The following is a 51,668-nucleotide window of genomic DNA, read 5'->3' on the forward strand; positions in this document are numbered from 1 at the left end:
GAAGACACGAGCGTGGGACTCCTTCGTACGAACTTTGGACGGTTCAGTACGAAACCTACGCTCGTCGTCTTTTACACCGCGGATCGGACGCCACCCTCCAGAGGCTCCAGCGCCCGCTCCAGGGCGGCCTCGCTGAACGACACCTTCGACAGCGCAACATCCCGCAGGAACGCGTCATCGCTGGCGGGCAGCAGGTGCAGGCGCTCACCGAAGCGTTCCTGGTCCATGGCGACCAAGAGGTCGCGGATATCGCCCTTAGCGGTCCCGTCCATGTGCATCAGCAGTGTCTCGACGTCGTCCTCGTACATGAGGTCCTCGAAGCCGAGCTCCGCCGTAAGGTGGCCCTGCGGGTCATAGTCGATGATGAGAACCCGATGGCCGGCCTCCGCGAGCGCCTGGGCGACCCCGCTGGAGATGAACGTCTTGCCCACTCCACCCTTCTGATTGGCCACTATGACGCGGATGACCGGCTGTTCCGTGAGCGGGGACGTGGGGGAAGGGTGGGCCTCCAACCAGAGCGTCAATGCCTGGGCCAAGCCCTGGACGTAGGTCACGCCCCGCTCATTGCACGCGGACTTGAACGCGTCCGGCTCGCCGACCGGGAGGAAGGTCCCCCACGTCTTGGCGCCGGCGGTGTCTACGTCAGGAAACTCATCCGCTGTGTACCAGGTTTTGATGGCATGTTCAGCCGCGTCCTGGATGTCCATTCCGTGCTCAAAGGCACGGATCTTCAAGTGTCTGCGCAGCTGAGGAGTGAGAGCTGTAATTAGCTTCTCTCGCTCCCCGCGGGGGCTAGGGATGCTCATGGTGCCGAACATTACTAGGTCAGCGCCGCCATGGGAGGAACCCACGCAGAGGACGGCGTGTGACAGATGGTCAACCTCGGCCAACCGCGGCACTGAATGCTCACGACACACGCCCCGTTGCGCAGTGCGCACAAACCGAGCCACCTTCGAGCGAACGCTCTCCAACAGGCCGGTCTGGGAGTTAGCATCCGCAGATTCTGCACTCAGGGGGAGGCCGGCGGATGCGGCGATTACAGGCCTGGCTGGAGCTCTGGTGGGCGAGGGGAGAAGACTTCCTGAGCGGGGGCGACAAGACCGAGATCTACCTCCGATGCGTGCGGGCCGCGCTGGCTGATCCGGAGACCGGGGAGGCTTTGGAGACATGGGCGCATCGAGGCGACCGCCTGGGCGGTGCTCACCTGGAGCCGGCAGGCCCATCGTTCAGAGAATAGGTGTATCGGTGTGGCGCTACTGACGGTGCCGGGGCGCCTGCCTCGGCGGCAGCGTCAGTGTGACTTGTCTGACCAGTTGCTGAAAGCATGCCAGGGACGCGATGGCCGGTAGCGCTGCCCCGGCCACGCCGGTCAAGGTCCGATCGGCCTGCGCTACGCACAGCACGATGGCAACGATGGAGAACAGCAGAACAATGAACCACGAGTGCAACGCTCGGCGCCGATGCAAAGCAGTCCGCAGGATGGAAAGCGACGCCACCATCCACGGTCCATACACGAGCAATGGCCACTGAGGAATCATGCCGCTCTTCGAACCAGCTGAGATCTTCTGCAGAGGCTCATAGGCCACCATGCCGCCGAATACGCTGACCATCGCCACGATGACGGCCACGACGGCGACGATCACGAAGCTGCCGGTCTGCAGCCATGCGCGTCGGAGTTTCCGGGCTCGCATCTTCCGGTGCCCAGCCGAAGATCGCCGGATCGGAGGAAGCTGAGCGGTCACCTGGGCCAGGTTGTCCACTGGTTCCGTGAAGCCGACGTTGGAGGCCGGCTCGCTGCGTGGCGGCGGCACCACGGCCACCTGCTCCGCCGGAACCGCCTCCTGCAAGTAATAGGCAAGTTCCTCGACCGGGTCCCAGCCCGATTCGGGGGGCGCCAATGGTACCCCTGAGTGAACGGAATGGACAGGTTCGCCCCGCCAGTCAGCACCCGTCTCGTACATGTGTGGCTCGGACTGCCATTCACGGCGCGAAAAGGAGAGATCCGCGTAGTCGCGATTCATGGAAAACCGCCCCCGTCACGCATGGTCCGCGTGACGTCTCGGACTTTCTTGAGCGTTCCACCGCTGATTGAGCTCTTCTTGAGCCGTCTCCAGCAGAGCGAGGAACTCCCGGAGCAAGGGCTGGACACCTGGGAGTTCAACCAGAGAGCCTCCTCCGCAGGAGGGATCCATCGACTCGAGAGCGGAGTGCCCCAGCCCAGGCATGTAAGTGTATTTCCTCACCTTCGCATCATGGACCGCAGGCATTTTTCCGCTGCCCGTGCTGCGGTGAGGCAAGCCATGGGACCTTGCATTCTTCATATCCCGCTAACGCCTCTCCACCTCCCCCCGATGCGCGGCAAATGAGTGACGTTCACCGGTAGGGGTCGTTAGGGACAGCATTTCTTAATTTAGGTCGACCGTGCATCCACCTGTTATGAGTCGAGCTGTTTGTCTTCCCAGATCCCATTGAACAGAAAATAGGATTCGCCGATAGAGACCTTCAACAGCTGCGATGGACAACCTGGCGGCGCACCGCCGAGATCAGCCCGCCCGGCCCCTCGTCCCGCTGCGGCGGGGTGGTGAACGGGCGGCCGTAGGCGGCGGCGCGGTCACGCAGGGTGAAGGCTTCCGCGTCCCAGCCGAGGCCGGAGAGCCAGCCCACCGGGTCCTCGGGCATCTCCGAGACCCACATGGAAGCCACCGATCCCGGTGCGGCGTCATCGGCGAAGCGTGCGAGCACACCGCGCGAACCCAGGGTCAGGCCCATCCTGCTGCCTGTCGCGGACAGCCCGCCGACCCGGTCGAGGAGCAGTTCCACCGCGTCCTCGGGCAAATAGATCAGCAGTCCCTCGGCGATCCACACGGTCGGCAACGCCGGGTCGTGCCCGGCGGCGGTCAGCGCGCCCGGCCAGTCCTCGCGGAGGTCCACCGCTACGGTGGTCCGCTCACAGCCGGGTACAGCGCCCTCCTGGCGCAGCACCGCGGCCTTGAAGCCCAGCGGCTCGGCGGTGTCGACCTCGAACAGCCTGGTGCCCGCGGGCCAGCCCATCCGGAAGGCCCTGCTGTCCATTCCGGCGCCGAGCAGAACGACCTGCCGTATACCGGCCTCGGTGGCCCGGTCCAGCAGGTCGTCCAGGAACTTCGTCCTGATGATGATCGAGGAGGCCACCCCGAGCCAGCGCCGCCGATCGGCCTCAGTGCTGCGCTCGGGCGGCGGCGAACCCGGGCCGACTCCACCGGCGTTGGCGAACGCGAGCGCCAGCGGATCACGGAACAGTGGCTCCTCCCGCGCCGTCTCCAGGGCTCTCACCCGCGCCACGCGCACAGCCGTCGCCCACACACCGGACGGCTTCACCGGGTCCCGTGCCTCAGTCATACAGGCAGCCTAACCCGCACGGTGCAGCCGACCTCGCCTGGCGGCAACTGCGGTCTGTGGCGCCCGAGATGACGCGACGGCTGCTCTACCGGCACCCGTCGCCAGGCCACGCGGGACGCGATGCAGCGTTTCGCCGACAGCGGTAGCCGGAAACTCGTGGTTCCCTCGGCCTGCTCGGACTGCACATAGCGATGGGCAAGGAGAGACCTCTCCTTGCCCTTTTCAACTTATAGCGCGCCGGGGGGCTTGCCGCAAGACCGGGGTGACAGCGCAGAATCGTCCGCCGATGCCACAACCTGCGGAAATGAGGGCACGACGTGCGTGTGTTGTTGTCGACGTACCAGGGACGCGGTGACGTCGAACCAATGGAGGGACCGGTCGTGCGGTTGTCCGTGCTCGGGAGGGACGCGGGAGGGTGCGCGTCGCCCGACCGGGCGGTGGGCCCGGCCGGCTCGCCGATGGGTGGGCAACCGACTGTGAGGATGTGCTCCACACGGGGTTTGACGGTGTGGAAGGTGTCGGTGATCCGATCGGCCGGTGCAGTGCGGGTGAGCGCGGCCGCCTCGGAGGTGTCGCGATGAACGAGCCGTATGTGCGGGGTCTTCAGGATGTCGACGAGAAGCAGATCGCGGTCGTCGGCGGCAAGGGCGCGCACCTGGGCCGGCTGTCGCGGATCGACGGCATCGTGGTGCCGGCCGGTTTCTGCGTGACCACGGACGCCTACCGACAAGTCGTGGCGCAGGCACCATCGATCGAGGATGGGCTCGATCAGCTGTCCCGTGTGAACCCGGACGACCGGGAAGCCGTCCGCACGCTCAGTGCACAGATCCGCCGGACCGTCGAAGAGATCGCCATCCCGGACGATCTCGCGGGGGCGATCACCCGCGCACTCGCCCGGTTCGGCGAGCAGGCCGCCTACGCCGTCCGGTCCAGCGCGACGGCAGAGGACCTGCCGACGGCTTCGTTCGCCGGCCAGCAGGACACGTACCTGAACGTCATGGGGCCGACGGCGATCCTTGAGCACGTCAGCCGGTGCTGGGCCTCGCTGTTCACCGAGCGGGCGGTGACCTACCGCCAACGCAACGGCATCGACCACCGCACGGTCCACATGGCCGTGGTCGTGCAGCGGATGGTCTTCCCGGATGCGGCCGGCATCCTGTTCACCGCCGACCCCGTCACGGGCAACCGGAAGGTCGCCACCGTGGACGCCGGCTTCGGTCTCGGCGAGGCACTGGTCTCCGGCCTGGTGAACCCGGACGTCTTCAAGGTGCGGGACGGCGAGATCGTCGCGAAGGCGATCGCCGCCAAACAGCGTGCCGTTCACGCCCTGCCGGCCGGCGGTACTCAGGAAGTGGCGATCGACCTTCAGCGGCAGGAGCAACCGGCGCTGACGGATGCGCAGGTCGTGCGGCTCGTCGACATCGGGCGGCGGATCGAAGCGCACTTCGGCTCCCCGCAGGACATCGAATGGTGCCTGGTCGACGACGCCTTCCAGATCGTCCAGAGCCGGCCGATCACGACGCTGTTCCCCATCCCCCAGGCCGGCGACCAGGAGAATCACGTCTACGTCTCCGTCGGCCATCAGCAGATGATGACCGACCCCATGAGGCCCCTCGGGCTTTCGATGTGGAAGCTGACAGCCATGGTGGCGATGCACGAGGCAGGCGGGAGACTCTTCGTCGACGTCACCCCGCGCCTGGCCTCGTCCGCGAGTCGCGCCGGTCTCCTGGACCTCATGGGGAAAGGCGACCCGCTGGTCAGGGACGCCCTGGAGACGGTCCTCGACAACGAGGATTTCGTGCCGTCACCTCCGGACACGAGCCCCGGCGGGCCGTCGGCCCGCGCTGCGTCCGACCCGATCGCGACCGATCCGGCGACCGTCACGGAACTGATCGAGCGAAGCCAGGCGTCCCTCGCCGCCCTGGAGCGCGACATCCGGACGAAGAGCGGCCCGGCGCTGTTCGACTTCCTGCTGGAGGCCTTCGAGGAGCACAAGAGGGTCCTCAGTGACCCGCTGAGCATTCAGGTGATCATGGCGGGGATGGAGGCCACGTGGTGGCTCAACGACAAGCTGCAGGAGTGGCTGGGCGAGAAGAACGCGGCTGACACCCTCACACTGTCCGCCCCCGACAACGTCACCTCCGAGATGGGACTGGCGCTCCTCGACGTCGCGGACGTCATCCGCCCCCATCCGGAAGTGGTGTCGTTCCTCCAGGGCGTCGAGGACGAGGGCTTCCTGGACGAGCTGACGAAGCTCGCGGGCGGGAGCGAGGCGCGCGAGGCCATCGAGGCCTACCTCGACCAGTACGGCATGCGCTGCGTCGGCGAGATCGACATCACGAGGCCGCGTTGGCGCGAGCGCCCCACCACGCTCGTGCCCGTGATCCTCGACAACGTCAGGAACTTCGAGCCGGGCGCCGCCGAGCGACGCTTCGAGCAGGGACGACTGAAGGCGCGGGAGAAGGAACAGGACGTCCTGTCACGCTTGCGGGCCCTGCCGGACGGGGACCGGAAAGCCGACGAGACCCAGCGGATGATCGACCGGGTCCGAACCTTCATCGGGTACCGGGAGTACCCGAAGTACAACATCATCAGTCGCTACTTCGTCTACAAGCAGGCCCTGCTGACGGAGGCCGAGCGCCTCGTGCAGGCGAGCGTGCTCTCTGAGAGGGAGGACATCTTCTACCTCACGTTCCAGGAACTCCACGACGTCGTGCGCACGCATCAGGTGGATGGCCGGCTCGTCCAGCAGCGCGAGGACGCGTATCGGTCGTACCGTGCGCTCACACCGCCCCGGGTGCTCACCTCGGACGGCGAAGCGCTCACCGGGGCCTACCGGCGCGACGACGTGCCGGCCGACGCCCTGGTCGGCCTGCCGGTTTCCGCCGGGACCGTCGAGGGACGGGCCCGCGTCATCCTCGACATGGCGGACGCCGACCTCGAAGCCGGCGACATCCTGGTCACGACCTTCACCGACCCCAGCTGGTCGCCGCTGTTCGTCGCGGTCGCGGGCCTGGTGACGGAGGTGGGCGGCCTGATGACCCATGGCGCGGTGATCGCTCGGGAATACGGCTTGCCGGCCGTCGTGGGCGTGGAGCAGGCCACCCGGCGGATCCGGGACGGGCAGCGGATCCGCGTACACGGAACCGACGGGTACGTCGAGATCCTTCCTTGACGGACGACACCGAGAAGCCCTGTTTCTGGCTCCCGACCGACCAGCATCCGGCGGTTGACACGCTGACGATCATCGCCACAGAGCGGATACACGGACGTGACCCGTAAGTTGGGGCTCGTCTGTCGCACGAGGTGCCAAGGGCGCGGGAGTTGACGGTCCGGACGCCGTCTTCGGACGACGGCACTCCGGCCCGGCGACCGACACCCGGCACCCAGCACCCAGCACCCAGCACCCAGCACCCAGCGAGCATGGCCAGGCCCTGACCGGAGTCCGCCCGGTCAGGGCCTGGCCGTTCGCCTCAGGCGGCTCGACGTGTCCTGACGCCGCCCACCTCGAAGTCGTAGACGTTCTCATTGATGCGGAGGCCGTCGACGGCACCGATCCACATGTGGTCGCGGCCTTTGCCCACCGCGGCCGTGTAGATGGTCGCTTCCGCGCCGCCGTCGTCGAGTGAGGTCTTCAACTGCTCGAAGGTGCACCTGGCGGCCTGGGTGCAGGCGGTCTCGTTGCCCGTGAGATACCAGTAGCCCGTCGAGGTCGCATCGAGGAACGGGCTCCAGCGGTCCGTCACCGGGGAGGCGGCCGGCACCCACACCATCGTCGAGTAGTTGTCGATGGGAGCCGAGTTCAGGTTCGGATCGATCTCGAACCTGATGTTCGGCATGTTCTCGGTGCCTCCGTAGGTGACGTTCTCCCCGGTCTGGAAGACATGGAAGCCGACCTGTCGCAGCCCCTGCACCGGACGGCCGAAGAAGTCGACCTCGTTGCCGAAGTCGACCTTCTCGCTGGAGGGGCTGAGCGAGGTGGACGCGTCCGCCACCTCGATGCCGAGGCTTCCTCGTCCGTAGGGCGGTCTGGCGGAGGAGTCCGTCACGCCGAACGAGCCGAACGGGCCGTTCCTCAGGTCGGCGACGGGAGAGCCGATCGTGCTGCGGGTGATCACGCCCCAGTGATCTGCCCGGATGTGGTGTCCCTCGTTTCCGTCTGCGACAGCGGACACCGATCCCACGAGTGTCGAGGCGACCATCGCGGCCAGTGCTGTGACCGCGGAGAGCAACGGGTGGCCCGGGTCGATCCCGACACTCCGTACCGGATATCGGGATTCGTCGCCGACCAGCCATCAGGCGCACCCGCAGGCCGCGGAATCGGTGAGCCCGCGCGCCTCCCCGCAGGACGGGCCGGCCGCGCCGGCCCGGCTCGGCCGTCCGCTACCGGCCTTCGGGGGAACTTCGGGCCAACGCCGCGGTCCGACGGCCGGAGAGTGGTACGGGCATGAGATGTCCACACCCCCCGATCAGCCCGCCCGGCCGCTCGGACACCCACATGGCGAGGAGCCGCGCGTGCCTCGCTCGCTGCGGACCGCGGCCGCGTACTCCTGGAGGATCATTGCCGTCGGCGTCGTGGTCCGCGTCGCCTTCTCCGTACTCGGGCAGTTCCACCGAATCGCCGTCCCCGTCTTCCTGGGTCTCGTCTTCACCGCGGTGCTCCGCCCCGTGGCCGGCCTTCTCGCCCGACGCATGCCCCGATCGCTGGCGGTCGCCGTCGCGCTCATCGGCGGCATGATCCTCGTCCTCGGCGCACTGACCCTGGTGGGCAAAGCCGCGGCAGGTCAGCGAAGTGGGCTGGAGAAGGAGTTCGTGGCGGGCATCGACCGGATCGAGAGGCAGCTGGAGGGACCCCCCTTCCGGCTTCCTCCGTCCGCGTTCAACGATCTCCAGTCCCGGCTCGGCGACCTTCTGTCGAGCCATCGCTCCACCCTCATCAGTACGGCACTCAGTGGCGCGAGCCGGCTCCTGGAGGTGCTGACGGTGCTCGCCCTCGCCCTGTTCTGCACCGTCTTCTTCACCTACTCCGGCGACCGGCAGTGGCAGTGGCTGTGCGACCAGCTCCCGGGTGAGGCACGGGGGCGTGTCACGATCGCGGGGCGGGCCGCGTGGCGGACCTTCACCGGTTACACCTACGGCATCCTGCTCGTGGCGGCGACCAACGCGATCCTCGTGGGCGGCGCCCTCTTCGCCCTCGGGGTGCCGCTCGCCGTGCCGTTGGCGCTGCTGGAGTTCCTGGCCGCCTTCGTCCCTCTGATCGGCTCGCCGATCGCCCTGGCGATCGCGGCCGTCATCGCACTGGCCTCGAAGGGGCCGTTCATCGCCCTGCTGGTCGTGGCTCTGGTCGTGGTCATCGGACAGATCGAGGGCCACCTCCTGCACCCGCTGGTGATGAGCTGGGCCGTCCGGTTGCACCCGGTGGTGGTCGCGCTGGCGGTCGTCGGCGGAGCGGTCGCGGCCGGAGTCATCGGCGCCGTGGTCGCCGTCCCGCTGGTAGCCGTGGTGTGGTCCGTGTACCAGGCGCTGCGAGGTGGCACCGGCCGCGCGGAATGAGCAAGCGGGCCGACGAGGCAGCCCGGACCAGCCAGGAACCGGCACCACCAAAAGTGCAGCTTTCGGGGCGAATGTCCTTGATGTTGCGATCCGCACCCTTTAGCGTCCCCGGGACAGAGCACCGCTGCGGTGTGAGTGCCGTGACGGTCGGCCCGGAAACGAGGTGTGGAGCGAGTGCACGCGAAGTCCGGCTTCCGGATGGCTCCCGGGTCCCGGTCGGCAGCGGGGAGAACGGGGCTCGGCAGACCGCGAGGGTTGCGGATGCTCGCCGTGCTACCGCTGCTCGCGTCGGTCCTCGCCGGCTGCGGCGGAGGCGGCAACGAGAGCAACGGCCGGATCACCCTGAACTGGTACAACTTCCCCGACGACTCCGGCGCGCTGCAGAAGGCCGCCGACACGTGCAGTCGGGCGTCCGGCGGCAGGTACAGGGTCGCCTACAACCGGCTTCCCCGCGCCGCCGACGGCCAGCGAGAGCAACTGGTGCGCAGGCTCGCGGCCAAGGACACCTCGGTCGACATCATGGGTCTCGACGTCACGTGGGCAGCGGAGTTCGCGGAGGCACGCTGGATCCGCGAGTGGACGGGGCGGGCCAAGCAGCAAGCGACGCAAGGCACCCTGCGTGTACCGCTGGAGACGGCCACCTGGAAGAACAAGCTGTACGCCGTCCCGTACAACACCAACACGCAACTCCTGTGGTACCGCGACGACCTGGTGCCCACCCCGCCCAAGACCTGGGCCGAGATGCAGCACATGGCCGTCGACCTCGCTCGGCAGGGCAAACCGCACTTCGTCGAGATCCAGGGCGCCCAGTACGAGGGCCTCACCGTCTGGTTCAACAGCCTGATCAACAGCGCGGGCGGCTCCATCCTCAACAAGACCGCCACCAAACCCTCCCTCGGTCCACCCGGTGTGCGAGCCGCCCAGATCATGCGCTCCCTGGCGCGTTCCGCCGCTGCGGACCCCTCTCTGGCGAACCAGATGGAGGACCAGAACCGTCTCGCCATGGAGTCCGGGACGGCGGCGTTCGAGATCAACTACCCGTTCGTCTATCCCTCGATGAAGGCGAACAACCCGAAGCTGTTCAAGCACTTCCGCTGGGCGCCCTACCCGAGGGCCGACGCCGGCCGGCCGTCGCGGCCCACCATCGGCGGCATCGACCTGGCCGTGAGCGCGTACGCGCGTCACCCCGGGCCGGCCTTCGAAGCGGCTCTGTGCCTGCGCAACCGGGAGAACCAGCTCACGGCCGCACTCGTGGGCGGCCTGCCCCCCACCCTGCGCGGCCTGTACGACGAGCCCTCATTCGTCAAGAACTACCCGTTCGCCAAAGAGGTACTGGCGGCTTTGGAGTCGGCGAGCGTGCGGCCCATCACCCCGGCTTACCAGAACGTGTCGATCGCGGTTTCCCACACACTGTCTCCCCCGGCCTCGATCAACCCGGTGAGCTCGGTCAACACCATCAGAGACCAGATCGACCAGGCTCTTCAGTCCAAGGGCGTGATCCCGTGACCCACCCCCCGCAATGTCCTGGGCGCCGGCGCTCGAAGGCGCGGGTCTCCTCCCCAGGCGGCCCGGCATGAGCATGCAGGCGGAACCGGCCGGGGCCCCGCCGCCCCCCGAGGCAGAGCTGCCGCGGAAGGACCAGGCGGCCCTGTCAGAAGGCGCACGGCAGGAGCGTCGGCTCGGCTGGCTGCTGTGCGCGCCGGCCGTCATCGTCATGGTGGCCGTCACCGCGTACCCCATCGGGTACGCCGTCTACCTGTCTCTCCAGCGCTACGACCTGCGCTTCCCCTCGCAGGCGAAGTTCGTGGGCTTCAGCAACTACGCGGCGGTGCTGTCCTCCCCGTTCTGGTGGGACGCCTTCTGGGTGACCCTCTTCATCACCACGGTGTCCGTGGCCATCGAACTGGTCCTCGGCATGGGGCTCGCGCTCGTGATGCATCGCACGATCTTCGGCCGCGGCACCGTCCGCACGTCCGTCCTCATCCCCTACGGCATCGTCACGGTCGTCGCCGCGTTCTCCTGGCAGTACGCCTGGACGCCGGATCTCGGATACCTCGCCGGCCTGCTGCCCAACGGCGAGGCGCCACTCACGGAGCAGTGGCCGGCGCTGTGGCTGATCATCCTCGCCGAGGTGTGGAAGACCACGCCGTTCATGGCCCTGCTGCTGCTCGCGGGTCTCGCGCTGGTCCCCGAGGAGACCCTGAAGGCGTCCATGGTGGACGGGGCGAATGCCTGGCAGCGCTTCACCAGGATCGTACTGCCCCTGATGAAGCCGGCGATCCTGGTGGCGCTGCTGTTCCGCACCCTCGACGCTTTCCGCATCTTCGACAACATCTACATCATGACCTCGGGAGCCCAGGGAACCGGCTCCCTGTCGATCCTGGGCTACCACAACCTGTTCACCGCGCTGAACCTGGGCGTCGGGTCGGCCATCTCCGTGCTCATCTTCCTCTGCGTCGGGATCATCGCCTTCGCCTTCATCAAACTGTTCGGCGCCGCGGCGCCCGGCGCGGAGGTGAAGCGCTGATGGCAGCCGTCGGCAAGGCACACGCCTCCCGCTGGGCAGTCCTGAACGTGGTGGTGGTGCTGTACGCACTGTTCCCGGTGGGGTGGATCGCCTCGCTGTCGTTCAAGGACCCGAGCACCCTGACGGACGGCAACTACATCCCGTCGAAGTGGACCTGGCAGAACTACTCGGGCATCTTCGACACCTCCGAGTTCACCCGTGCCCTCATCAACTCCATCGGCATCGCGCTGATCGCGACGGCGATCGCGGTGGTACTGGGCACCATGGCCGCCTACGCGGTGGCCCGACTGCGTTTCCCCGGCAAGCAGGTACTCATCGGCATGTCGCTGCTGATCGCCATGTTCCCGCCGATCTCGCTGGTGTCACCGCTGTTCAACATCGAGCGGATCCTCGGCATCTTCGACACCTGGCTCGGACTGATCATCCCGTACATGACGTTCTCCCTGCCGCTGGCGATCTACACCCTGTCGGCCTTCTTCCGGGAGATTCCCTGGGATCTCGAAAAGGCGGCCAAGATGGACGGCGCCTCGCCCGCGCAGGCCTTCCGGCTGGTCATCGTGCCGCTGGCGGCGCCGGGCGTGTTCACCACGGCGATCCTCGTCTTCATCTTCTGCTGGAACGACTTCCTGTTCGCGATCTCGCTGACCTCCACGCAGAGGGCACGCACCGTGCCGGCCGCGATCGCCTTCTTCACCGGTAGCTCGCAGTTCCAGCAGCCGACCGGATCGATCGCCGCGGCAGCCGTGGTGATCACCGTTCCGATCGTCATCTTCGTCCTGCTCTTCCAACGGCGCATCGTCGCCGGTCTCACATCCGGAGCGGTCAAGGGCTGAACAGGCCACCGCCGGCCCGGCCGACCGCCGGCGCCCAGCCCACCGAACCGCTCACCCCGCGCCTGGAAGGCAAGGAGGCACCACCCATGGCCGAGATCGTCCTCGAGGGAGTCACCAAGCGTTTTCCCGACGGAGCCCTCGCGGTGAAGGACGTCAACCTCCGCATCGCCGACGGCGAGTTCGTGATCCTCGTCGGACCGTCCGGATGCGGCAAGTCCACCACCCTGAACATGATCGCCGGACTGGAGGACATCACCGAGGGCACCTTGCTCATCGGCGACAAGGTCGTCAACGACCTCACTCCCAAGGAACGCGACATCGCCATGGTGTTCCAGAGCTACGCCCTGTACCCGCACATGAGCGTCCGGGAGAACATGGGCTTCCCCCTGCGCCTGGCCAAGGTCGACAAGGCCGTCATCGACAGCAAGGTCGAGGAGGCGGCGCGGGTGCTCGACCTGACCGAACACCTGGACCGGAAGCCGGCCAACCTCTCGGGCGGCCAGCGCCAGCGGGTGGCCATGGGGCGGGCCATCGTCCGCGATCCCAAGGCGTTCTTGATGGACGAGCCGCTGTCCAACCTGGACGCCAAACTGCGGGTGCAGATGCGCACCCAGATCTCCCGGCTGCAACGGCGGCTGGGCACGACGACCGTGTACGTCACGCACGACCAGACGGAGGCCATGACGCTCGGCGACCGGGTCGTAGTGATGCGACAGGGCCTGGTCCAGCAGATCGGCACGCCCGCTCAGCTCTACGACCACCCGCGCAACCTCTTCGTCGCGGGCTTCATCGGCTCCCCCGCGATGAACTTCCTGACGGCCGCACTCGAGGGCGACACCCTGCGCTCGCCCTTGGGCGCTCTGCCCCTCGACGACCGTACGCGCCAGGCGCTGCAACGGCAGAACGCGCCCCGCGACGTCATCGTCGGTCTCCGGCCGGAGGCCTTCGAGGACGCGGCACTGGCACACGAACGAGGACGCCCCCGGTTCACGGCCGCCGTCGAGGTCCTCGAGTCGCTGGGCTCCGACGTCTTCGTCTACTTCACCGCGGAGGGCGCTGCCGCGACGACGTCCGAACTCGAGGAACTCGCCGCGGACGCCGGCCTGCGTGACACCGGCGCGGAGACCACCCCTCAGATCGTGGCCCGCCTCGACGCCGCAACCCGGGCCCGCGAAGGCCAACCCGTGGAGCTGCAGGTCGACATGAGCAAGGCCCACGTGTTCCACCCGGGCACGGGGACGAACCTCACGCACCCGGACAGTACCGCTTGAGTTCCGCGACCTGTGTCCCGTCACCGGACGGGAGCCACACACCGCTTGCGGAACCTACCCGCCCACCGCAGGGGAAGATGGGGACGAATTGACGGAACGCAAGGTCAGGAGCTTCCATGGCAAGGCGTGTACACCAACCCCGTGAAGACGCGGAGTTCGACTTCATCCTCAAGATGAGCGAAGTCCCCGTCCTGGCGTACTTCACCGGAACATGGCCCAAGGCGGTCGAACCCTGCCGGGCGATGGACCTCGTCGTGGGTGGCATCGCCGACGAGTACACCGGCCGTCTGACCGCGGTCCGCACCGACATGACGCGCTGCCCGGCCACAACCGAGCGCTACGGAGTCTCCGGAGCCCCCTCCTACGTCCTGCTGAAAGACGGAGAGGTGGTGGCGCACGGCGCCGGGCCCATGACCATCGCCGACGTACGGGAGTTCCTGGACGGCCACCTCTGAACGGCCACCCACAGTGCGGCCGGCCCCTCGACCCCCTCCCCCAGGTCGAAGAGGATGGGGGCTACGGCCTCAGCACGATGCGGCCGAAGACCTCGCCCGCGTCCATCTTCCGGTGTGCCAGTACGGCTTGGTCCAGCGGCAGCAGTTCGTGCACCACCGCCTCGATCTCGCCGCGGCCTGCTGCGGCGAAGTGCTCGGCGCGCGCGGTGTCCCGGTCGGCTGCGGTGACGGTGGCCGCGCTGAAGGTGGCGAAGGACAGCGACCTCTGGAACATCGCCATCATGTTCGTCCCGAAGTCCGCCGGCGGCTGGCCCGCGACGGCGCCCACCACGACCATGCGGCCGTTCGGGTTGAGTCGGCCGAAGAACGAGGGCAGGTGCTCGCCGGCCACCACGTCGATGATGACGTCGTAGCCGACAGGGGCGTCGTCCCCTCCGTCGCCGGAGCGGTCAAGTACGTGGGTGGCGCCGAGCTTGCGCAGCCGCCGGCCGCGATCGGCCGATGAGGTGGTGACTGCCACCGCGGCGGCACCGCCACGGGCCGCGAGCTGTACCGCCATGATGCCGATGCTGCCGGCCGCGCCGCGTATCAGGACCGTTTCCCCGGGTGCGAAACGGGCGTGACCGAGTCCGAAGTGGGCCACCACACCGGCACTGCCGAGCGTCACCGCGTCGGTGGCGGAGAGGTTCCCGGGCAGAGGGAGGATCTCCGTGACCGGCACGGCGGCTTGTTCGACGTAGCCTCCGCCGGTGCCGGTGAATCCCCACACCCGCCGTCCCTTCCACGACGCGTCGACACCGTCACCGACCGCACTGACGGTGCCTGCCACCTCACCGCCGGGGATGTGGCCCTCCTTGAAGCCGTAGGCTGCCAGGACCCCGCTTCGGATCGCGGTGTCGACACCGCCGACGCCTATCGCCTCGATGGCGACAAGCACCTCTCCGGCGGCGGGAACGGGGGCAGGGAGGTCGATGACCGCCAGGCCTTCGGGACGCCCGAACTCTCGGATCGAAACTGCCTTCAACGTGGTCTCCAAGTTCTCGGTCAGCAGGCGGCCATGCGCCGCCAGGCGGTCTCACCACCCGGGCGAGGGGCTTCACGCCGTACGGCCGGGCTCGGTCCCGGCGCCGCCCCCGGCGTGGAGCCTCCCGTTCCGCGACGTTAACGGGCGCCCCCGTCCGCTTGCATAAAGTGAGAGTCGTGACGACTCGATTGCCTCACGCCCTGCGCTCCGACGCGACGGACAACCGCGCGCGCATCCTCGACGCGGCCCGCGCGCTGTTCTCCGCGAAGGGACTCAACGTGTCGATACGAGAGATCGCGCGGCGAGCGGGGGTGGGGCCTGCCACCTTGTACCGCCGCTTCCCGACCAAGCAGGCGCTGGTCACCGAAGCCTTCGCAGACCAGATGCGCGCATGCCGCGCCATCGTCGACCAAGGGAGTGCCGACCCCGATCCCTGGCACGGACTCTGTCTGGTCGTCGAGAAGATCTGCGAACTCCACGCACGGGACCGGGGCTTCACCGAAGCCTTCATGTCGACCTTCCCGAGAGCGACGGAGGTCACCGCGGGGCGTGAATACACGGTGAAGGCGGTCACCGAACTGGCTCAGCGCGCCAAGGAAGTCGGTCGGCTGCGCGCTGACTTCCTGGTCCCGGACGATCTGATTCTCATGCTCATGGCGAATCAGGGGATTCGCACCGCCACGGCCGCCGGTCAGGTAGCGGCTTCCAGGCGTTTCGCGGGCTTCGTGATCCAGGTGATGCAAGCCTCCCCCGAGCACTCTCCGCTGCCACCTGCGATGTGACCGGCATCCGATGCCGGCAGGCACCATGCGAATGGTGGGCAGAACGGCGGGGAGGATCCGCTCAGTCCTGTCGTAGATGCCGTGGTCCTGTGCGGTGAACGCCTCGGTGAGGTCCTTGACCGTCTGGTTGCAGGTTGGCCAGTACGGGCGCAGTCCTCCGGTATGTGGTCGATGTCGCCGAGGAAGGGCAGGACGCCAGGCCCATCCACTTGGCGGTTGTCAGTCAGCGGCACGGCTTCGCCGGCGGCGCGAACCCGCCGCATCCCAGCGCCTGTTGACAGCCGGCGCCCGTCCGGGCCAGAGTCCCCGCTGATGGAGATCAATGATCTGACACCGGCCGAGGAGCGAGTGTGGCGGGCGTTCGCGACCGGCGCCGACGTCGACTTCCGCGAGGACACCGACGAGGAGGCGGAGGACGGCGGCGGGTGGGGGCCCGAACGGACCGTGCGTGCAGCCGTGTTGCGGAGTCTGCTTCTCAACGGGCCGCAGGAGAACGGCGAGATAGCGTCGCTGCGCGTGGCGGGCGCCCGCGTCACCGGCATGCTCGACCTGCAGTACGCGACGATCGACCACCCCGTCCGCCTCCGGCACAGCTACTTCGAGGAAGCCCCTCGCTTCCACGCCTGCCGGCTGCGCGATCTGAACCTGAGCGAGTCCGCGCTGCCCGGGCTGACCGCGCAGGCCATGCGGGTGGACGGCGTCCTGCGCATGACGCGCTCCCGGTTCCGGGGGCCCGTGCGGCTCGGCGGCACCCATATCACCGGCAGCCTGTACATGGAGAGCGCCCACGTCTGCACGCCGGACGACGCCACGGAGCCGGCTCTCCAGCTCAACCAGGTGTCGATCGGCGCCGACCTGTGGGCACCCGGGCTGCGGACCCGGGGGCAGACGCGGCTCAACGGCGCCACCGTCACCGGGTCGGTGAACCTCAACGAGGCACGGCTCGACAACCCCGGGGCCGCCGCCGTCGACGCGGAGACGCTCGGCGTGGAAGGCGACCTGCTGATCCGGCACGCGGAGGTGCGCGGCTGGATCGGCCTGCGGGGCGCACGGGTCGCCGGCCGCCTGGACCTGTCGTACTCACACCTCTCCCACCCCGGCGGCTCGGCGCTGCATGCGAGCAGCGCCACGATCGGGGAGCTCTGGCTGCGGCGCGGCGGTCCCCCGGAGGGCGGTCTGAACCTGCGCCGCGCCCAGCTGGACGTCCTGTTTCTGGAACCGGAGACGCTGCCGGACCAGGTGCAGCTGGCCGGTCTCACCTACACCTCGCTGGCCGTGCACGAACCCGTCCACCGTCGCCTGCCGATGCTGGAACGCGACAGGGACGGCTATGTGCCGCAGACCTACGAGCAGCTGACCGCCGCCTACCGCCGCATCGGCGACGACCGTGCCGCCCGTCTCGTGCAGCTCGCCAAGCAGCGGCGGCAGCGCACCACGCTTCCCTGGTTCGGCCGGGCGTGGGGCCACCTCCAGGACGCCACCGTCGGCTACGGCTTCCGCCCGCTGCGCGCCGCCGGCTGGCTGCTGTCGCTGCTCGCGGTCGGCTCGGTCGCCTACTCCCTGCACCACCCGCGCCCGCTCAACGCGTCCGAGGCCCCGCACTTCAACCCGGTGTTCTTCACGCTCGACCTGCTGCTGCCGGTGATCTCCTTCGGGCAGGAAGGCGCCTACGCGCCGGACGGCTGGTACCAGACGCTGTCCTACGCCCTGGTCGTCGCCGGCTGGATCCTGGCCACGACCGTCTTCGCCGGTGTGACTCGGACCGTCAACCGCCAGTGAGTTCCCGCCCGGCGTGCCGGGCCGCCAGTCACACCGGCGCGGTCGCAGCGCCGTAGCCGCCGTCACGTCCCGTCAGAAGTGCTCGAAGAACTCAAGGAAGACTCGGCCGCCGGTGCGGGTGTACGGGACGCCGGTGCACACCGCCCTCGCGCTGTCGAGTCGCCCCCGGGGCAGCCTGCGGTGACGATGAGAGGACGGGGGCCTGGCGATTCCACGGTCGGCCGGCCGGAAGGAGAGCCGGATGACCCTTTCTTCTGAGTTGCGCGCTCTCCTGCCGCTGCGCCCCGTCAACCTGCTGACCCGCCCGGCCGACGTCCTGGCCGCCCGTCGGCTGACGGCGTCCCTCCGTGTCGACGGCGTCGCCTACGGCAATCCGGCGGGTGCGCGACGGACGTTCTCCGACCTGCTGGTGTTCCGCCTGGACGGTGACGCCGTACCGCCCGTCATGGTCAAGCACCCGCGCAGCTCCCGCGCCGTCACGTCGCTGACGCGGGAATGTGACGCGGTGCGGATCTTGGCGGGGGACGAGCGTATTGGTGCTTGGCGGCGGCTGCTGCCCGTGGTGGAGCAGTGCCGACTGGAAGGTCCGCTGCCCTTCGTGGTGGAGCGCGCTCTGCCCGGCGTCGAGGGCGACACCCTGCTTCGGCACTGCCCGTCCCTGGCCCGCCGAGTCGCGGTATCGGCCCTCGCCACCATCGGTGAGCTGCACCGGGCGACCGGACGGACGGAGGATGTGACTGCGCGAATGCGTGACTGGGTCGACCCCCGGTTGGCCGCCCTGGCCGCGGAAGTGGACTGGTGTCGCCGGGGCAGAGGCGCGGACGCCATGACGGTGCTGCGCCACCGCCTGGTGCGCGCGCTGGAGGGCCGCAGGCTGCTGGTGGCGTGGACGCACGGCGACTATCACCCCGGCAACGTGCTGTTGACGGGGTCGCAGGGGACGCTGTGCGGGGTGATCGACTGGGCCGGTGCCCTGCCCGACGGCCCGGCCGCGCTCGACTGCCACACCTTCGTCCTGACCCAGCGGCATCAGCGCGGCGGGCGGCAGTTCGGGCGGATCGTCGCCGACACGGTACGGCGCGGCTCCCTGCCGCCGGCCGACCAGCGTCTCCTCACCGAGGCGGGCGCGCTGGTCTCGGACGCCGAGGGCGAGATGGCGATGACGCTGCTGACCTGGCTGTGGCACGTCGCGGGCAACGTGACGAAGTCGGCCCGCTACGGGCGCAGCCGCCGTTGGATCGGCGAGAACGTCCTGCCCGTGCTGGCCGAGGTGGCCGCGGACGAGACGTCGGCGCGAGGACTCCGTGGCCGGGCGGTGGGAACGTGGGGGCGGTGAACACGGCGGGCCACCGTTCCATAGCGTCCGGGTGCCGCAGGTGTCCGGGGTTCGCGCCGGTGGTTCCGGGCACTTGGGATGCCCACCCGATTTACCACACTTAGTATCTGAACGTGAAGGTCTGTGCGTCTTCGCTCCGTGAGCATCCTTCTTGCGGGAGCACACCTTCAGCAGGAGAAGGTCGTGAACGCACCCGCTGAACTCCTGATCGACACCGCCGCCGGCAGCGCGCACGTGCTGACCCCGGCACCGCGGGAGACCTGGTGGGAGCTGGCCGCGCAGGACGCCGACACGCACGCCACCCAGACACCGGCCTGGCTCGACTGCCTCCGCGTCACGGGCCGGTACCGGGATGCCAGCCGGCTCTACACGTTCGAGGACGGCAGCCGTGTCGTGCTTCCACTCGTGAGCAGGGCGAGTCGTCCCCAGCGGCTGGACGCGGTGGAGTCCTGGCCGGTCGGCTGGGGAATCGGCGGGCCGGTGGCCCCGGGCGGTGTAGGTGTGCGGAAGGCCCGGGTGCTCTTCGACGACCTGGCGCACCGGCCCGCCCTCCGGGTCGGCGTCCGCGTCCGGCCGGGCGGTGGGGAGGCGTGGGAGAGGGCCGTCCCGGCGGACTTCCGGCTGGAGCCGCACATGACACAGGTGCTGAGCCTCGACGGCGGCTTCGGCACCGTATGGGAGGAACGCTTCCGCACCCGCGCGCGGCGTGACGTGCGCCGGGCCGAACGAGCGCACCTGAGCGTGCAGGTGGACCGCACCGGTCGGCTCGTCCCCGTGTTCCTCCAGCTGTACGAGCAGTCGATCGAGCGCTGGGCCGGGCAGCAGCACGAGCCGCTGCTACTGGCCCGCTGGCGTAGGAGAAGGGAGTTTCCCGGCCGGCGGCTCGCGGCGGTGGCCGCGAGGTTCGGCGAGGCGTGCGCGATCTGGGTGGCCTGGCACGCCGGTGAACCCGTCGCGGCGATCGCCGTCCTGCGGCAGGGCGGTCAGGCCAAGTACTGGCGCGGGGCCATGAACCGGGAGCTGGCCCATCCGGTCCGGGCCAACTTCCTGCTGCACCAGCTGGCGATCGAAGAGGCTTGCGAGGCAGGCTGTCAGCGCTACGACATGGGGGAATCCACCCCGGAGTCCTCCCTGGCGCACTTCAAGTCGGGATTCGGGGCTGTCGCCTGCTCGTCCCCCCGCTACTTCCGTGAACGCATCCCCGTGTCCAGGTTCGAGCACGGGCTGCGGACAGCAGTCAAACGCGTGATCCGATTCCAGGACGTCTGACGTTCCCCGCCCACCGGGCGGGGCCGGAACGCGCGAGGGCCGTTCGCGTCGGGCCCGTCCCGTGGCGATGGGAGGAGCGAACGGCAAGGAGAGGAGTGGAGTGGTCCTCATTCCGGGCAGCAGTCCCCTTGATGCCCTTCACCGGCCGGTGGTGCGCGACCTCCACGCCGACGTGCCGGAACTGCACCGCGGGCTGCTCGATGCCGCCGGCCGCGGCGACCCGCTGGACGCGTTCCTCTACGCGGCGGGCATCGTGCAGGTCGGCGAGGACTGCCTGACCGGCACGTCCTGGCTGCTCAGCCGGGCCGTGGCGCATCTCGACGGCACGGGTGCGGGCGCTGTGCTGAGGCACGCGTTGAACGGCACCGTGACCGCGTCCGGGCTGACGTCCGCCACCCGCAGCCTGAGGGCCTGGCTGTCGCCGGTGCGGCAGCTCACGGACGCCCTGGCGGACGAGGTCACGGCACGACTCCCCGGCGGTGACACCGATCGGGGCGGGTACGGCGCACGGGCAGCCACACTGCTGGAGCGGCTGGGTGCCGAGGTTCCCAGGCCCCTCATGGTCCTGCTCGACGGCTGTGTCCTGCGGGCACCGTCCTGCTTCCGCAGCTTCGACCAGCACCCCCGGGACGTCGCCGAGCTCGTCACCCGCTTCACCCGCCGCTACCCCGACCGCGACCGCGCCCTTATGGTGATCGGAGTGCGTACGTCGGGCGCCTACCTGGCCCCGTTGGCCGGAGCCGCCCTGCGCGCCGAGGGATACGTCCGTGTCCAGGTCCGTACGACGCGGCCCGCGGGCCCCGCCTTCCGCGCGGACACAGTCGAGCTGCGCTCCGCCGCGCGGGAGAACGCGCTGGCGCTGCTGATCGACGATCCCCCGATCACCGGCGGCAGCCTGGTCGGAGTGGCTCGGGGGCTGGTGCGGGCCGGTTTCCCCACCGAACGGGTGGTCCTGCTCACCGCCGCCTTCGGTGACCGGCCCCTTCCCCCGCTCAAGCCCGGCTTTCCCCTGGTCGTACTGCCGCCGCAGGACTGGCACATCCGTGAGCGCCTGCGGGCCGGGGAGCTGCGCCGCACGCTGGCGGCACTGCTGCCGGACCAGGTGGTGCTCACCGTGTCGGCGGACGAGCCGGGCCTGCCGTCTCGCTGGTCGCGCCTCGAGGTGCCCCTGACGGCCCGGGTGCGCTCCGGCGCCGGCGACAGGGACGTGCGGCTGGTCGCGCAGGGCGCGGGGACCGGCTACTTCGGACGCCATGCCCTGGCCGTGGCCGACGTACTCGACGGTCTTGTGCCTCCCCTCCAGGGATTCCACGACGGAGTGCTCCTGAGGGAGCGCCGCCCCGGGGAACCGGATCTGCTGCCGGACCTCGCGCCCACCCGACAGATCCCCGTCGACGACGTCGTCCGCTACGTCGTGCAGCGCCGCTCACGGACGCCGCTGCCGGCCGATCGCGGACCGCTGCTGACGGGACGTCAGCCCATCTGGGAGATCGCGGCGCGGCTGTTCGCCGGCCGGTGCGGCCGGCTGGCGACCCCACTGCGGGCGCTGCTGATCGATCCGCTGCTCCGCGACCTGCTGCACACCCCGTCCGCATCGCTGGTGGACGGGGAGATGACGCGCGGCCGCTGGTGGCCCGGCCCGGACGGCTGGACCAAGGCCGACTTCGACGAAGGGCACTTCAGCCACCTGGACCTGGCCGCGTACGACGCGGCCTTCGACCTCGCGGGCGCCGCTCAGAGTCAGCCGGAGCACACGGACCGTCTGCTGGCCGACTACGAGCGCCTCACCGGCATCCGGGTGTCCGCCGCACGGTGGTGTGTGTACCGGGCGGCCCACGGGTGGAACGCCGAGCGTCTCGCCCACTCGGGGGCGTCCGCCGAACCGGGGGAGGCCGAGGCCGGACGGGCTCGTTCGCGGGCCTTCCAGGAGTACCTCGCCGGGCTCTACCTGGACGGCCTCGGAGCCACCGGGGACACGGACCCGGCCGCACAGTCACCGGGGCGATGGTGTGCGCTGGACGTGGACGGCGTCCTGGAATCGGACCTGGCCGGCTCCCCCGCCTCCTCTCCGGCCGGGATGCTGGCCCTGCGCGGGCTGCGCGCGCACGGTTACCAGGTGCTGCCGGCCACCGGGCGTTCCGTACCGGAGGTGCGCGACCGCTGCCGGGCGTACGGGCTGCGCGGCGGGGTCGCCGAGTACGGCGCTGTGGTGTACGACGCCGATCGCGACCGGTGCGTCCCGCTCGTGACCGGCCCCGTTCGCCCGGCGCTGGTGCGGGTGCTGTCCGGGGTGCCGTCCGTGTGCGTCGACCCCCAGTTCCGCTACTGCGTGCGAGCGTCCAGGGGATGGGGCGCGGACCGTGCGGCACTCGACTCCCGGACCGTGCGGGAGCTGGCGGGCAGTCCGCAGGCCGCCGGGTTCGTCGTGGTGCAGGGCGAGACGCAGACCGACTTCGTTCCGGTCGGTGTCGACAAGGCGACCGGCTTCGCGGCACTGCTCGGCCTGCTGGGCGCCCCGGCGGGAGCCCGCCCCGTGCTGGCCGTCGGTGACAGCGCCCCCGACATCCCGCTGCTGCGGTGGGCCCGCACCGGCTTCGCCCCGGGCAACGCCGCCCCCGAGGTGCGGGCGGCGGCGGGAGTCACGGTGCTGCGGCGGCCCTACCAGGCCGGGCTGGCCGACGCGGTGGCGCGGCTGCTCGGACACGCGCCGGGCCACTGCCCGCTGTGCCGCGCGCCGACGCTGTCACCCGCCGACGCGGCCCTGACGGCCCTGCTGGCCGTGCCCGAGGCCGGCCGTGCCGGAATGCCCGTCCGGCTGGCCCGCCTCGCGAGAGCCCGTACGGCTGTGACCCGACCCGGCTCCGCGCCGGCGGCCGGGTGGCCGGCCGCCGCACCCGGACGTCAGGCGGGGCGGCTCCGTGCGAGGCGGTCACCGTGATGTCCGCGCTCGTCTCCCGCCTGCTGAAGCGGGGCACGGGCACCGCGCCCGCCCGGGTGCGGTCCGTGGAGCTGTGGTCGCTGGAGACGGTGCTGCGCAACGGCCACGTGCTGACGTTCAGCTCGATGCTCACCTCCGCCCTCGGCGCCCTGTACTGGGCACTGGCCGCCCACGCCTACAGTGACGACACCGTCGGCCGGAACTACTCGGCGGTCGCGGCGATGATGCTGCTCGCCGGAGCGGGGCAGCTCAACATGACCAACATGTTGATCCGGTTCACTCCGGGCGCCGGGCACAGGAGCCGCCGGCTGGTCGCCACGGCCTACCTGACCGCGTGCGTGACGACCGCCGTCCTCGCCGGAGGCTTCGTGCTCCTGATCCCGGCCCTGTCGCCGGGCCTGCTGTTCCTTCGCCATCCGGTGGTCGCCTGCGGGTTCGTCGTGGCGACCGCCGGCTATGCGGTCTTCGTGCTGCAGGACGGCGTGCTGACGGGTTTGCGCAGGCCGGGCTGGGTGGTGCTGGAGAACGTCGTTTTCGCGCTGGTGAAGATCGGGCTCGTGGTGGCACTCGCCTTCCTCACCGCCACCGGCATCCTGTGGTCCTGGGCCCTCGCGGTCGTCGTCGCCATCGCGCTGGCCAACTTCCTGCTGTTCGCCCGGTTCCTGCCCCGGCGCGGGGAACCCGTGCGCGACGACCGCGCGGACAGCAGCGGGCCCACCGGGCGCTACCTCGTCGCCGACTGGACGGCGGCGCTGTTCTGGCTGGCCGCCACCGCGTCCCTGCCGATCATCGTCCTCAACCGTCTCGGACCTGATCAGGCCGCCTACTTCTCGCTCGCCTGGCTGGTCGCCTTCTCGCTCTACCAGCTGAACACCAACATGGGCGCCTCCCTCATCGTCGAGGCGGCCCACGACCCCTCCCAGTTGGCCGCCCACTGCAGGCTGGTGCTCAGACACACCGGTGTGCTGCTGGTCTGCGGTGTGGCCGCACTGTGCGCAGCGGCGCCGCTGATCCTGCGGCTCTTCGGTCCCCAATACGCCGAGCACGGCGCCGATCTGCTGCGGCTCACCGCGCTGTCCGCCCTGCCGAATCTGGTGGTGGTCGCCGCCGTCAGCATCTGCCGGGCCCAGCGCCGGCTGCGTCTGCTGGTGGGCATCCTGGCCGCGGTGTGCACGCTGGCCACCGTTTTGTCGTACGTCCTGCTGGGCGTCATGGGTATCGCCGGAGTGGGCGCCGCGTGGCTCGTCGCGCAGACCGCCGTCGCGGGCGCGCTGTGGTGGCGCAGGGAGAGCTGGCTGCCCGGGCCGCGGAGCCGGGTTGATGTGCGGGGATGAGCTGTCGCGCGGCTCACACGTCGGTCTTGTCCGCGGCGCCCCGACTCGCCCCGGCAACCGCACACCCCTGGTTCCGCGCGGAGCCCGACGAGTGGAGAACATCCCAGATCGCCTAATGTTGAACAAACCGGATATCACATGCCTTTGCTGGAGTTGGATCGCTGACTGGTGCCGAAGAGGGGTGCGGCGGTCTCCACCCGGGCCCGCGTCGGTACGTGAGGAGGCAGCCCGATGGGCGATCGCGTGACGGTGACAGGGGATCCTGCGCGCTCCAGGGCCATGGCCTCCCTGCTGCCCAGAACGGCCACGTCGCGCAGGGGCGTCGCGGGCGGGCTGCTTCCCGGCGGGCGGGCGATCCACCTGATACTGCCGGCGGCGATCGCCCTGTGGCTGCTGGCGTTGCGCCAGGTGAATCTCCGCGGCATGGGCGACCTGGGGCTGTTGCAGGTGCTTCCCGTGCTGTTCTGGGTCGCCCTGGGGCTGCTCACCCTCGGCTTCCGTCTGTCACTCGGCGACAGTCGGACCGGCAACGGCTGGCCGGCGGCCCACGTGCTGGCACTGATCGGCATGATCCACGCCACCCCCTCGCTGCTGTATCCGGAGCTGCGCTATTCCTGGGCCTGGAAGCACGTGGCGGTCGTGGACGCGATGCTGCGGCACAACGGCGACGTCCCGAACCCGACCGGGTTCGACATCTACAACCAGTGGCCGGGCTTCTTCCAGCTCAACGTCCTGTTCCTGCGTGCCACCGGTCTCCACTCCAGCCTCGGCTACGCGCAGTGGGCGCAGCCCTTCTTCAACGTGGCGCTGCTCGGTCCGCTGCTTCTGCTCTACCGAAGTGTCACCCGCGATCGCCGGCTGATCTGGGGAGGCGTGTGGATCTACTACACGTGTTCCTGGGTGGGACAGGACTACTTCGCCCCCCAGGCCTTCGCCTTCCTGCTGTGCGTGACCGTGATCGCCCTGGTTCTGCGGCAGTTGCCCACGTCCGCGCTGCCACATCCGAAGCCGGACGAACGAGGCTGGCCGCGGGGGCGGCTGATCGCCGTACTCCTGATCGTTGCCGTGGTCGCCTCGTCGCACCAGCTCACGCCGGTCATGCTGATCACCGCGCTGGCGGCCCTGTCCATCCCGCGCCGCAACCGGAAGGTGACGGTGCCGGTCCTGGCGGGAGCGGTCGCGATCACGGCCGTATGGGACTCCACCGTGGCCAGGCCCTACATGTCGAAGAACATCGACGCCATGCTGAGGGCGCTGGTGACACCGGACGCCAATGTCACCTCGGGGCTCCACCGGCTCGGTACGTCCCCACCGGCGCAGGTCTTCGTGGCCTGGGTCGACCGGTCCCTGACCGCAGCCGTCCTCCTGCTGGCCGTGATCGCGCTCCTGCGCGTTCCGTGGACCCGCAGGACCGGGCTGCCCCTGCTCGCGTTCTCACCGTTCCTGCTCCTCGCCGCGAACGCCTACGGCGGTGAAATGATCTTCCGGGCCTATCTGTTCGCCCTGCCTGCCGCCGCCTTCCTGGTCGCCACCCTGCTGTTCGGACAAACCGGTCGACTACGCCTGCGCACCCTCGCGGTGTATCCCGTGCTGCTGGCGATGGTCGGGGGCCTGGTCTTCGCCTACTACGGCAAGGAGGCGATCTACTCCTTCACTCCGCAGGAGCTGGCCGCGGCCAGGTACGCGGTCGCCACCGCACCGTCAGGGTCGCAGTTCGTGTCGCTCGGCGGATCGAGTCCGGGTATCGACATGCGCTACGACGAGCACCTCGGCACCCAGATCGACCTGCAGAAATTCATCACGGACCGGCAGCAGCCCGGGGACCTGCGATCCGCTCTACTGAAGATCACCGGAAACAGCACGATCAGGCCGACCTTCGTCATCCTCAATCGGGCGGCGCTCGCCGACAACCGTCTCAACGGACTGCTCCCCACCCGGACCATCGGCAGGCTTCAGGCGGTGCTTGCCACGACACCGGGCTTCACCGTCGCCTACCGCGACCGTGACGCGGTGGTCTACCGCTACGACCCTCAGGTGAGGAGGCAGCTGTCATGAACGTCCGCCGAGTGGGGCTCACCCTGTCCGGCTGGATGGCCGGGGTGAGCATGCGGCGAAGGGGCCTCGCCCTGTCGGGCTGGGTCGCCGCGGCGTTCACCGCGCTGCCGCCGGCCATGTTCCCGCGCGTGGTCGTGGTCACCGTCTTCCTGGTCGCCTGCCCCGGGCTGGCGGCCCTGCGATGGGTCCGGCCGCCCGGAGCGGTGCGCGACCCGGACCGGGTCGCCGTACTGGAGTCCTGCGTGCTGACCCTGGTGCTCAGCCTGACCCTGGCGGTCCTCGTGACAGAGGTCCTGTTCCTGGCCGGAGCCTTCACCTTCGTCGGTGCCGTGCTGATCCTCGCAGCCGCGACCTCCGTGCTGGCGCTCGCGCCGAGGCCCGACGGAGAGCGCCCGAACGCTGGGCGGCAGCCGCAGGGGCCGGCAGATACGGCCGGGTCGCCGCGATGATCCTGACGCGGGTTCCGATCGGCGCCGAAGGAACTTCGGCCCTGCGTCAGCCGGCGCGAACGACGGCCGGGGACCGGTGGTAGCGGTGCTTGCCAGGCGTGCGGGGCGGGTGCTGGCCGCCATCGCGCTGGTGCTGACGGCGTCCTGCGTCCGCAGCGGCACGCAGGAGCCCGGACCGCCCGCACCGGGCGACTGGCGCCTGGTCTTCCACGACGACTTCCGCGGTTCGCGTCTGGACGCCGGACGCTGGACCACCTGCTACGACTGGAACGAGGGAGGATGCACCAACAGCGGCAACAACGAGCAGCAGTGGTACCTCCCCGGCCAGGTCTCGGTACGGGACGGCGATGTGACACTCAACGCCGAGCGGCGGCCCGCGCGGGGCAGCGACGGCAAGACCTACCCCTGGGTCTCCGGCATGATCTCCACCGGCAGGGATCACTGGGACGCCCACCCCCGGCGCACCTTCACCTACGGCTACTTCGAGGCGTCCGTCCGCGTCCCCCCGCAGGCGGGCATGTTCACGGACTTCTGGCTGATGCCCGCCTCCCGGTACACGCCCCCCGAAGTGGACATCATGGAGTTCCGGGGCACCACGCAACGCGTCAGGATGTACGCGCACTGGCGTGACCGCGCCGGCTCCGACCAGCTGGAGGCGGGCGGCTTCGGTCCGCTCGACTTCCCCGCCGGACACCATGTGTTCGGCCTCCTCTGGAAGCCGGACGCGCTGACCTGGTACGTGGACGGCGTCAAGCGGTTCCGGGTGACCGGGGCGCAGCGCGTTCCGCAGGTCCCCATGGAACTTCTGCTCACCCTCGCCGTCGGGGTCCCGCGGTCTCCGCCGCGTTCGGTGGATTCGGCGCGGATGGCCGTGGACTGGGTGCGGGTATGGCAGACGCGACCTCCGCACTGAGCGACGAGCCGGCCACGTCTCCCTCAGGAAAGTACCTCCCCGCGCCTTGACCCCGTGCACAAAACGGTTGAATCTGTATGTATATGCCGTAAACATATGCCGTTACAGAGGCTGTGCCCATGAACAGGGACCCACTGACCCCCCACGAGATCGACACCGACCGGCGAAACGGGACACGACACGACACCGGCGCTCCCCCCACCACCGTGAGCCTGATCGTGCCGGCCCGCAACGAAGCACGGAACATCCCCTGGGTCTTCGAGCAGATCCCCGACTGCGTGGACGAGGTGATCCTCGTCGACGGTGACTCCCGTGACGCGACCGTGTCCATGGCCGTGCTCTGCCTGCCGAGCGTGCGCAACGTCCGGCAGAGCGGTCCCGGCAAGGGCAACGCCCTGCGCACCGGCTTCCTCGCCGCGACCGGGGACTACATCGTCATGATGGACGCCGACGGCAGCATGTCACCGGCCGAGATCCCGCACTACCTGCACTTCCTGGACCACGGCTACGACTTCGTCAAAGGCTCGAGGTTCGTACAGGGCGGCGGCTCCCTGGACATCACCCGCTTCCGGCGGATGGGAAACCGCCTGCTGGTGGCCACCGCCAACCGGCTCTACCACGCGTCCCTGACCGATCTCTGCTACGGCTTCTGCGCCTTCCGGCGAAGCTTCCTCGACCAACTGGACCTGCACGCCTCCGGCTTCGAGATCGAGACCGAGATGGTCGTGCACGCCCTGCGCTGCGGACTGCGCATCGCCGAGGTCCCCAGCCTCGAACTGCCCCGCCGCAGCGGCCGCTCCAACCTCCACGCCATCTCCGACGGACGCCGGGTCCTGCGCACCCTGCTCTCGGAACGGACCGGCCCGCACTTCTCCCCCGGCCCGGAGCCGGGTGCCCGATGAGCTCGGCGACCCTCAGCCCCGCACTCTCCTGGACCCCGGTCCAGGTCCTCGACGTGGACCTGGCCCGTCCAGGAGACTTCCGGGCCCCGGCCGCCGCGGAACCGGTCCCGCCGGAGGGACGGGTGCGAGTCCTGGTACGTCTGCACGGTGTGCCGCTGGGCATGGTCAGCGCCACGGCGGCCTCCGGCCCCGAAGATCTGTGGCGAGCCGTGGAACTCGCCGCCCGCCGGTCCCTGGCCGGCACCATCGCCCGGCACCTCGCGACCGACGAGGCCGCCGCACAGGACGGCGACCGCGACGAGTGGCCCTGCCAGGCCCGCCGCCGGCGCACCCTGCGCCAGGCCCCCGCCATCAGCGTGATCGTGGCAACCCACGACCGTCCGGAACTGCTGCGCCGCTGCCTGTCCTCGCTCCTACGGTCGCCGTACCCCGCGTTCGAGGTCATCGTCGTCGACAACGCACCGGCCGACGACGCGGCCCGATTCCTGGTGCGCGAGACGTTCCGGCAGCGGGTGCGGTACGTACGCGAACCCGTCGCCGGGCTGGCCCGGGCCCACAACCGGGGACTGGCCCAGGCCCGCGGAGCCGTCGTCGCGTTCACCGACGACGACACCCTCGTAGACCCGCAGTGGCTGTCCGTGCTGGCCGAGACGTTCGCGCAGAGCGCGAGCATCGGCTGCGTCACCGGACTCATCGTGCCCGCGGAGCTGGAGACACCGGCCCAGACGGCGCTCGCTCGCCAGGGGGGCTTCGGCAAGGGATACACGTCGTGTGCCTGGTCGCTGTCCGACCCGCCGCCGGACCCGTTGTTCCCCTTCACCGCCGGGCGCTTCGGTTCCGGCGCCAACATGGCCTTCCGCACCGCCGTACTGCGCTCACTCGGCGGCTTCGACACCGCGACCGGCGCCGGCACCCCGGCTCGGGGCGGCGACGACCTCCTCGCCTTCTTCGAGGTCCTCGCCACCGGTCACACCCTCGCCTACCAACCGAGCGCCCTCGTCTGGCACCGTCACCGCCGGACGCCGGACGCGGTGGCCGCGCAGGCGTTCGGCTACGGCGCAGGGCTCGGCGCCTATCTCACCGCGGCCGTGGTGACCCACCCCCGCATGCTCCCCGCCCTGCTGCGCCGCCTCCCGGGCGGCATCCGCCACATGGCGGCCCGCTCCCGCGACAGAAGCGCCGACCCCGAGGCCGGGTGGTCGGCGCGCCTGGCCCTCGTGGAAGCGCGCGGGACCGCCTACGGACCCTACGGCTATCTCCGCGGACGTCTGACCCACGACCGCGCACGCCGATGACCGGGCCCGGCGGGGTCAGCCGGGCACGTGGGACGGGGCCCGCCCAGCCGTTCCCCCGCCTCGCCGGCTCGTTCCGGTACTCGAGAGGCCACCATGAACTACGCAGCGCCCACTCCCACCCTGTCGGTCGTCATCTGCGCCTACACCCTCGACCGATGGGAGGACCTGCGGGCCGCGATCAGGTCGGTGCTGGACCAGGACCCGCCCGCGGACGAGATCGTCCTGGTCATCGACCACAACCAGGCACTCCAGGCGCGGGCCGAGCAGGACCTGACCGGCGTCCGGGTGGTGCCCAACCAGGAGCGGCGCGGACTGTCCGGGGGGCGTAACACCGGGGTGGCGGTCTCACACGGCGAAGTGGTGGCCTTCCTCGACGACGACGCGACCGCGCGACCGGGTTGGACCGGCCGTCTGCTCGCGCCCTACGCCGACCCCCGGGTCATGGGCGTCGGAGGGCTCGTCCGGCCGTGGTGGACGACCGGGCGGCCGGTGTGGTTCCCGCCGGAGTTCGACTGGGTGGTGGGCTGCTCCTACCGGGGGCAGCCCGAACAAGCCGCCCCCGTGCGCAACTTCATCGGTGCCAACATGTCCTTCCGCAGAACGCGGTTGCTCGCCGTCGGCGGGTTCCTCGACGCCCTGGGACGCGTCGGCACCCGCCCCGTGGCCAGCTGCGACGAGACAGACCTGTGTCTGCGCATCGCAGCCCGCGACCCACAGGCCGTGCTGCTGTACGAACCCGCCGCCGAGATACACCACCGCGTCCCCGAGTCCCGTACCCGCTGGGCGTACTTCCGTTACCGCTGCTACGTGGAGGGGCTGTCGAAGGCGCTCGTGGCGCGACGCTGCGGCAGCGGACCGGCGCTGGCCAGCGAGCGCGCGTACCTGCGGTCGACCGTCCCCCGGGCCCTCGCCCGAACCCTGGGCCGCATCGGCAGTCCCGGCGCACTGCGCACGGCCGGGGCGCTGTCCGCGGGCGTGTGCGCCACCGCCACCGGCTACCTCGTCGGATGGATACGGCCGCTGGATTCCCCGCGCCTCGTCCGGCAGCCGCGGACGCCGGCACACCCTTGGGTGGGGTCCGACTCATGACGGCCGTACCCGTCTTCCTCTACCACTCCGTGTCGAACGACCCGCCACGATGGCTCGCCCCGTACACGGTGAGCCCCCGCACGTTCGTGCGGCACCTCAACATGATCGCCGACAGTGGCCTGAGCGTCGTCCCACTGCGCGAGCTGGTCACGACCCTGCTCGGCGGCCCCCCGCTGCCGCCCCGGTCCGCGGTGCTGACCTTCGACGACGGATACGCGGACTTCGCATCCACGGTGGCCCCGCTGCTCGCCGGGCGGGGACTCCCGGCCACCCTGTACGTCACCACCGGGGGTATGCGCACCTCGACCTCGCTCTCCGGCTGCGGCCTGTTCCCGTCCGCCACCATGCTGAGCTGGGCCCAGCTCAGGGAACTGGACACGGCCGGGTTCGAGATCGGCGGACACAGCAGGACCCACCCTCAGCTGGACACGCTGCCCCGGAGCTCGGTGCGGGAGGAGGTCGGCGGCTGCAAGCGGGAGATCGAGGACGCCTTGGGTCATCCCGTCGAGCCGTTCGCCTACCCGCACGGCTACTCCAGCCGCGCCGTCCGCACGCTGGTGTGGGAGGCCGGCTGGACCTCGGCCGCCGCCATCCGCTCGGCGTCGGCGCTGAGTTCGAACCGCGACGACCCGCTGAGGTTCGCCCGCCTCATGGTGCGGGCCGACACCAGCCGCGAACGCTTCGAACTCTGGGCCCGGGGTGAGGGCGCCCCCGTGGCCCCGTTCCCCGAGGGGCTCAGGACCAGGGGTTGGCGGGCGTACCGCAGGGCCAGGGCGCTGACAGGGCACCCGTACCGCGCCCTGCCGACCGAGGAGGGGTGACACGACACGGGGCCGTTGCTGTGACCCTGACGGTTCGCCGGCTCGCTGGTCGTGGCGGGCGGTCGAGCCGGCCTGTCCGGCGGCCCCGGAGCGCGCGAGAGGCGCGCGGCCGAGGCCACCGTCACCTTTCGCCACCGGTCACAGTGCCGTGCAGGTCCACAGCAGGTTGGTACTGCTGTCGTAGGTCCACTGCTTGGTGACGGAGCCCGAGGCGACGTTGCCGCCGCCGTCGAGGACGAGGCCGGTGGTGCGGTTGGCTATCGAGTGGCGGCCGGCGCCCCGGTGGGTGATCGTCCATTGCTGGTTGTTGCCGCCGTTCCAGGCGGCCTGCCGGGCCGTGGAGCCGTCGGTCGTGGCGCCCCAGCCGTCGGCGACCATGCCGTTGGTGCGGTTGACCAGCTTGTAGTAGCCGCCTCCGACCTCCACCGCCTGCCACTGCAGGTTGGAACTGCCGTCCCAGGTCCACTGCTTGAGGTCGGAGCCCGAGGCGACGTTGCCGCCACCGTCCAGGGCCAGGCCGTCGGTGACGTTGGTGAGGCGGAAGTACTTCGACGGGTTGAACTGGACCTTCAGCGACGTGATCGCGTCGTTGTCGCCGGTGACCCGCAGGTCGGGGTTGTCGGCGGTGAGGGTCCAGGAGGTGCCGGAGAAGTCGTCGCCGGAGTAGCCGATCACCTGGAAGCCCGGGGCCAGCCGGAGGGAGGAGAGGGTACGGGGGCCCAGTCCGGCCGACCTCAGCGCGCTCGCGGTGTGGTCGCCGAGGGCGAGCACGGCACCGGTGCCGGAGTAGTTGACGTCCGGGAAGCCCACGGCACCGGACAGCGGCCGCTGGGCCGGTATCTGTCCGGAGAAGGCGAGCTTCAGGACGTACGCGTTGGCGCTGAACGGCGCCGAGGACGGCAGGGTCACCGTCAGACCGGAGGAGCTCTGCGTCGGCGTCGCCAGGTTGATGTAGCTGCCGGCGGTCGAGTCGAGCAGCTTCACCGAGGTCAGCGACGAGAGGTCGATCCCGTCCGAGCCGAGGGTCTTGATCGTCACCGAACCGCCGGGCCAGCCGAGGACGGTGGCGTACAGGACGTTGTTCTCCTTGTTGCGGGTGAAGCGGATGTCCTGCGCGGTGCCGGCCGTCGGGCTGGTGAAGGAGCCGCCGCCCATCTTGGTCGGTCCCTCGCCGTAGGTGGTCCAGGCACGGGTTGCGTACACCGACTCACCGAAGCGCTTCAGGTAGTCCCCGATGCCGAGCAGGATGTCCTTCTGCGCCTGCGGGATCGTGCCGTCGGCCATCGGCGCGATGTTCAGCAGCATGTTGCCGTTCTTGCTGATCCGGTCGAGGAACGAATGCAGCATCTGCCGGATGTCGTAGTAGCCGATGCCCTGGGTGTAGCACCAGCTGCTGCTGGAGATGCTGTCGTCGGTGAGCCAGTACGGGGAGGTGAGGTCGGCCGGGCCGCCGCGCTCGTAGTCGAACATCTCTCCCTTGCCGTTGAAGCCGTCCTTGTAGGTGGCGACGACCTCCCGGCCCCAGCTGTTGGCCTGGTTGAAGTAGTACGCCAGGAAGTTCAGCCGCTGGGTCTCGTCGACGGCGTCCAGCTTGAAGTCCTGCCAGAGGATGTCGGGTTGGGCCCGGTCGATGACCTCCTTGAGCTTGTCGTACCAGAGCTGGTTCTCCGCCGCCGAGCCCAGCTGCCCGTAGAGCTTCTTGAGGCTGCTGTCCGTCTGCGCCGGGGCGTACTCGTAGTAGCCGTTGTAGTGGAACGCGTGGTGCATGGCCACCAGGAGCTTGAGGTTCCTGGCGCGGATCGCCGTGGTGAAGAGCCGCAGCAGGTTGAGCCCCGGGCCCTTGTCCACCGAGTTCCACTCGTTGACCTGGCTGTCCCACATGGAGAAGCCGTCGTGGTGTTCGGCGACCGGGCCGGCGAACTTCGCACCGGCGTCGACGAACAGCTGCGCCCACTCGTCGGGGTCGAATTTCCCACCCGCCGACTTCAGTTTCGGCGCGAACTTGACCGTGTTGCCCGCCAGGTCCTTCGCACCGTTGACGAAATTGTGGAACGGCCACGCCGAGGGCTGCCCGTAGGTCGCGATGTGGTGCTTGTTGGCGTTACTTCCGCTTTGGTACAGGTTGCGCGGGTACCACTCGCTGTCGTAGGCGGGAACACTGAAGGCGCCCCAGTGGAAGTAGATGCCGAACTTGGCGTCCTGGAACCACTCCGGGGCCGGCGGATGCTGGTCCACCGACGCCCAGTCGGGCGTGTAGGTGCTCGGTGCCGCCTGCGCGGCGCCTGCGCCGAACACGCCGCCGGAGACGGCCCCGGCGGCCACGAAGGTTGCTCCGGCCAGGAAGTGACGCCTGTTGATCGAACTCGACATGAGACATCCCTGATGCGGAAGGGGCAGGGGAAGACGGGCGGCGCGACTCTCCGTGTCTGGGGCGCCGGTTGTTACGCATGAAGGTCGACCATGCGTCACCCGAATGTCAACGGGCGTGCAGGGATGAAAGCTGGGCATAGCTCAGCGGTATGTCACTTTTTTTGGCTTTTACAGTAGATCGCATCCTCCTAGACATGGCATGTCTGCTGGCCATCACCGGCTCATTCACCTCACAGAGCGAGCACGATTGATGGGATGGATTCGATCTACGGTCCACTTCCATCGACCCACGGAAGAGTCCTGAACTGCTAATTCCTTGGTGAGTTGACCCAGGGGCTAGACAACCCCCTGAGGGCCCGCCTATACATACATCCCATCTCTCCGATGCGGCGACGCACAGATGTCGCTCTGACGAAACATCTCCCGCTACGGGACCAGCGCGAGGACGTACCGATGAGACTCAGAACCGCCCTCTGCTCCACCGCCTCCGCCCTGTCCGCACTGGCGCTGCTCAGCGCGTGCGGCGGCGGCAACTCCGCGGCGTCGTCGAGCGATTCGCCGCTGGTCGGCGTCGACTACCCGCGCTCGGACACCGACTTCTGGAACTCGTACATCAAGTACACGCCGCGGTACGCCGGGAAGCTCGGGCTCTCGCTCAAGACCACCAACTCGCAGAACGACGTCGCCAAGCTCACCGCCAACGCGCAGACGTTCATCAGTCAGGGCGTCAAGGGCCTCGCGATGGCCCCGCAGGACACCGCCGCCATCGCACCCACGCTGGCGCAGCTGGAGGCCAAGAAGATCCCCGTCGTCACCGTGGACACCCGCCCCGACAGCGGCAGGGTCTTCATGGTGGTGCGCGCCGACAACCGCGCCTACGGCGAGAAGGCGTGTCAGTACCTCGGCACCAAGCTCGGCGGCAAGGGCGAGGTCGTGATGCTGGAGGGCGGCCTCGACTCCATCAACGGCCGTGACCGCACCGAGGCGTTCAACGACTGCATGAAGAAGAACTACCCGGACGTGAAGGTGTTCGGTGAGGCGACCAACTGGGACGGCGCCGTCGCAGCGCAGAAGCTCCAGACGGATCTGACCGCCCACCCGGACATCAAGGGCGTCTACATGCAGTCCAGCTTCGCCCTGTCCGGCACGCTCCAGGTCCTCAAGCAGAAGGGCCTGTTGGTCGACCCGAAGGACAGCAAGCACGTCTTCGTCGTCTCCAACGACGGCATCCCCCAGGAGCTCCAGTCCATCACCGCCGGCAAGATCGACGCCACCGTCTCCCAGCCGGCCGACCTCTACGCCAAGTATGCCCTGTACTACCTGAAGGCCGCGATCGACGGGAAGACCTTCAAGCCCGGCAGGACCGACCACGACAGCACCATCGTCCAGGTCCGCGACGGCCTGCTGGAGGACCAGCTCTCCGCCCCGCTGGTCACCGCCGACGGCGGCACCTACGGCGGCCTTCCCAGCCTCAGGAGCGACGACAAGTCCCTGTGGGGCAACAACCTCAGCTGACGCTCCGCGGACCCGCAACGGCACACGAACACAAGGCGGTTGAGATGAGCGACGGGGAGCGAGCAGTCACCCCCGCGCCCGACCCGGCGGACGGTGGGCGGGCCCAGGCGGGCCCGCCCGTCGTCGAGGCGACGGGCATTGTCAAACGATTCGGTCCGACGGTCGCCCTCAGCGGCGCCGGGATCACCATCCGGCCAGGCGAGACCCACGCGCTCGTCGGCCGTAACGGAGCCGGCAAGTCGACCCTGGTCTCCGTCCTCACCGGACTGCAGGCCCCGGACGAGGGCACCGTGACGTTCGGCGGCAGCCCCGCGCCCCGCCGCACCGACCGCGACGCCTGGCGGCAGCGCGTGGCCTGCGTCTACCAGAAGTCGACGATCATCCCCACGCTGACGGTGGCCGAGAACCTCTTCCTGAACCGGCACGACCGCGGCCGGGGCCGGCTCATCAGCTGGCGGGACACCCGCCGCCGGGCGCGGGAACTGCTCGCGACCTGGTCGGTGGACGTGGACCCGCAGGCCCCTGCCGACGATCTCAGCGTGGAGCAGCGGCAGTTCGTCGAAATCGCCCGAGCCCTGTCGTTCGGCGCCCGGTTCATCATCCTCGACGAACCGACCGCGCAGCTCGACAAAGCGGCGATCGACCGCCTCTTCGACCGCATCCGCGACCTGCAACAGCAAGGCGTGACCTTCCTGTTCATCAGCCACCACCTTCAGGAGGTCTACGAGATCTGCGACATGGTGACGGTCTTCCGGGACGCACGCCACATCCTGACCGCGCCGGTGGCGGACCTGCCCCGCGCCGGGCTCGTCGCCGCCATGACCGGCGAGGCCGCCCTGGACCGGCTGGAGGAACGGGCCGGCACGCTCGACCCCGCCGTCCCGGCCGCGCTGAGCGTCCGCGGTCTCAGCGGCGAGGCGTACGGCGACGTCACCTTCCAGGTGGGCGCCGGCGAGATCGTGGGCCTGGCCGGGGCCGCGGGCAGCGGTCGTACGGAGGTCGCCGAGACGGTCGTGGGGCTGCGGGCCGCCGACGCCGGGGAGGTGGACATCACCGGAAACCGGCCCCGGCCGGGCAGCGTGCCCGCCGCGCTGGCCGCCGGTGCCGGATTCGTCCCGCAGGACCGGCACCACCAGGGCCTGGTCCCCGGCATGTCGATCGCGGACAACACCACACTGTCCGTGCCCCACCGGCTCGGCAGCAGCGGCTTCCTCAGCCGCGGCCGACGCGACCGGCTCGCCGAGGCGATGATCGACAACCTGGCGATCAAAACCCCCGGTCCCGAGCTGCCCGTCTCCGCGCTGTCCGGCGGCAACCAGCAGAAGGTCGTCATGGCCCGTGCCCTCGCCGACAACCCCCGGCTGCTGGTCCTGATCAACCCGACCGCCGGCGTGGACGTGCGCTCCAAGGAGTTCCTCCTCGGCAAGGTCGAGGAGACCGCGGGCACCGGCACCGGCGTACTCATCGCCTCCGACGAACTCGACGACCTGCGCATGTGCGACCGGGTCCTGGTGATGTTCCAGGGCCGTGTGACCTCAGAGATCGCCCGCGGCTGGCACGACCACGACCTCGTGGCCGCGATGGAAGGAGTGGACCTCCATGCCTGAGACGATGCCCGAAACCGTCCTCGCGGACGCGCCCGAGGCCGCCGGGTCCGGCACGGAGCGGACCGGACTGTTCGGCGGCCGGATACCCCTGGCCCGGATGCGTGACCTGGCGCTCATCCCCGCGATCGTGGTCATCGCGATCGTCGGCCAGATCGTCAACCCGATCTTTCTTCAGTCGGACAACCTGATCAACATCCTGCAGACCATGTCCGAGATGGCTCTGCTGGTCCTCGCCCAGACGATGGTCCTGATCGTCAAGAAGATGGACCTGTCGCTCGAGTCCACCATGGGGCTCGCGCCCGGCGTCGCGGCGTGGCTCGTGGTACCGACCGGCGCGGGACACGGACTGGGGCTCCTCCCCGGCGGCTGGGCCATCCCCGTCACCCTCGCCGTCGGCGCGCTGGTCGGCGTGGTCAACTCCCTGCTGATCATCCGCTTCGGGCTCAACGGGTTCATCGTCACGCTCGGCATGCTGATCGTGCTGCGCGGTGTACTGACCGGCATCTCCGGTGGCCAGACCTTCTTCCAGTTGCCGCAGTCGATGCTGTACCTGGGCAGCGCCCAGTGGTTCGGGATGCCCGCGTCCATCTGGGTCTGCCTGGTGCTGTTCGCCGTGGCCATCGTGGTCCTCGGCTGGACCAGCTTCGGCCGCTCGCTCTACGCCATCGGCGGCAATGTCGACGCCGCGAAGGCCGCCGGCATCCGTACCGACCGGGTGCTGTGGATCGTCATCGTCACCGGCAGCGTCCTCGCCGCCCTCGCCGGGCTGCTGCTGTCCGGGCGCCTGGCCTCGGTCGCCTCCGCGCAGGGCAACGGCTACATCTTCACCGTCTTCGCCGCCGCCGTCATCGGCGGGATCAGCCTCAACGGCGGCAAGGGCACCATGTTCGGCGCGTTCAGCGGCATCCTGCTGCTCTTCATGATCCAGAACGTGCTCACGCTGGCCGGTGTCCCCGCCCAGTGGATCGGCGCACTGAACGGCCTGATCATCCTGGTCGCGCTCATGATCTCGCGTGTCACCGGCGGCAAGGTCCAGGACTGACCGGGCGGCCGTGACCGCCGGCACGCCGCCTCTTATCTCGTCGCAGGGCCCTACTCCCCCTGCCAACACAGGAGTTGCCATGTCCTCCGTTGTGTCCGCCTCCGCCCGCATCACCGCCCTGGACGTTCTCGACGTACGGTTTCCGACGTCCGAGGACCTGGACGGGTCGGACGCGATGAACCCCGAACCCGACTACTCGGCCGCCTACGTCGTCCTGCACACCGACGCCGGGGACGGACTGGAGGGCCACGCCCTGGCCTTCACCACCGGACGCGGCAACGACGTGCAGGCCGCCGCCATCGCGGCCCTCGCCCCGCACGTCGTGGGGCTGTCGGTGGAGGAGGTCTGCTCCGACCTCGGAGCGTTCTCCCGCTCCCTGGTCCACGATCCCCAACTGCGGTGGCTGGGACCGGAGAAGGGCGCCATCCACATGGCGACCGGAGCGGTCGTCAACGCCGCCTGGGACCTCGCGGCCAAGCGGGCGGGCAAGCCTGTCTGGCTGTTCCTCGGCGAGATGTCACCCCAGGAGCTGGTCGCCCAGGTCGACTTCCGCTGGCTTTCCGACGCCCTCACCCCCGCGGAGGCTCTGGACATCCTGCGCCGCGCCGAACCGGGCCGCCGGGAACGCATCGCCCAGCTGCTCGAACACGGCTACCCGGCCTACACCACCACGCCCGGCTGGCTCGGCTACTCCGACGAGAAGCTGGCCCGCCTGGCCCGCGAGGCAGTCGCAGACGGCTTCACCCAGATCAAGCTGAAGGTCGGCGCGTCCCTGGAGGACGACGTCCGGCGCATGCGCACCGCCCGTGACGCGGTCGGTGACGGCGTCCGTATCGCCGTCGACGCCAACCAGAGATGGGACGTCGGCCCCGCCATCGACTGGATACGCGAACTGGCTCCCTACGACCCCTACTGGATCGAGGAGCCCACCTCCCCCGACGACATCCTCGGCCACGCCGCCGTCCGCGAGGCCGTCAGTCCCATCAAGGTCGCCACCGGTGAGCACATCGCCAACCGCGTCGTCTTCAAGCAGCTCCTCCAGGCGGGCGCGGTGGACATCGTGCAGATCGACTCGGCGCGGGTCGGCGGGGTCAACGAGAACATCGCGATCCTGCTGCTCGCCGCGAAGTTCGGCGTGCCGGTCTGCCCGCACGCCGGCGGGGTCGGCCTGTGCGAGATGGTCCAGCACCTGTCGATGTTCGACTACGTCGCCGTCTCCGCGACGCTCCAGGACCGGGTCATCGAGTACGTCGACCACCTGCACGAGCACTTCGTGGACCCGGTCCGCGTCACCGGCGGCCACTACCTCGCCCCCGCCCTGCCCGGCCTCAGCGCCGAGATGCACTCCCAGTCCCTCAAGGAATACGCCTACCCCGACGGCCCCGTCTGGTCCGCCCGTGTCTGACGCAGCGCCCCTGGTCGACGCCCACCACCACGTGTGGAACCTCGACCGCCGCCCCCAGTCCTGGCTGGCCGAAGCCGGACACGAGCCCATCCGCCGCACCTTCGGCCTCGACGACCTGCGCGCGACCGCGACCCGGCCCATCGCCGGACGGCGGCTGACGGCGACGGTGGTCGTCCAGTGCGTCACCTCCCTGCCCGAGACGCGCGAACTCCTCGCCCTCGCCGACGCGGATCCGCTCGTCGGCGCGGTCATCGGCTGGGCCGATCTCACCTCCCCGGCGATCGGTGACGTACTCGACGAACTGCAGTCGGGACCCGGGGGCGGTCACCTCCGGGCCCTGCGGCACCTCGTGCAGGACGAATCCGATCCTGGCTGGCTGCAACGCCCTGCCGTGGAGCGGGGGTTGAGGTCGGTGGGTGAGCGGGGACTCGTCTACGACGTGCTGATCCGCAGCCATCAGTTCCCGCAGGCGGTCCGCCTGGCCGAGCGTCTCCCGCAGCTGTCGCTCGTCCTGGACCACGCCGGCAAGCCGCCCCTCGCCGGGCGTGCGCTGGAGGGCTGGGAGCGAGACCTGCGTCGGCTGGCCGCGCATCCCCAGGTGCGGTGCAAGGTGTCGGGGCTCGTCACCGAGGCCGACCACGAGAAGTGGACCGTCGACGACATCCGTCCGGCGTGGGAGGTGCTGTTGACCGCCTTCGGGCCCGACCGGCTGATGTTCGGCTCGGACTGGCCCGTGTGCGTCCTCGCGGGCGGCTGGAACCGCTGGGCCGCCGGCGCCGAGGAACTCCTCGACGGCTGCTCGGCCGGGGAGCGCGCGGCGGTCCTCGCCGACACCGCGACTGCCACCTACCGCCTGACGTCGCCCGAAGTCGCCTGACGTCGTCTGAGAAGGAAAAGGCAACACCGTGCTCCTGACGGAACTCCTCCACCCCGAAATCCTCCAAGCCCTGGCCGGAGCCGGCCACGGCGCCCGTGTCCTGCTCGCCGACGGCCACTACCCCGCCAGCACGGCCACCGGCGACCGGGCCAGGACCGTCCACCTCAACCTGGCCCCCGGCCTGCTCGACGTCAGCACGGTGCTCGACGTCCTGCTGCGGGCCCTGCCCGTCGAGTCGGCGCACGTCATGGTGCCTCCCGAGGGCGAACCGGAGCCGCCGGCCATCAGCGAGTACCGCTCCAAGCTGGCGCCCGTGCCCGTCGAGACGCTCGGCCGCTTCGAGTTCTACGACGCCGCGCGCTCCCCCGACCTGGCGCTGGCGATCGTCACCGCCGACACCCGCACCTACGCCAACCTGCTCCTGACGATCGGCGTCCGCGCCGAAGGGACCCTGAGAACACGATGACACTCGCCGTCCGTTACACGGCCGCCCGCACCCTGGACACGGCTCTCGCCCAGAGCACCGAGCCCGGCCCCGGAGAGGTGGAGCTGGCCCCCGCCTATGTCGGCATCTGCGGCACGGACCTGCACATCTTCCACGGGGACATGGACGCCCGGGTACACGCGCCCGCCGTCCTGGGACACGAGATGTCCGGCCACGTCGTACGCGTGGGCCCGGGCGTCACCGGCTGGCGGCCCGGCGACGCGGTCACTGTGATGCCGCTGCGCTGGGACGACACCTGCCCCGCCTGCCGAGCCGGCCACCAGCACGTCTGCCAGCACCTCGACTTCATCGGCATCGACTCCCCCGGCGCGATGCAACAGCGCTGGACCGTGCCCGCCACCACCCTCGTCAGGCTCCCCGACAGCCTCGCACTGGACCGGGCCGCGCTCGTCGAACCCACGGCGGTCGCCGTCCACGACGTCGGCCGGGCCGGCGTGCGCGACGGCGAGAAGGTCGTCGTGGTCGGCGGCGGGCCCGTCGGCGTGCTCATCGCGTCGGTCGCACGGGCCACGGGTGCCGACGTCCGGGTGGTCGAGCCAAGTGCCCACCGTCGCCTGCTCGCGGAGGACCTCGGGCTGACCACCTGGGACCCGGCCGCCGTCGACGTGCCCGAACTGGTCCGGCGGTGGACCGGCGACGCCGGCGCGGACGTCGCGTTCGAGGTCTCCGGCGCCGCGGGAGGTGTGGACACCGCCGTCGAAGTGCTGGGCGTGCGGGGCCGCCTGTGTCTGGTGGCCATCCACCCCCGGCCCCGCGAAGTCAACCTGCACCGCTTCTTCTGGCGCGAACTCACCCTGGTCGGCGCCCGCTTGTACGACCGATCCGACTTCGAGAAGGCAGTGACGCTGATCGCGGACGGCGTCATTCCCGCGGATCGGCTGATCAGCAAGGTGGTGCCGCTCACCGAGGCACCCGCCGCTTTCGAGGCCCTGGAGGGCGGCAAGGACGTGATGAAGATCCTGGTGGACTGCACCGACGCATCGCGGGGAGCCGCCGTATGACCGCCTTCGACCTCAGCGGGAAGCTGGCCGTCGTCACCGGGGCGCGGCGCGGTATCGGCAGGGCCATGGCGCGCGCGCTCGCGGCGGCCGGCGCGGACATCATCGGGGTCAGCGCCACGCTGGAGGAGTCGGGCAGCGACATCGAGAAGGACGTCGCCGCCGCGGGGCGCACCTTCGAGGCGATCCGCACCGACTTCGCGGACCCCGATGCCGTTCGGGCTCTGGGCGCCGACCTCGCCGGCCGCGAACGGCCGGTGGACATCCTGGTCAACAACGCGGGCACGATCCGCCGCGCCCCGGCCACCCAACATCCCGACGACGACTGGGAGTTCGTCCTCCAGGTCAACCTCAGCGCACAGTTCGCGCTGACCCGGGCCGTCGGTGCGGCGATGGTGGCCCGCGGCCAGGGAAAAATCATCTTCACGGCGTCGCTGCTCAGCTTCCAGGGCGGCATCAACGTCCCCGGCTACACCGCGGCCAAGCACGGCGTCGCCGGCCTGACCAAGGCGCTGGCCAACGAGTGGGCGGCGCACGGCGTCAACGTCAACGCCCTGGCCCCGGGTTACATCGCCACCGACAACACCCAGGCCCTGCAGGACGATCCGGCGCGCAGCCGCGCCATCCTGGACCGTATCCCGGCCGGGCGATGGGGCAGCGCCGACGACCTGGCGGGCGCCACCGTGTTCCTGGCCTCCGACGCCGCCGCCTACGTCCACGGCGCCGTCCTGCCCGTCGACGGCGGATGGCTGGGCCGATGACCCCCCGTCTGGCCGCCGTGCTCTGTGGGGCACGGATCATGCCCGTGCTGACCGTCCCGTCCGTCGCGAGCGCCGGCCCACTCGCCGAGGCGCTCGCGGCGGGCGGCGCCCGGTGCGCCGAGGTCACCTTCCGCACCACCGAGGCCGAGCAGGTGCTCAGGGCGATGGCGGCGCACGGCGGACTCAATGTCGGCGCCGGCACCGTGGTCACCCCCGAGCAGGCGGAGCGGGCCGTCGCGGCCGGTGCCCGCTTCGTCGTCTCCCCGGGCTTCGACGCGGAAGTCGTGGCGCGCTGCCGGGAGTTGGCAGTGCCCGTGCTGCCGGGTGTCGCCACCGCCGGCGAACTGATGCGGGCCCTGCGGGCCGGACTCGACACGGTGAAGCTGTTCCCCGCCGAACCGCTGGGCGGTGTGGGGATGCTCCGTGCCCTCGCCGCTCCCTTTCCGCAGGCGCGGTTCGTGCCGACCGGCGGCATCGGCGCCGACCGTCTGGCCGACTACCTCGCCGAGCCCACCGTTTCCGCCGTGGGCGGCAGTTGGATGGCCACCGCAGCGCACCTGGAGCGCGGCGGGTTCGCGGAGATCCGACGGCTGACCGCGGAAGCCGTGAAGGCGAGTGGGCCATGACCGGGCGCCACGGTGCCGAGGTGATCGCCCTGGGTGAGGTCATGCTCCGCTTCGACCCGGGCGAGGGGCGCATCCGCACCGCCCGCTCGTTCCAGGTCTGGGAGGGCGGCGGCGAGTACAACGTCGTACGCGGCCTGCGCCGCTGCTTCGGCATGCGGACGGCCGTCGTCACGGCTCTGGCCGACAACCCGGTGGGGCGGCTCGTCGAGGATCTGATGTTGCAGGGAGGCGTCGACACCTCGCTGGTCCGCTGGGCCCCCGCGGACGGTATCGGCCGCACGGCCCGCAACGGACTTAACTTCGTCGAGCGCGGCTTCGGCATCCGGGGCGCGCTGGGCGTCAGCGACCGCGCGAACACGGCCGTCTCCCAACTACGAAAGGGGGACGTCGACTTCGACGCCGTCTTCGCCGACGGCCCGCGCTGGTTCCACACGGGCGGCATCTTCGCCGGCCTGTCGGACACCACGGTCGACGTCGCGGACGAGGCCATGGCGACGGCCCGCCGCCACGGCGTCACCGTCTCCTACGATCCCAACCACCGCCCGAGCCTCTGGGACGGCCGAGGGGGCGCCGACCGGGCACGCGAGGTCGACCTGCGGCTGGCCCGGCACGCCGACGTCGTCGTCGGTGCCCTGGGCCTGGCCGGGAAGCGCCCAGGAGCGGCACTCCTGCGCGCCGACGAGGTACCCGACGCGCTCGCCGGGGTGGCCGGGCTGGTACCCGGCGCGAAGGTGCTGGCCACGACGCTGCGCGAGGTACCTTCGGCCGGGGTGAACAACTGGTCCTCCGCCGCCTGGTCGGCGCCCACCGGCTACCTCCGCGGCCCCGAGATGCCCGGACTGCACGTCCTGGACCGCATCGGCTCAGGCGACGGCTTCGCGGCCGGCCTGATCTACGGGCTTCTGACGGGTGACAGCGACGAGCACAGCCCGTCGGCCGGCGCCGACCCGGCCCTGTCCGTCGAAGGCGCCCGCCTGCGGCGCGCCCTCGCCTACGGCACCGCCCACGGCGCCCTGACCATGACCACACCCGGTGACGTCTCCATGGCGTCCCTGTCCGAGGTGGAGGCGCTCATGGCGGGCGGTTCGGCCGCGGTCAGACGGTGATCGGCCGACAGCGCCCGCACCACCACTCCCAGGAGCACACCTTGCGACACCGGAAGATCACCAACACCGCTGTGGAACTCACCGAGCTGGGCTTCGGTGCCTCCGTCATCGGCAACCTGTACCGCGTCACCCCGGCCGACAGCGCTGCCGCCGCGATCGAAGCGGCCTGGGCGGCCGGCATCCGGTACTTCGACACGGCACCGCACTACGGCCTCGGACTCTCCGAGCGGCGCCTCGGCGCGGCCCTGCGGGAGCATCCACGCGACGCCTACGTCGTCTCCTCCAAGGTGGGCCGTCTGCTCGTCCCCAACGAACAGCCGCGTGGCGTCGACGACGAGGGCTTCGTCGTACGGGACGACCTGCGACGGCAGTGGGACTTCAGCCGGGACGGAGTGCTCCGCTCCATCGAGGGGACCTTGGAGCGCACGGGCCTGGGCCGACTGGACGTCGTCTACCTGCACGACCCCGACGACCACTGGAAGCAGGCTGCCGAGGAGGCCATGCCCGCCCTGGCGGAACTGCGCGACCAGGGCGTGATCGGCGCCGTCGGCGTCGGCATGAACCAGTCGGCCATGCTCGCCCGCTTCCTGCGCGAGACCGCGGCCGACCTGGTGATGCTCGCCGGGCGCTACACCCTCTTGGACCAGTCGGCACTGGACGACGTACTGCCGGCCGCACTGGCACTCGGCAAGAACGTGGTGGCCGCCGGCGTGTTCAACTCGGGACTGCTCTCCCACGACCGGCCCGCCGAGGGCATGAAGTACGACTACCGGGACGCCCCGCCCGCCCTGGTGGACCGCGCCCTGGCGATCGCCGAGGTCTGCGCGGCGCATGGCACGACGCTCCCCGAGGCGGCGATCGCCTTCCCCAGCACCCACCCCAGTATCATCAACGTCACCCTGGGCATGCGCAGCCCCCAGCAGGTCCAACGAAACGTGGAACTCCACCGCCGCCACACCCCCGAAGGTCTCTGGGACGATCTTCGGGCCCAGGAACTGATCAGCTCGGACGTGCCGGCGAAGAACGGGCACAGAAGGAGTTCGCGTTGTCTCTGACGGACAAGGCCATAGCGCAGATCCGTGAACTGATCCGCACCGGCGCACTGCCCCCCGGATCGAAGCTCCCGCCGGAGCCGGAGCTGGCCGCCCAGCTGGGCCTGTCCCGCAACCTCGCCCGTGAAGCGGTCAAGGCACTGGCCGTCGCACGGGTCCTGGAGGTCCGGCGGGGGGACGGCACGTACGTGACGAGTCTCCAGCCGAGCCTGCTCTTCGAGGGCCTCGGCGGTGCGGTGGAACTGCTGCAGGGCGACTCGGCCGCGCTGCAGGACCTCATGGAGGTACGCCGACTCCTCGAACCGGTCGCCACCGCCCTGGCCGCCGTCCGGATCGGCGAGGAGCAACTCGCCGAGGTGAAACGGCACCTGGACGCCATGCGCGAGGCCCGCGACGACGTCGAACTGCTCAACGCCCACGACGCGGCCTTCCACCGTGCCGTCGTCTCCGCCACGGGAAACGACACACTCCTGACCCTTCTGGAGGCCATCTCCGGTCGTACGCTGCGCGCCCGCATCTGGCGCGGCCTGGTCGACGACCAGGCCGCGGACCGCACCCTCGCCGAGCACGAGGCGATCTTCAAGGCGCTCGCCGCCCGTGACGCCTCCCTCAGCCAGGCCGCCGCGCTGCTGCACGTCAGCAACACCGAGCAGTCCCTGAGAGAGCATCTGCGGTCCGCCGACTTCCTTCCTCTCGGAGGGCCCGCACAGAAGTGACGGCGGAAGTGGCGGTGGTTGCCCGCGGGTAGGGCGACACGGGCCACCCGGCAGGTGGCGGAGCGTGACGTGCCGGCGTACCTCGCGCGCCTCGGTCATGGCACCGCTCCGGTCATGAGCCGCCATGACGCGGTTCGCGCGAGGAGCCCGCTGTGAACACCGGCTCCCGCGCGCCGAGCGCCGAGCCGCGGGCCCCGACCGCCGAGCGCCGAGACGGACGACGAATCCTCGGCGCGCGACGGCGTCCTGCTCAGCGCTAGCGGTTGATGGAGCGCATTCCCGCCTCGTCGTACCGCTCCCCCGCCACCTCGGGCAGCTCCGCCTCGATGCGGGCCAGATCGTCCTTGGTCAGCGCGATGTCCACCGCCCCGGCGTTCTGCTCCAGGTAGGTGCGTCGCTTGGTGCCCGGGATCGGTACCAGGTTCTCGCCCTGGGCCAGTACCCAGGCGATGGCCAGCTGGGCCGGAGACACGTCCTTCTCGGCCGCGATCTCCTTCACCTTCGCCGCCAGGCGCAGGTTGGCCTCCAGGTTGGCGTCCTTGAAGCGCGGGTTCTCGCGGCGCCAGTCGTTCGCGTCCAGTTCGTCCGGCGAGGAGAACCGTCCGGCCAGGAAGCCACGGCCGAGCGGCGAGTACGGCACGAAGCCGATACCCAGCTCGCGGCAGGCGGGCAGCACCTCGGCCTCCACGTCCCGTGACCACAGCGAGTACTCGCTCTGCACCGCCGTGACCGGGTGCACGGCGTGGGCGAGCCGGATGGTCTCCGCACTCGCCTCGCTCAGGCCGATGTACCGCACCTTGCCCTCCGCGACCAGCTCGCCGAGCGCGCCGACCGTCTCCTCGATGGGCACGTTCGGGTCGACCCGGTGCTGGTAGTACAGGTCGATGTGGTCGGTTCCCAGTCGCTGCAACGAGCCGTGGACGGAGCTGCGGACGTGCTCGGCCGAGCCGTCCTGCGGACCGACCGTGCTGATGTCGCCCGGTACGGCGTCATCCATCCGATAGTTGAACTTCGTCGCGATCACGTAGTCCTCGCGATGCCCCCGGATCGCCTCGCCGACGAGCGACTCGTTGGTGAGCGGCCCGTACATCTGCGCGGTGTCGAGGAAGTTCACCCCGAGGTCGAGGGCACGCCGAATGGTGGCGATCCCCTCCTGCTGATCGGTCGATCCGTAGAAGGCGGACATGCCCATACACCCCAGGCCGATGGCCGATACCTGGAGGTCCCGCAGACTGCGCTTCTGCATGCCGTGCCCATCCTTTCCCTGCACACTCGTTCGTCGCTCAGGAACACACCAGGCCCTCGTCCGTCCATCGACGCATGCCGTCGTCGGCGTCCCGTGAAGGACGCCTGCGACGCGGGCTTCGTGCGCTCCGTCCTCTGCGACGCTACGACCTGGAGCGCACTCCAGCGCAAGTCGACCTCGACAGGGCGCTGCTTCGCCATCCCCGTGGACAGGGTCCTGGCCCTCTCACCGATCCTCCATGAAAGTGAGGCGTGCCGCCCCGTACGGCTTCGAAGGGGCGAGCTGCATGCCCTTACCACGTTGCACTGCGGGGCAATCCACGGCCGGCCGAGCCTTCTCGCCACCGCGCGAGACCTCCGGCCAATCGACGGATTGGTCCGCCCGACCGCTGGGCAATGGACACAGAGAATGTCATGAGCACGACTGCCCTTCCCCCACAAGGAGGTCGATCATGCACGTCCGTATGCTCACCGGTGGCCTGGCCGCGGCCTGTCTGATGTCGTTGCCCCTGGCAAGCGGCCAGGCGGCGGTCGCCGCCCCACGAACGACCGACACCCCAGCAGCCGCCCGCGTCCTGACCTACGACGCCGGCAGCTCCGCGGAGTTCAGGAGCGCCGTCGACCGGGGCGCGGCGATCTGGAACGCGAGCGTCGACGCGGTCGAACTCCGGCCCGCCGCCGCCGGACAAAGGGCCAACATACGTGTCCTCGCAGACAACGGCTGGCCGCGCACCCTGCCCGGCACCCTGGGCAGCGGCACTGTGTACATCGGGCGTCAGGCCGTCGACCAGGGCTACGACACGGTCCGCATCTCCGCGCACGAACTGGGGCACATCCTGGGCCTGCCCGATCGCAAGCCCGGTCCGTGCTCGAGCCTGATGTCCGGTTCCACCGCGGGCACCTCGTGCACCAACCCGTATCCGAACTCCGCGGAGAAGGCGGAGGTCGAGGGCAACTTCGGCGGCGCCCTCGTCGGACGGGCCCCGGCGGCGCGTCCCGCTGTGATCGTGGACTGACGCGCGAGGTCCGGATCCTGGCAAGGGGCGGTCGCGGTGGAAGCGCCGACACGTATGTACAGGTGAGCGGCACCTGACCGCGTAAGCCCCGGGGAACAGCAACACCGGGCCGAATGGGCCGCGTTGACCCGGTTGGCCCGGTTCACAAGCACGGCCACCACCCCGGGGTTGCCCGGCTCCCGTCCTGGGGCAGCCGGGCAACGCCGGCAACGACACAGCCGACACCGCCGAGATCTCCTGGCACGGCGTCGTCCGCACCGGTCAGGACGATGCCGAGCTACGTCATGCTCGACGGTGTGCACCTCTCCGCCTCCGGCGACGGCCGCGCCCCCTTACGGGTGTCTTACGGGTGTCTTACGGATCGCGCCCGCACCCGGAGCCGTAACGGGAGGCCGCCTAGCGTGAGCGGATGCGATCCCTCCACACTCTTCGCCTGACGGCGCTGGTGACCGTCGCGCCGCTGGTCTTGGCCGTCGCCGGCCTGCTGCACCCCCGGCATCTGACGGCGGCGACGGCAGGGCACTGGGCCGCCCTGCACATAGCACTGCTGCCGGTCTTCCCCTTTCTGGTCCTCGGGCTGCTGATCCCTCTGAGGCACCGGCCGCGGCGTGACGCGGAGGGGATGTTGACGCTGCTCTCCTGGGCCGGATGCCTCTGCTTCGCCGCGTACTACTCCGGCCTGGACGCGGTGGCCGGCATCTCCGCCGGCACCGTGGTGGACCACGGCGTCCACGGGGCGGCCGGACCGCTGTTCGCCACCGGCGACGAGTTGGGCCGTACCGGGGTGTACGGCCTCGCGGTGGCCTCCCTCGCCACCTGCTCGCTCCTGTGGCGACGGCACGGTGCCCGCGTACTGCCGGGCAGCGCCGTCCTGTTCCTCTGCTGCTGGTCCTTCGTCGACAGCCACATCTTCTGGCCGAAGGGCGTCCTCACCATGCTCGGCTTCGCCGTGGCCTTCGCACTGCTGACGGCGGCGGCCTTCCGGCCTGCCGAGAATCCTCGGTGCCGAAAGTGCCGTTGAACTCCTGACATCACCCGGGTGATGGCTTGCCTGTCCGGGTCCCGATCACAGCGATTGCCTGCAACCATGTGCCAGTGCCAACTCAGTTGAACCAGGCGACGATTGAGAGGAACCGATCATGTCCGCTTTCAGGACACGGATCAGGCGGGCCCTGTTCGTCATGGGATCGGCGGCGATGCTCGCCATCCCGCTGACCCTGGCCATGCCGGGGACGGCCACCGCCGCTGGGACCGCAGCGACCAGCCTCGACCGGTTCGCGAACTACGAGTACAAGGAGTGCCTCGAGGAGAACTCCTACTACAACTTGTGGTCCATGGACTGCGGCATCGGCTCTTCGGGGCAGTACTGGCGGTGGACCGGCACCACCAACACGTCCTCGACACTCCAGAACTACACATGGGGCCACTGCCTCGACAGCAACGCGGCCGGTGACGTCTACGCCAACGGGTGCAACGGCGGGAACAACCAGTTGTGGCAGGTCATCCAACCCGCCGCAGCGAGTGCGGTCATGCTCCGGAACACGGCGACCCGCCTCTGCCTCTACCAGACCAGCGGCGGCCTGTACCGGACGACTGTGTGTGACCGCAATGCGCGCACTCAGCGGTGGACCATCGGCTGAGGCCGGCACCCCACCGGGCAACGACGGCACACCTCGCCGCGGTCCGCTTCAAGGTCTCTCGCAACCCTCGGGCCACGACCTGCCGCACTGGTCTTCGGTCAGCGGTCCAAGGCGGGCAGGTGGGCCAGCCCGGTGTCGCACATGATGCGGTCGACGGTGTCGTGCAGGGTGCTGTCGGCGCCGATGACCGTCTCGATACCGCCGGGCAGCAGGTCCAGCGGCCGGTACCAGTCGCACAGTTGGGCCTCGTCGACGTCCCGAGCGATCGGCTTCGTGGCGTGCCGGGAGAGGGTCTCGTCGAACGGCACGTCCAAGTAGTAGCCGTGGGACCGGCCGCGGTGCTCGGCGCACAGCTCCGCGAGCATGTCGCCGTAGCGGTCGGCGGAGAGGATTCCTTCGATTACGACGTGATAGCCGGCGTCCAGGGCGTAGCGGGCCGTGAGGCCGATCAGACCGATGTTCGCGGCGCCGGGCCGGTCCCGCTCGCGCAGCACGACGCGGCGCAGATTGTCCTGGCCCACCAAGGCGAGCCCGCGGCCGAACCTCTCGCGGAGGCCCGCCGCGACGGACGACTTCCCTGACGCGCTGTTGCCGCGCAACACGACCAGTCGGGATTCTTCCGTGCCCACCATCACGACAGGCATGCTATCGATGCCCGGTCACCGCACCGGGAACTTCCTGGACGCGCTCAACCCGAACGAGTCCCGAAGCAGCCGCGCCCGTCGAACAGAGCACGATCGGCACAGAGCACCGTCGGCGGACACGGGCGACTCGCGCAAGAGGGCCACACGGCCTGAACCTGATGGTGGACGACACGGGAGCCGCCGTATGCCCCGGCCTTCACGCCGATTCCGCTCGGCCGGCGCGGCTGGTGGGATCATGTGCCGGACGCCCGCCCCTGATTGGTGCAGGGGCGGGCGTCGTGTCAGGTCGGGACCGGTCAGCCGGCGCAGAGGGTCAGGTTGACCGTGTCGCCGCTGTTCACGATCTTCGGGGTGTGCGGGTCCACCCCGATCACCGCACCGGGCTTGCAGCCCTTGACCGCCTTCTTGGTGACCGTGCCGAGCTTCGTCTGCGTCTTCAGCAGCGCCTGCTTGGCCAGCGTCAGGTCCGAGGTGGAGAAGTCGACCGGGATGGTCACCCCGTGGTTGTTGAACAGCATGGTGGTGGCGTCGCTGCCGGCG

The 51,668-nt window shown here is 70.0% G+C and carries 43 protein-coding genes and 1 pseudogene; 35 read left to right on the plus strand and 9 right to left on the minus strand.

What is annotated here, in order from left to right; genetic code table 11:
• Positions 1–71: 71 nt before the first annotated feature.
• The 3 genes from ABZT03_RS29635 to ABZT03_RS29645 all read right to left on the minus strand — a co-directional run bounded on the left by ABZT03_RS29635 (position 72) and on the right by ABZT03_RS29645 (position 3,378).
• Positions 72–707 (minus strand): AAA family ATPase, encoded by a 636-nt coding sequence (locus ABZT03_RS29635; RefSeq protein WP_356044878.1) that lies wholly within the window; start codon positions 705–707, stop codon positions 72–74.
• Positions 708–1,253: 546 nt separating this feature from the next.
• The gene (locus tag ABZT03_RS29640) at positions 1,254–2,021 is read right to left on the minus strand and encodes a DUF2637 domain-containing protein (protein ID WP_356044881.1); all 768 of its coding nucleotides are present in this window, start codon (positions 2,019–2,021) and stop codon (positions 1,254–1,256) included.
• Between the two features lie 481 nt (positions 2,022–2,502).
• Positions 2,503–3,378, minus strand: a complete 876-nt coding sequence (locus tag ABZT03_RS29645) for a class I SAM-dependent methyltransferase (protein ID WP_356044884.1) — start codon at positions 3,376–3,378, stop codon at positions 2,503–2,505.
• Between the two features lie 577 nt (positions 3,379–3,955).
• Here ABZT03_RS29645 and rph point away from each other — a divergent pair.
• The gene (gene rph, locus ABZT03_RS29650; protein WP_356044885.1) at positions 3,956–6,553 is read left to right on the plus strand and encodes a rifamycin-inactivating phosphotransferase; all 2,598 of its coding nucleotides are present in this window, start codon (positions 3,956–3,958) and stop codon (positions 6,551–6,553) included.
• Between the two features lie 298 nt (positions 6,554–6,851).
• On the opposite strand, the gene ABZT03_RS29655 is transcribed toward rph, so the two are convergent.
• On the minus strand, positions 6,852–7,496 hold the full coding sequence (locus ABZT03_RS29655; protein ID WP_356044887.1) for a hypothetical protein: 645 nt from the start codon (positions 7,494–7,496) through the stop codon (positions 6,852–6,854).
• Positions 7,497–7,830: 334 nt separating this feature from the next.
• Between ABZT03_RS29655 and ABZT03_RS29660 the strand changes: the two genes are divergently transcribed.
• The 6 genes from ABZT03_RS29660 (at position 7,831) to ABZT03_RS29685 (ending at position 14,017) form a co-directional block, all read left to right on the plus strand.
• Positions 7,831–8,931 carry an AI-2E family transporter gene (locus ABZT03_RS29660; protein WP_356044890.1) on the plus strand — a complete coding sequence of 367 codons (1,101 nt, stop codon included), beginning with the start codon at positions 7,831–7,833 and terminating at the stop codon, positions 8,929–8,931.
• A gap of 261 nt (positions 8,932–9,192) precedes the next feature.
• Positions 9,193–10,437, plus strand: a complete 1,245-nt coding sequence (locus tag ABZT03_RS29665; protein WP_356044893.1) for an ABC transporter substrate-binding protein — start codon at positions 9,193–9,195, stop codon at positions 10,435–10,437.
• Between the two features lie 67 nt (positions 10,438–10,504).
• Complete coding sequence (locus ABZT03_RS29670; RefSeq protein WP_356044896.1) at positions 10,505–11,458, plus strand: sugar ABC transporter permease; 954 nt, start codon at positions 10,505–10,507, stop codon at positions 11,456–11,458.
• Complete coding sequence (locus ABZT03_RS29675) at positions 11,458–12,291, plus strand: carbohydrate ABC transporter permease (protein ID WP_356044899.1); 834 nt, start codon at positions 11,458–11,460, stop codon at positions 12,289–12,291. Before ABZT03_RS29670 ends, ABZT03_RS29675 begins: the two co-directional genes overlap by 1 nt.
• An 86-nt stretch (positions 12,292–12,377) precedes the next feature.
• The gene (gene ugpC / locus ABZT03_RS29680; RefSeq protein WP_356044901.1) at positions 12,378–13,562 is read left to right on the plus strand and encodes a sn-glycerol-3-phosphate ABC transporter ATP-binding protein UgpC; all 1,185 of its coding nucleotides are present in this window, start codon (positions 12,378–12,380) and stop codon (positions 13,560–13,562) included.
• Positions 13,563–13,678: 116 nt separating this feature from the next.
• Positions 13,679–14,017 carry a thioredoxin domain-containing protein gene (locus ABZT03_RS29685; protein ID WP_356044903.1) on the plus strand — a complete coding sequence of 113 codons (339 nt, stop codon included), beginning with the start codon at positions 13,679–13,681 and terminating at the stop codon, positions 14,015–14,017.
• Positions 14,018–14,078: 61 nt separating this feature from the next.
• Here ABZT03_RS29685 and ABZT03_RS29690 read toward each other — a convergent pair whose 3' ends face one another.
• The gene (locus ABZT03_RS29690) at positions 14,079–15,041 is read right to left on the minus strand and encodes a zinc-binding dehydrogenase (protein WP_356044905.1); all 963 of its coding nucleotides are present in this window, start codon (positions 15,039–15,041) and stop codon (positions 14,079–14,081) included.
• 176 nt (positions 15,042–15,217) lie between these two features.
• On the opposite strand from ABZT03_RS29690, the gene ABZT03_RS29695 reads away from it, so the two are divergent.
• The 13 genes from ABZT03_RS29695 to ABZT03_RS29755 all read left to right on the plus strand — a co-directional run bounded on the left by ABZT03_RS29695 (position 15,218) and on the right by ABZT03_RS29755 (position 32,003).
• A complete protein-coding gene (locus ABZT03_RS29695) occupies positions 15,218–15,823 on the plus strand; it encodes a helix-turn-helix domain-containing protein (protein ID WP_356044907.1) in 606 nt (201 codons plus the stop codon).
• Positions 15,824–16,135: 312 nt separating this feature from the next.
• Positions 16,136–17,602 (plus strand): membrane-associated oxidoreductase, encoded by a 1,467-nt coding sequence (locus ABZT03_RS29700; protein ID WP_356044909.1) that lies wholly within the window; start codon positions 16,136–16,138, stop codon positions 17,600–17,602.
• A 241-nt stretch (positions 17,603–17,843) separates the two neighbouring features.
• On the plus strand, positions 17,844–18,938 hold the full coding sequence (locus ABZT03_RS29705; protein WP_356044911.1) for an aminoglycoside phosphotransferase family protein: 1,095 nt from the start codon (positions 17,844–17,846) through the stop codon (positions 18,936–18,938).
• 183 nt (positions 18,939–19,121) lie between these two features.
• Positions 19,122–20,207, plus strand: coding sequence for a GNAT family N-acetyltransferase (locus ABZT03_RS29710; protein ID WP_356044913.1), 1,086 nt, complete (start codon positions 19,122–19,124; stop codon positions 20,205–20,207).
• Positions 20,208–20,307: 100 nt separating this feature from the next.
• Positions 20,308–23,145, plus strand: coding sequence for an HAD hydrolase family protein (locus ABZT03_RS29715; protein ID WP_356044916.1), 2,838 nt, complete (start codon positions 20,308–20,310; stop codon positions 23,143–23,145).
• A complete protein-coding gene (locus ABZT03_RS29720) occupies positions 23,145–24,479 on the plus strand; it encodes a hypothetical protein (RefSeq protein ID WP_356044919.1) in 1,335 nt (444 codons plus the stop codon). Before ABZT03_RS29715 ends, ABZT03_RS29720 begins: the two co-directional genes overlap by 1 nt.
• A gap of 231 nt (positions 24,480–24,710) precedes the next feature.
• Positions 24,711–26,534, plus strand: coding sequence for a glycosyltransferase (locus tag ABZT03_RS29725; RefSeq protein WP_356044922.1), 1,824 nt, complete (start codon positions 24,711–24,713; stop codon positions 26,532–26,534).
• A complete protein-coding gene (locus tag ABZT03_RS29730; protein ID WP_356044924.1) occupies positions 26,531–26,983 on the plus strand; it encodes a hypothetical protein in 453 nt (150 codons plus the stop codon). Before ABZT03_RS29725 ends, ABZT03_RS29730 begins: the two co-directional genes overlap by 4 nt.
• Positions 26,984–27,068: 85 nt before the next feature.
• Positions 27,069–27,896: a glycoside hydrolase family 16 protein gene (locus tag ABZT03_RS29735; RefSeq protein WP_356044927.1), complete on the plus strand. Its 828-nt coding sequence runs from the start codon at positions 27,069–27,071 to the stop codon at positions 27,894–27,896.
• A gap of 119 nt (positions 27,897–28,015) precedes the next feature.
• A complete protein-coding gene (locus ABZT03_RS29740) occupies positions 28,016–28,798 on the plus strand; it encodes a glycosyltransferase family 2 protein (protein ID WP_356044930.1) in 783 nt (260 codons plus the stop codon).
• Positions 28,795–30,093, plus strand: coding sequence for a glycosyltransferase (locus ABZT03_RS29745; protein ID WP_356044933.1), 1,299 nt, complete (start codon positions 28,795–28,797; stop codon positions 30,091–30,093). The genes ABZT03_RS29740 and ABZT03_RS29745 overlap by 4 nt, the downstream gene beginning before the upstream one ends.
• A 93-nt stretch (positions 30,094–30,186) precedes the next feature.
• On the plus strand, positions 30,187–31,182 hold the full coding sequence (locus ABZT03_RS29750; RefSeq protein WP_356044936.1) for a glycosyltransferase family 2 protein: 996 nt from the start codon (positions 30,187–30,189) through the stop codon (positions 31,180–31,182).
• Entirely contained in the window at positions 31,179–32,003 is an 825-nt protein-coding gene (locus tag ABZT03_RS29755) for a polysaccharide deacetylase family protein (RefSeq protein WP_356044938.1), read from the plus strand. Before ABZT03_RS29750 ends, ABZT03_RS29755 begins: the two co-directional genes overlap by 4 nt.
• A gap of 138 nt (positions 32,004–32,141) precedes the next feature.
• On the opposite strand, the gene ABZT03_RS29760 is transcribed toward ABZT03_RS29755, so the two are convergent.
• On the minus strand, positions 32,142–34,373 hold the full coding sequence (locus ABZT03_RS29760; RefSeq protein WP_356044940.1) for an alpha-L-fucosidase: 2,232 nt from the start codon (positions 34,371–34,373) through the stop codon (positions 32,142–32,144).
• 453 nt (positions 34,374–34,826) lie between these two features.
• On the opposite strand from ABZT03_RS29760, the gene ABZT03_RS29765 reads away from it, so the two are divergent.
• The 12 genes from ABZT03_RS29765 (at position 34,827) to ABZT03_RS29820 (ending at position 46,583) form a co-directional block, all read left to right on the plus strand.
• Positions 34,827–35,888 (plus strand): sugar ABC transporter substrate-binding protein, encoded by a 1,062-nt coding sequence (locus ABZT03_RS29765; protein WP_356044943.1) that lies wholly within the window; start codon positions 34,827–34,829, stop codon positions 35,886–35,888.
• Positions 35,889–35,932: 44 nt separating this feature from the next.
• A complete protein-coding gene (locus ABZT03_RS29770) occupies positions 35,933–37,495 on the plus strand; it encodes a sugar ABC transporter ATP-binding protein (RefSeq protein WP_356044946.1) in 1,563 nt (520 codons plus the stop codon).
• Between the two features lie 4 nt (positions 37,496–37,499).
• On the plus strand, positions 37,500–38,537 hold the full coding sequence (locus ABZT03_RS29775) for an ABC transporter permease (RefSeq protein ID WP_356044985.1): 1,038 nt from the start codon (positions 37,500–37,502) through the stop codon (positions 38,535–38,537).
• A 79-nt stretch (positions 38,538–38,616) separates the two neighbouring features.
• Positions 38,617–39,942 carry an L-fuconate dehydratase gene (locus tag ABZT03_RS29780; RefSeq protein ID WP_356044949.1) on the plus strand — a complete coding sequence of 442 codons (1,326 nt, stop codon included), beginning with the start codon at positions 38,617–38,619 and terminating at the stop codon, positions 39,940–39,942.
• Positions 39,935–40,819 (plus strand): amidohydrolase family protein, encoded by an 885-nt coding sequence (locus ABZT03_RS29785; protein ID WP_356044951.1) that lies wholly within the window; start codon positions 39,935–39,937, stop codon positions 40,817–40,819. The genes ABZT03_RS29780 and ABZT03_RS29785 overlap by 8 nt, the downstream gene beginning before the upstream one ends.
• A 28-nt stretch (positions 40,820–40,847) precedes the next feature.
• Complete coding sequence (locus ABZT03_RS29790) at positions 40,848–41,285, plus strand: RbsD/FucU domain-containing protein (RefSeq protein ID WP_356044954.1); 438 nt, start codon at positions 40,848–40,850, stop codon at positions 41,283–41,285.
• Entirely contained in the window at positions 41,282–42,325 is a 1,044-nt protein-coding gene (locus ABZT03_RS29795) for an alcohol dehydrogenase catalytic domain-containing protein (protein ID WP_356044956.1), read from the plus strand. The genes ABZT03_RS29790 and ABZT03_RS29795 overlap by 4 nt, the downstream gene beginning before the upstream one ends.
• Positions 42,322–43,083, plus strand: coding sequence for an SDR family oxidoreductase (locus ABZT03_RS29800; RefSeq protein WP_356044959.1), 762 nt, complete (start codon positions 42,322–42,324; stop codon positions 43,081–43,083). Before ABZT03_RS29795 ends, ABZT03_RS29800 begins: the two co-directional genes overlap by 4 nt.
• Positions 43,080–43,709, plus strand: a complete 630-nt coding sequence (eda, locus tag ABZT03_RS29805; protein ID WP_356044962.1) for a bifunctional 4-hydroxy-2-oxoglutarate aldolase/2-dehydro-3-deoxy-phosphogluconate aldolase — start codon at positions 43,080–43,082, stop codon at positions 43,707–43,709. The genes ABZT03_RS29800 and eda overlap by 4 nt, the downstream gene beginning before the upstream one ends.
• Complete coding sequence (locus ABZT03_RS29810) at positions 43,706–44,815, plus strand: sugar kinase (protein WP_356044964.1); 1,110 nt, start codon at positions 43,706–43,708, stop codon at positions 44,813–44,815. The genes eda and ABZT03_RS29810 overlap by 4 nt, the downstream gene beginning before the upstream one ends.
• A gap of 41 nt (positions 44,816–44,856) precedes the next feature.
• Complete coding sequence (locus ABZT03_RS29815; RefSeq protein ID WP_356044967.1) at positions 44,857–45,870, plus strand: aldo/keto reductase; 1,014 nt, start codon at positions 44,857–44,859, stop codon at positions 45,868–45,870.
• Complete coding sequence (locus ABZT03_RS29820; RefSeq protein ID WP_356044969.1) at positions 45,861–46,583, plus strand: FadR/GntR family transcriptional regulator; 723 nt, start codon at positions 45,861–45,863, stop codon at positions 46,581–46,583. The genes ABZT03_RS29815 and ABZT03_RS29820 overlap by 10 nt, the downstream gene beginning before the upstream one ends.
• Positions 46,584–46,839: 256 nt before the next feature.
• On the opposite strand, the gene ABZT03_RS29825 is transcribed toward ABZT03_RS29820, so the two are convergent.
• On the minus strand, positions 46,840–47,829 hold the full coding sequence (locus ABZT03_RS29825; RefSeq protein ID WP_356044971.1) for an aldo/keto reductase: 990 nt from the start codon (positions 47,827–47,829) through the stop codon (positions 46,840–46,842).
• A 451-nt stretch (positions 47,830–48,280) separates the two neighbouring features.
• Here ABZT03_RS29825 and ABZT03_RS29830 point away from each other — a divergent pair, with 451 nt between their 5' ends.
• The 3 genes from ABZT03_RS29830 to ABZT03_RS29840 all read left to right on the plus strand — a co-directional run bounded on the left by ABZT03_RS29830 (position 48,281) and on the right by ABZT03_RS29840 (position 50,484).
• Positions 48,281–48,844 (plus strand): snapalysin family zinc-dependent metalloprotease, encoded by a 564-nt coding sequence (locus ABZT03_RS29830; protein ID WP_356044974.1) that lies wholly within the window; start codon positions 48,281–48,283, stop codon positions 48,842–48,844.
• A gap of 409 nt (positions 48,845–49,253) precedes the next feature.
• Positions 49,254–49,865 (plus strand): hypothetical protein, encoded by a 612-nt coding sequence (locus ABZT03_RS29835; RefSeq protein ID WP_356044977.1) that lies wholly within the window; start codon positions 49,254–49,256, stop codon positions 49,863–49,865.
• A gap of 118 nt (positions 49,866–49,983) precedes the next feature.
• Entirely contained in the window at positions 49,984–50,484 is a 501-nt protein-coding gene (locus tag ABZT03_RS29840) for a hypothetical protein (RefSeq protein WP_356044980.1), read from the plus strand.
• 98 nt (positions 50,485–50,582) lie between these two features.
• Here ABZT03_RS29840 and ABZT03_RS29845 read toward each other — a convergent pair whose 3' ends face one another.
• Positions 50,583–51,128: an AAA family ATPase gene (locus ABZT03_RS29845; protein ID WP_356044983.1), complete on the minus strand. Its 546-nt coding sequence runs from the start codon at positions 51,126–51,128 to the stop codon at positions 50,583–50,585.
• A 296-nt stretch (positions 51,129–51,424) separates the two neighbouring features.
• Positions 51,425–51,668 (minus strand): annotated as a pseudogene (locus tag ABZT03_RS29850) (hypothetical protein); the annotation flags it as partial.

Source organism: Streptomyces sp. NPDC005574 (assembly GCF_040605435.1).
In the GTDB taxonomy this organism is placed as follows: domain Bacteria; phylum Actinomycetota; class Actinomycetes; order Streptomycetales; family Streptomycetaceae; genus Streptomyces.

Coding starts and splice junctions, on each gene's coding strand:
- ABZT03_RS29750 (WP_356044936.1), top strand. CDS start 30,187: ATGAACTACGCAGCGCCCACTCCCACCCTGTCGGTCGTCATCTGCGCC.
- ABZT03_RS29685 (WP_356044903.1), top strand. CDS start 13,679: ATGGCAAGGCGTGTACACCAACCCCGTGAAGACGCGGAGTTCGACTTC.
- ABZT03_RS29705 (WP_356044911.1), top strand. CDS start 17,844: ATGACCCTTTCTTCTGAGTTGCGCGCTCTCCTGCCGCTGCGCCCCGTC.
- ABZT03_RS29665 (WP_356044893.1), top strand. CDS start 9,193: ATGCTCGCCGTGCTACCGCTGCTCGCGTCGGTCCTCGCCGGCTGCGGC.
- ABZT03_RS29745 (WP_356044933.1), top strand. CDS start 28,795: ATGAGCTCGGCGACCCTCAGCCCCGCACTCTCCTGGACCCCGGTCCAG.
- eda (WP_356044962.1), top strand. CDS start 43,080: ATGACCCCCCGTCTGGCCGCCGTGCTCTGTGGGGCACGGATCATGCCC.
- ABZT03_RS29810 (WP_356044964.1), top strand. CDS start 43,706: ATGACCGGGCGCCACGGTGCCGAGGTGATCGCCCTGGGTGAGGTCATG.
- ABZT03_RS29800 (WP_356044959.1), top strand. CDS start 42,322: ATGACCGCCTTCGACCTCAGCGGGAAGCTGGCCGTCGTCACCGGGGCG.
- ABZT03_RS29720 (WP_356044919.1), top strand. CDS start 23,145: ATGTCCGCGCTCGTCTCCCGCCTGCTGAAGCGGGGCACGGGCACCGCG.
- ABZT03_RS29830 (WP_356044974.1), top strand. CDS start 48,281: ATGCACGTCCGTATGCTCACCGGTGGCCTGGCCGCGGCCTGTCTGATG.
- ABZT03_RS29640 (WP_356044881.1), bottom strand. CDS start 2,021: ATGAATCGCGACTACGCGGATCTCTCCTTTTCGCGCCGTGAATGGCAG.
- rph (WP_356044885.1), top strand. CDS start 3,956: ATGAACGAGCCGTATGTGCGGGGTCTTCAGGATGTCGACGAGAAGCAG.
- ABZT03_RS29770 (WP_356044946.1), top strand. CDS start 35,933: ATGAGCGACGGGGAGCGAGCAGTCACCCCCGCGCCCGACCCGGCGGAC.
- ABZT03_RS29740 (WP_356044930.1), top strand. CDS start 28,016: ATGAACAGGGACCCACTGACCCCCCACGAGATCGACACCGACCGGCGA.
- ABZT03_RS29700 (WP_356044909.1), top strand. CDS start 16,136: ATGGAGATCAATGATCTGACACCGGCCGAGGAGCGAGTGTGGCGGGCG.
- ABZT03_RS29795 (WP_356044956.1), top strand. CDS start 41,282: ATGACACTCGCCGTCCGTTACACGGCCGCCCGCACCCTGGACACGGCT.
- ABZT03_RS29645 (WP_356044884.1), bottom strand. CDS start 3,378: ATGACTGAGGCACGGGACCCGGTGAAGCCGTCCGGTGTGTGGGCGACG.
- ABZT03_RS29725 (WP_356044922.1), top strand. CDS start 24,711: ATGGGCGATCGCGTGACGGTGACAGGGGATCCTGCGCGCTCCAGGGCC.
- ABZT03_RS29660 (WP_356044890.1), top strand. CDS start 7,831: ATGTCCACACCCCCCGATCAGCCCGCCCGGCCGCTCGGACACCCACAT.
- ABZT03_RS29780 (WP_356044949.1), top strand. CDS start 38,617: ATGTCCTCCGTTGTGTCCGCCTCCGCCCGCATCACCGCCCTGGACGTT.
- ABZT03_RS29670 (WP_356044896.1), top strand. CDS start 10,505: ATGAGCATGCAGGCGGAACCGGCCGGGGCCCCGCCGCCCCCCGAGGCA.
- ABZT03_RS29835 (WP_356044977.1), top strand. CDS start 49,254: ATGCGATCCCTCCACACTCTTCGCCTGACGGCGCTGGTGACCGTCGCG.
- ABZT03_RS29845 (WP_356044983.1), bottom strand. CDS start 51,128: ATGCCTGTCGTGATGGTGGGCACGGAAGAATCCCGACTGGTCGTGTTG.
- ABZT03_RS29840 (WP_356044980.1), top strand. CDS start 49,984: ATGTCCGCTTTCAGGACACGGATCAGGCGGGCCCTGTTCGTCATGGGA.
- ugpC (WP_356044901.1), top strand. CDS start 12,378: ATGGCCGAGATCGTCCTCGAGGGAGTCACCAAGCGTTTTCCCGACGGA.
- ABZT03_RS29825 (WP_356044971.1), bottom strand. CDS start 47,829: ATGCAGAAGCGCAGTCTGCGGGACCTCCAGGTATCGGCCATCGGCCTG.
- ABZT03_RS29775 (WP_356044985.1), top strand. CDS start 37,500: ATGCCCGAAACCGTCCTCGCGGACGCGCCCGAGGCCGCCGGGTCCGGC.
- ABZT03_RS29760 (WP_356044940.1), bottom strand. CDS start 34,373: ATGTCGAGTTCGATCAACAGGCGTCACTTCCTGGCCGGAGCAACCTTC.
- ABZT03_RS29635 (WP_356044878.1), bottom strand. CDS start 707: ATGGACATCCAGGACGCGGCTGAACATGCCATCAAAACCTGGTACACA.
- ABZT03_RS29730 (WP_356044924.1), top strand. CDS start 26,531: ATGAACGTCCGCCGAGTGGGGCTCACCCTGTCCGGCTGGATGGCCGGG.
- ABZT03_RS29675 (WP_356044899.1), top strand. CDS start 11,458: ATGGCAGCCGTCGGCAAGGCACACGCCTCCCGCTGGGCAGTCCTGAAC.
- ABZT03_RS29755 (WP_356044938.1), top strand. CDS start 31,179: ATGACGGCCGTACCCGTCTTCCTCTACCACTCCGTGTCGAACGACCCG.
- ABZT03_RS29765 (WP_356044943.1), top strand. CDS start 34,827: ATGAGACTCAGAACCGCCCTCTGCTCCACCGCCTCCGCCCTGTCCGCA.